This is a genomic window from Streptomyces sp. BA2 (genome assembly GCF_009769735.1).
In the GTDB taxonomy this organism is placed as follows: domain Bacteria; phylum Actinomycetota; class Actinomycetes; order Streptomycetales; family Streptomycetaceae; genus Streptomyces.
In genome coordinates this window covers 4,533,883-4,588,817 of the sequence record NZ_WSRO01000002.1, presented here as the reverse complement: position 1 = coordinate 4,588,817, position 54,935 = coordinate 4,533,883, and the positions used below count along the sequence as shown (strand labels likewise).

At 67.7% G+C, this 54,935-nt stretch carries 60 protein-coding genes and 2 pseudogenes (2 of these 62 only partly in view); 23 read left to right on the top strand and 39 right to left on the bottom strand.

Annotation, left to right across the window (positions count from 1 at the left end):
* The 5 genes from E5671_RS23335 to E5671_RS23315 all read right to left on the bottom strand — a co-directional run.
* A protein-coding gene (locus tag E5671_RS23335; RefSeq protein ID WP_160505900.1) for a hypothetical protein crosses the window boundary here: on the bottom strand, positions 1–826 show its 5' portion. The gene continues 539 nt to the left of window position 1, outside the view; the window shows 826 of its 1,365 coding nt (coding positions 1–826); it begins with the start codon at positions 824–826; its stop codon lies off the left edge, out of view.
* A complete protein-coding gene (locus E5671_RS23330; protein ID WP_160505899.1) occupies positions 816–1,655 on the bottom strand; it encodes a hypothetical protein in 840 nt (279 codons plus the stop codon). Before E5671_RS23330 ends, E5671_RS23335 begins: the two co-directional genes overlap by 11 nt.
* A gap of 205 nt (positions 1,656–1,860) precedes the next feature.
* Positions 1,861–2,169 (bottom strand): hypothetical protein, encoded by a 309-nt coding sequence (locus tag E5671_RS23325; protein WP_160505898.1) that lies wholly within the window; start codon positions 2,167–2,169, stop codon positions 1,861–1,863.
* A gap of 236 nt (positions 2,170–2,405) precedes the next feature.
* Complete coding sequence (locus tag E5671_RS23320; RefSeq protein WP_160505897.1) at positions 2,406–4,163, bottom strand: hypothetical protein; 1,758 nt, start codon at positions 4,161–4,163, stop codon at positions 2,406–2,408.
* A gap of 100 nt (positions 4,164–4,263) precedes the next feature.
* Positions 4,264–4,485 (bottom strand): hypothetical protein, encoded by a 222-nt coding sequence (locus E5671_RS23315; protein ID WP_160505896.1) that lies wholly within the window; start codon positions 4,483–4,485, stop codon positions 4,264–4,266.
* A 94-nt stretch (positions 4,486–4,579) separates the two neighbouring features.
* On the opposite strand from E5671_RS23315, the gene E5671_RS23310 reads away from it, so the two are divergent.
* A complete protein-coding gene (locus E5671_RS23310; protein WP_160505895.1) occupies positions 4,580–5,377 on the top strand; it encodes a TetR/AcrR family transcriptional regulator in 798 nt (265 codons plus the stop codon).
* On the opposite strand, the gene E5671_RS23305 is transcribed toward E5671_RS23310, so the two are convergent.
* From E5671_RS23305 to E5671_RS23290, 4 genes are all read right to left on the bottom strand, one after another.
* Positions 5,374–6,069: a hypothetical protein gene (locus tag E5671_RS23305; protein ID WP_160505894.1), complete on the bottom strand. Its 696-nt coding sequence runs from the start codon at positions 6,067–6,069 to the stop codon at positions 5,374–5,376. The genes E5671_RS23310 and E5671_RS23305 overlap by 4 nt on opposite strands.
* Positions 6,066–6,686: a hypothetical protein gene (locus E5671_RS23300; RefSeq protein WP_160505893.1), complete on the bottom strand. Its 621-nt coding sequence runs from the start codon at positions 6,684–6,686 to the stop codon at positions 6,066–6,068. Before E5671_RS23300 ends, E5671_RS23305 begins: the two co-directional genes overlap by 4 nt.
* 94 nt (positions 6,687–6,780) lie before the next feature.
* Positions 6,781–8,013 carry a PspA/IM30 family protein gene (locus tag E5671_RS23295; RefSeq protein ID WP_160505892.1) on the bottom strand — a complete coding sequence of 411 codons (1,233 nt, stop codon included), beginning with the start codon at positions 8,011–8,013 and terminating at the stop codon, positions 6,781–6,783.
* On the bottom strand, positions 8,010–8,336 hold the full coding sequence (locus E5671_RS23290; RefSeq protein WP_160505891.1) for a hypothetical protein: 327 nt from the start codon (positions 8,334–8,336) through the stop codon (positions 8,010–8,012). Before E5671_RS23290 ends, E5671_RS23295 begins: the two co-directional genes overlap by 4 nt.
* A gap of 285 nt (positions 8,337–8,621) precedes the next feature.
* On the opposite strand from E5671_RS23290, the gene E5671_RS23285 reads away from it, so the two are divergent.
* The gene (locus E5671_RS23285) at positions 8,622–9,260 is read left to right on the top strand and encodes an NADPH-dependent F420 reductase (RefSeq protein WP_160505890.1); all 639 of its coding nucleotides are present in this window, start codon (positions 8,622–8,624) and stop codon (positions 9,258–9,260) included.
* 40 nt (positions 9,261–9,300) lie between these two features.
* Here E5671_RS23285 and E5671_RS23280 read toward each other — a convergent pair whose 3' ends face one another.
* The 4 genes from E5671_RS23280 to E5671_RS23265 form a co-directional block, all read right to left on the bottom strand.
* Positions 9,301–9,936: a DUF4232 domain-containing protein gene (locus tag E5671_RS23280; protein WP_160505889.1), complete on the bottom strand. Its 636-nt coding sequence runs from the start codon at positions 9,934–9,936 to the stop codon at positions 9,301–9,303.
* A 337-nt stretch (positions 9,937–10,273) separates the two neighbouring features.
* On the bottom strand, positions 10,274–10,513 hold the full coding sequence (locus E5671_RS23275) for a DUF397 domain-containing protein (protein WP_160505888.1): 240 nt from the start codon (positions 10,511–10,513) through the stop codon (positions 10,274–10,276).
* Positions 10,514–10,800: 287 nt separating this feature from the next.
* A complete protein-coding gene (locus tag E5671_RS23270) occupies positions 10,801–10,989 on the bottom strand; it encodes a DUF397 domain-containing protein (protein ID WP_160505887.1) in 189 nt (62 codons plus the stop codon).
* A gap of 10 nt (positions 10,990–10,999) precedes the next feature.
* Positions 11,000–11,845 (bottom strand): Scr1 family TA system antitoxin-like transcriptional regulator, encoded by an 846-nt coding sequence (locus E5671_RS23265; protein WP_160505886.1) that lies wholly within the window; start codon positions 11,843–11,845, stop codon positions 11,000–11,002.
* A gap of 208 nt (positions 11,846–12,053) precedes the next feature.
* On the opposite strand from E5671_RS23265, the gene E5671_RS23260 reads away from it, so the two are divergent.
* The 3 genes from E5671_RS23260 to E5671_RS23250 all read left to right on the top strand — a co-directional run bounded on the left by E5671_RS23260 (position 12,054) and on the right by E5671_RS23250 (position 14,573).
* On the top strand, positions 12,054–12,512 hold the full coding sequence (locus E5671_RS23260; protein WP_160505885.1) for an ATP-binding protein: 459 nt from the start codon (positions 12,054–12,056) through the stop codon (positions 12,510–12,512).
* Between the two features lie 38 nt (positions 12,513–12,550).
* On the top strand, positions 12,551–13,561 hold the full coding sequence (locus E5671_RS23255) for an NlpC/P60 family protein (RefSeq protein WP_160505884.1): 1,011 nt from the start codon (positions 12,551–12,553) through the stop codon (positions 13,559–13,561).
* Positions 13,562–13,862: 301 nt separating this feature from the next.
* Positions 13,863–14,573 carry a phosphatase PAP2 family protein gene (locus E5671_RS23250; RefSeq protein ID WP_160505883.1) on the top strand — a complete coding sequence of 237 codons (711 nt, stop codon included), beginning with the start codon at positions 13,863–13,865 and terminating at the stop codon, positions 14,571–14,573.
* Positions 14,574–14,659: 86 nt separating this feature from the next.
* Here the strand turns inward: E5671_RS23250 and E5671_RS23245 are convergent, their stop codons facing one another.
* Together E5671_RS23245 and E5671_RS45460 are read right to left on the bottom strand one after the other, a co-directional pair.
* A complete protein-coding gene (locus E5671_RS23245; RefSeq protein WP_160505882.1) occupies positions 14,660–16,246 on the bottom strand; it encodes an FAD-binding oxidoreductase in 1,587 nt (528 codons plus the stop codon).
* A gap of 106 nt (positions 16,247–16,352) precedes the next feature.
* Positions 16,353–16,508 (bottom strand): hypothetical protein, encoded by a 156-nt coding sequence (locus E5671_RS45460; protein ID WP_336605823.1) that lies wholly within the window; start codon positions 16,506–16,508, stop codon positions 16,353–16,355.
* 121 nt (positions 16,509–16,629) lie between these two features.
* On the opposite strand from E5671_RS45460, the gene E5671_RS23240 reads away from it, so the two are divergent.
* Together E5671_RS23240 and E5671_RS45455 are read left to right on the top strand one after the other, a co-directional pair.
* Positions 16,630–17,451: a hypothetical protein gene (locus E5671_RS23240; RefSeq protein WP_160505881.1), complete on the top strand. Its 822-nt coding sequence runs from the start codon at positions 16,630–16,632 to the stop codon at positions 17,449–17,451.
* Positions 17,452–17,571: 120 nt separating this feature from the next.
* A complete protein-coding gene (locus E5671_RS45455; protein WP_202121227.1) occupies positions 17,572–17,760 on the top strand; it encodes a hypothetical protein in 189 nt (62 codons plus the stop codon).
* A gap of 272 nt (positions 17,761–18,032) precedes the next feature.
* Here the strand turns inward: E5671_RS45455 and E5671_RS23235 are convergent, their stop codons facing one another.
* The gene (locus E5671_RS23235) at positions 18,033–18,389 is read right to left on the bottom strand and encodes a metal-sensitive transcriptional regulator (RefSeq protein ID WP_160505880.1); all 357 of its coding nucleotides are present in this window, start codon (positions 18,387–18,389) and stop codon (positions 18,033–18,035) included.
* Positions 18,390–18,611: 222 nt separating this feature from the next.
* Between E5671_RS23235 and E5671_RS23230 the strand changes: the two genes are divergently transcribed.
* Complete coding sequence (locus tag E5671_RS23230) at positions 18,612–19,232, top strand: DUF47 family protein (protein ID WP_160505879.1); 621 nt, start codon at positions 18,612–18,614, stop codon at positions 19,230–19,232.
* 9 nt (positions 19,233–19,241) lie between these two features.
* A complete protein-coding gene (locus E5671_RS23225; protein WP_160505878.1) occupies positions 19,242–20,240 on the top strand; it encodes an inorganic phosphate transporter in 999 nt (332 codons plus the stop codon).
* A 118-nt stretch (positions 20,241–20,358) separates the two neighbouring features.
* Here the strand turns inward: E5671_RS23225 and pstB are convergent, their stop codons facing one another.
* From pstB to E5671_RS23200, 5 genes and pseudogenes are all read right to left on the bottom strand, one after another.
* Complete coding sequence (gene pstB, locus E5671_RS23220) at positions 20,359–21,135, bottom strand: phosphate ABC transporter ATP-binding protein PstB (RefSeq protein ID WP_160505877.1); 777 nt, start codon at positions 21,133–21,135, stop codon at positions 20,359–20,361.
* Positions 21,136–21,185: 50 nt separating this feature from the next.
* Positions 21,186–22,235, bottom strand: coding sequence for a phosphate ABC transporter permease PstA (pstA, locus tag E5671_RS23215; RefSeq protein WP_160505876.1), 1,050 nt, complete (start codon positions 22,233–22,235; stop codon positions 21,186–21,188).
* Complete coding sequence (pstC, locus tag E5671_RS23210; protein ID WP_160505875.1) at positions 22,232–23,254, bottom strand: phosphate ABC transporter permease subunit PstC; 1,023 nt, start codon at positions 23,252–23,254, stop codon at positions 22,232–22,234. The genes pstA and pstC overlap by 4 nt, the downstream gene beginning before the upstream one ends.
* Positions 23,255–23,371: 117 nt before the next feature.
* The gene (gene pstS, locus E5671_RS23205) at positions 23,372–24,499 is read right to left on the bottom strand and encodes a phosphate ABC transporter substrate-binding protein PstS (protein WP_160505874.1); all 1,128 of its coding nucleotides are present in this window, start codon (positions 24,497–24,499) and stop codon (positions 23,372–23,374) included.
* A gap of 227 nt (positions 24,500–24,726) precedes the next feature.
* Positions 24,727–25,044, bottom strand: a pseudogene (locus E5671_RS23200) (NUDIX hydrolase); the annotation flags it as partial.
* A 71-nt stretch (positions 25,045–25,115) separates the two neighbouring features.
* On the opposite strand from E5671_RS23200, the gene E5671_RS23195 reads away from it, so the two are divergent.
* Positions 25,116–25,544 carry an NUDIX hydrolase gene (locus E5671_RS23195; RefSeq protein ID WP_160505873.1) on the top strand — a complete coding sequence of 143 codons (429 nt, stop codon included), beginning with the start codon at positions 25,116–25,118 and terminating at the stop codon, positions 25,542–25,544.
* A 248-nt stretch (positions 25,545–25,792) separates the two neighbouring features.
* On the opposite strand, the gene E5671_RS23190 is transcribed toward E5671_RS23195, so the two are convergent.
* Positions 25,793–25,990: a DUF397 domain-containing protein gene (locus E5671_RS23190; protein WP_336605822.1), complete on the bottom strand. Its 198-nt coding sequence runs from the start codon at positions 25,988–25,990 to the stop codon at positions 25,793–25,795.
* Positions 25,987–26,802, bottom strand: a complete 816-nt coding sequence (locus tag E5671_RS23185; RefSeq protein ID WP_160505872.1) for a Scr1 family TA system antitoxin-like transcriptional regulator — start codon at positions 26,800–26,802, stop codon at positions 25,987–25,989. Before E5671_RS23185 ends, E5671_RS23190 begins: the two co-directional genes overlap by 4 nt.
* A 233-nt stretch (positions 26,803–27,035) precedes the next feature.
* Between E5671_RS23185 and E5671_RS23180 the strand changes: the two genes are divergently transcribed.
* From E5671_RS23180 to E5671_RS23170, 3 genes are all read left to right on the top strand, one after another.
* Complete coding sequence (locus E5671_RS23180) at positions 27,036–27,416, top strand: hypothetical protein (protein WP_160505871.1); 381 nt, start codon at positions 27,036–27,038, stop codon at positions 27,414–27,416.
* A gap of 1,024 nt (positions 27,417–28,440) precedes the next feature.
* Complete coding sequence (locus E5671_RS23175; protein WP_160505870.1) at positions 28,441–28,719, top strand: SH3 domain-containing protein; 279 nt, start codon at positions 28,441–28,443, stop codon at positions 28,717–28,719.
* Positions 28,720–29,111: 392 nt separating this feature from the next.
* Positions 29,112–29,384, top strand: a complete 273-nt coding sequence (locus tag E5671_RS23170; RefSeq protein WP_160505869.1) for a hypothetical protein — start codon at positions 29,112–29,114, stop codon at positions 29,382–29,384.
* Between the two features lie 727 nt (positions 29,385–30,111).
* Here the strand turns inward: E5671_RS23170 and E5671_RS23165 are convergent.
* The gene (locus tag E5671_RS23165; protein ID WP_160505868.1) at positions 30,112–30,915 is read right to left on the bottom strand and encodes a GntR family transcriptional regulator; all 804 of its coding nucleotides are present in this window, start codon (positions 30,913–30,915) and stop codon (positions 30,112–30,114) included.
* Between the two features lie 196 nt (positions 30,916–31,111).
* Between E5671_RS23165 and E5671_RS23160 the strand changes: the two genes are divergently transcribed.
* From E5671_RS23160 to E5671_RS23140, 5 genes are all read left to right on the top strand, one after another.
* Positions 31,112–31,498 (top strand): hypothetical protein, encoded by a 387-nt coding sequence (locus tag E5671_RS23160; protein WP_160505867.1) that lies wholly within the window; start codon positions 31,112–31,114, stop codon positions 31,496–31,498.
* Complete coding sequence (locus tag E5671_RS23155; protein WP_160505866.1) at positions 31,498–31,941, top strand: hypothetical protein; 444 nt, start codon at positions 31,498–31,500, stop codon at positions 31,939–31,941. The genes E5671_RS23160 and E5671_RS23155 overlap by 1 nt, the downstream gene beginning before the upstream one ends.
* Positions 31,941–33,269, top strand: coding sequence for an FtsK/SpoIIIE domain-containing protein (locus E5671_RS23150; protein WP_160505865.1), 1,329 nt, complete (start codon positions 31,941–31,943; stop codon positions 33,267–33,269). Before E5671_RS23155 ends, E5671_RS23150 begins: the two co-directional genes overlap by 1 nt.
* On the top strand, positions 33,266–33,457 hold the full coding sequence (locus E5671_RS23145; protein ID WP_160505864.1) for a hypothetical protein: 192 nt from the start codon (positions 33,266–33,268) through the stop codon (positions 33,455–33,457). The genes E5671_RS23150 and E5671_RS23145 overlap by 4 nt, the downstream gene beginning before the upstream one ends.
* A 130-nt stretch (positions 33,458–33,587) precedes the next feature.
* The gene (locus E5671_RS23140) at positions 33,588–35,018 is read left to right on the top strand and encodes a replication initiator (RefSeq protein ID WP_160505863.1); all 1,431 of its coding nucleotides are present in this window, start codon (positions 33,588–33,590) and stop codon (positions 35,016–35,018) included.
* A gap of 156 nt (positions 35,019–35,174) precedes the next feature.
* Here E5671_RS23140 and E5671_RS23135 read toward each other — a convergent pair whose 3' ends face one another.
* The 7 genes and pseudogenes from E5671_RS23135 to E5671_RS23105 form a co-directional block, all read right to left on the bottom strand.
* Positions 35,175–36,863 (bottom strand): recombinase family protein, encoded by a 1,689-nt coding sequence (locus E5671_RS23135; RefSeq protein WP_160505862.1) that lies wholly within the window; start codon positions 36,861–36,863, stop codon positions 35,175–35,177.
* Between the two features lie 38 nt (positions 36,864–36,901).
* Positions 36,902–37,036 (bottom strand): annotated as a pseudogene (locus E5671_RS45450) (NUDIX hydrolase); the annotation flags it as partial.
* Complete coding sequence (locus E5671_RS23125) at positions 37,033–38,199, bottom strand: CHAD domain-containing protein (RefSeq protein ID WP_160505861.1); 1,167 nt, start codon at positions 38,197–38,199, stop codon at positions 37,033–37,035. The gene E5671_RS23125 and the pseudogene E5671_RS45450, both read right to left, overlap by 4 nt.
* Positions 38,180–40,426: an RNA degradosome polyphosphate kinase gene (locus tag E5671_RS23120; protein ID WP_160505860.1), complete on the bottom strand. Its 2,247-nt coding sequence runs from the start codon at positions 40,424–40,426 to the stop codon at positions 38,180–38,182. Before E5671_RS23120 ends, E5671_RS23125 begins: the two co-directional genes overlap by 20 nt.
* Positions 40,427–40,637: 211 nt before the next feature.
* Positions 40,638–41,606 carry an ABC transporter permease gene (locus tag E5671_RS23115; protein ID WP_160505859.1) on the bottom strand — a complete coding sequence of 323 codons (969 nt, stop codon included), beginning with the start codon at positions 41,604–41,606 and terminating at the stop codon, positions 40,638–40,640.
* Positions 41,603–42,508, bottom strand: a complete 906-nt coding sequence (locus E5671_RS23110; RefSeq protein WP_160505858.1) for an ABC transporter ATP-binding protein — start codon at positions 42,506–42,508, stop codon at positions 41,603–41,605. The genes E5671_RS23115 and E5671_RS23110 overlap by 4 nt, the downstream gene beginning before the upstream one ends.
* Entirely contained in the window at positions 42,505–42,915 is a 411-nt protein-coding gene (locus E5671_RS23105; RefSeq protein ID WP_160505857.1) for a GntR family transcriptional regulator, read from the bottom strand. Before E5671_RS23105 ends, E5671_RS23110 begins: the two co-directional genes overlap by 4 nt.
* A gap of 138 nt (positions 42,916–43,053) precedes the next feature.
* On the opposite strand from E5671_RS23105, the gene E5671_RS23100 reads away from it, so the two are divergent.
* The gene (locus E5671_RS23100) at positions 43,054–43,404 is read left to right on the top strand and encodes an LppU/SCO3897 family protein (protein WP_160505856.1); all 351 of its coding nucleotides are present in this window, start codon (positions 43,054–43,056) and stop codon (positions 43,402–43,404) included.
* A 130-nt stretch (positions 43,405–43,534) separates the two neighbouring features.
* Here the strand turns inward: E5671_RS23100 and mshD are convergent, their stop codons facing one another.
* Together mshD and E5671_RS23090 are read right to left on the bottom strand one after the other, a co-directional pair.
* Positions 43,535–44,458: a mycothiol synthase gene (gene mshD / locus E5671_RS23095; RefSeq protein WP_160505855.1), complete on the bottom strand. Its 924-nt coding sequence runs from the start codon at positions 44,456–44,458 to the stop codon at positions 43,535–43,537.
* Positions 44,451–44,621 (bottom strand): hypothetical protein, encoded by a 171-nt coding sequence (locus E5671_RS23090; protein ID WP_160505854.1) that lies wholly within the window; start codon positions 44,619–44,621, stop codon positions 44,451–44,453. The genes mshD and E5671_RS23090 overlap by 8 nt, the downstream gene beginning before the upstream one ends.
* A 167-nt stretch (positions 44,622–44,788) precedes the next feature.
* Between E5671_RS23090 and E5671_RS23085 the strand changes: the two genes are divergently transcribed.
* Positions 44,789–46,600, top strand: coding sequence for a 5'-nucleotidase C-terminal domain-containing protein (locus tag E5671_RS23085; protein ID WP_160505853.1), 1,812 nt, complete (start codon positions 44,789–44,791; stop codon positions 46,598–46,600).
* A 121-nt stretch (positions 46,601–46,721) separates the two neighbouring features.
* A complete protein-coding gene (locus E5671_RS23080) occupies positions 46,722–48,032 on the top strand; it encodes an LmeA family phospholipid-binding protein (RefSeq protein WP_160505852.1) in 1,311 nt (436 codons plus the stop codon).
* Position 48,033: 1 nt separating this feature from the next.
* On the opposite strand, the gene E5671_RS23075 is transcribed toward E5671_RS23080, so the two are convergent.
* The 6 genes from E5671_RS23075 to E5671_RS23055 form a co-directional block, all read right to left on the bottom strand.
* A complete protein-coding gene (locus tag E5671_RS23075) occupies positions 48,034–49,452 on the bottom strand; it encodes a sensor histidine kinase (protein ID WP_336605821.1) in 1,419 nt (472 codons plus the stop codon).
* The gene (locus tag E5671_RS23070) at positions 49,449–50,186 is read right to left on the bottom strand and encodes a response regulator transcription factor (protein WP_160505850.1); all 738 of its coding nucleotides are present in this window, start codon (positions 50,184–50,186) and stop codon (positions 49,449–49,451) included. Before E5671_RS23070 ends, E5671_RS23075 begins: the two co-directional genes overlap by 4 nt.
* A gap of 45 nt (positions 50,187–50,231) precedes the next feature.
* Entirely contained in the window at positions 50,232–50,456 is a 225-nt protein-coding gene (locus E5671_RS45445; RefSeq protein ID WP_202122787.1) for a hypothetical protein, read from the bottom strand.
* A 27-nt stretch (positions 50,457–50,483) separates the two neighbouring features.
* Positions 50,484–51,512 carry a S1C family serine protease gene (locus E5671_RS23065; protein ID WP_160505849.1) on the bottom strand — a complete coding sequence of 343 codons (1,029 nt, stop codon included), beginning with the start codon at positions 51,510–51,512 and terminating at the stop codon, positions 50,484–50,486.
* 299 nt (positions 51,513–51,811) lie between these two features.
* On the bottom strand, positions 51,812–52,834 hold the full coding sequence (locus E5671_RS23060; protein WP_160505848.1) for a substrate-binding domain-containing protein: 1,023 nt from the start codon (positions 52,832–52,834) through the stop codon (positions 51,812–51,814).
* Between the two features lie 23 nt (positions 52,835–52,857).
* Complete coding sequence (locus E5671_RS23055) at positions 52,858–53,721, bottom strand: response regulator transcription factor (protein WP_237330223.1); 864 nt, start codon at positions 53,719–53,721, stop codon at positions 52,858–52,860.
* A gap of 248 nt (positions 53,722–53,969) precedes the next feature.
* On the opposite strand from E5671_RS23055, the gene E5671_RS23050 reads away from it, so the two are divergent.
* Both E5671_RS23050 and E5671_RS23045 read left to right on the top strand, forming a co-directional pair.
* Positions 53,970–54,851 (top strand): alpha/beta hydrolase, encoded by an 882-nt coding sequence (locus tag E5671_RS23050; RefSeq protein ID WP_160505847.1) that lies wholly within the window; start codon positions 53,970–53,972, stop codon positions 54,849–54,851.
* Positions 54,845–54,935, top strand: the beginning of a protein-coding gene (locus tag E5671_RS23045; RefSeq protein WP_160505846.1) for a MoaD/ThiS family protein. It continues 164 nt past the right edge of the window; 91 of the gene's 255 nt are visible here — the first part of the coding sequence; the start codon lies at positions 54,845–54,847; its stop codon lies beyond the right edge, outside the window. Before E5671_RS23050 ends, E5671_RS23045 begins: the two co-directional genes overlap by 7 nt.

Here is a 54,935-nt window from a genome sequence, read left to right as displayed (position 1 = left end):
CGATCATGATCCCCGCCCAGCGGCGGACGTGCGTCCACAGGTTCTTGTCGACGAGGCCCGCGTACACGACGGTGCCGAGCAGGGCGCCTACGTAGAGCAGGGCGGCCCGGATGACGAGCTCCAGCCACAGCACTCCGGCCGCGAGGATCGACACGAGCGAGACGACGATCAGCATGATCGGCCCGCCGCCGATGTCCTCGCCCTTCTTCAGGGCCTCGGAGAAGGTCCCGAAGAAGGTGTCCGTCTGGCCGCCGGTGGCCTTCGCGATGACGTCCGTGACGCCGTCGGCCGCGGAGACGACCGTATAGAGGATCAGCGGCGTGAAGGCGGACGCGAGGACCGTCAGCCACAGGAACCCGATGGCTTCGGAGAGCGCGGTGGTGAGGGGGACGCCTCGCACCGCGCGCTTGGCCACCGCGAGGAGCCAGAGCAGCAGGGTCAGGATGGTGGACGCGGCGAAGACGACCGCGTACTGCTTGAGGAAGCTGGGGTTCGTGAAGTCGACCTCGGCGGTCTCCTTCACGGCTTCGGAGAGCTTGTCGACGGTCCAGGAGGCGGCGTCGGCGCAGCCCTTTGCCAGGGAGGAGAGGGGGTCGAGGGTGGAGTCGAGGGGGGACTCGGTGGGGTAGTCGCCTCCGCCTCCGCTTCCGCTTCCTCCGCCGTCTTGGCCTTTTTCGCAGTACTTCTTGGCGGGGCCGACGATGAGGTCACACTTCTCGTCGTCCGGTTCGGGCGCCGCGTAGGCGCGTGAGGCCAGTAGGATCGCCGCAGACTGCACGGCGGCAACCGTGGCCGTGAGCTTCAGGGCACGTCGGCTACCGGGCATACGTGAACCCTCCGTACTCCTGGACGGCCTTGGCGATCTCGTCGGCCGTGGAGACCTTGTTGTCGCCGTTCACGGGAGCCGGGCCGTCCTTCGAGGAGTACCGCTCGACCTTCCAGTCCCCGCCGGTCCACCGCAGCTTGAACGTCATGGTGAACCAGTCATTGCTCACGGGGTTCGTCGTGTTCTGTCCGGCCGTGCCGAAGGCGCCGGTGCACCACACCTGCACGGTGGCAGCGCTGTCCGCGTACGCGGTGGTTTTGGTGCCGACGGGCACGGTGCGCGAGACGTAGGTCTCGCCGGGCGCGGGGTTGCCGTTCGCGTCCAGGCCGACCTTGTCCAGGAATTCCTTGGAGTAGGTCTTGCCGAAGTCCCGCTCCAGCGCGGCCACCTTGTCGGGCACGAAGATCTGACGCACGATCTGGGCCCTGCGGGCGGGCTTGAGGATGTCGGCCGAGACCAGCGTCACCGCGTAGTTGGATGCGGCGCTCTGTACGCCCTGCTCGCTCTTCGCGAACCCGGAGGGGATCCCCGACGTCTTGCCGTCGACAGGACGCTCCCCGGTAGGGGCGGTGGGAGCCGCCCCCGGCTTCTCGCTGTCCCCGCTGCCCTCTCCGGAGGAGCCCCCACCCCCACGGTTCGCAAAGGCGATAGCCGCAATCAGCAGCACCACCACACCCACCACCGTCACGAGGCTCCGTGACGAAGAACGGCTGGATCTGCGCGATCCGCCGTACCCGTCCTGGCCGCCCCCCTCCCCCTCGGGAAGCCGCGTCCGGGTTTCGCCCGAGCCGCCGTAGAGGCCGTCGTTTCGCTCGTCGTCGAGACTCATGCCGCGCACGCCCCCTCAACCTCTCGGTGTACCGCCACGTACGACGGTAGCCGTGCTGGTTCCCGCGCGGGCGCGGTGTGGTGACTCGACATCAGGGAGTTGCAACCTCAGCCGGTGGGCACGACGGATGGGTGGGTCGAAGGGGGACAGGGGGAGGGGACAGGACGGGGACGGGGAAGGGAACGGGGACGTAAGTGGTGGCGGGCTAGACCGCCATCCCGTACACGATGGTGAAGACCGTGCCGAGCGATCCGATGATGAAGACGCCGGTCAGGCCCGCGATGATCAGGCCCTTGCCCTGCTCCGCACTGAACGTGTCGCGCAGCGCCGTCGCGCCGATGCGCTGCTTCGCCGCGCCCCAGATCGCAATGCCGAGACAGAGGAGGATGGCGATCGCCATCACGACCTCGATCATCACCCGCGCCTCGTTGCCCAGGCTCCCGAAGGGACCCCAGTCGGGGGCGATCCCGCCGATGATGGTGGTGATGTCGCCCTTTTCGGCTGCCATAAGCATGTGTAACTCACCGCCCCTAGTGGGTTGTTCCGTCACCTCTGCCTACCGCAGTACAGAGGACAGCTCATTCTCGCCGACAAACGGGCCAGTGCATGTCGACTTGGCGTCATTCGTTGGCTGAAACGTATGGTCACTCTGTGTATCACGCTGAGTGACGCCGGGCAATGACGGCCCGGCGTGCCCTCTGACCAGGTCTCATTCTGACCTGGTTCGGTGACGGGGACTCACATCATCGGTCATACAACCCCGTCGAGGCCATCCAGACCATCGAGACCGTCCAGGCCGTCGAGGTCGCCCAGGCCGCCGCCCGTCACCACGTACGAGCAGTCGGTGTAGCGGTAGCCAGGCTGGACCTTGCTGCCCTCGGCGTTGTTGCGGACGCTGCCCACGCTGCTCGTGTCGCGCTTGTAGAGGAAGTGGTAGTCGCCGGGGGGCAGACGGAGCGTCTTCTGCGGGTGTCCCTTGCCCGCCAGGCAGGCCTTCTTGCCCTGGGCCTTGCTGGTGTACGTCTTGCAGCCGCCGCACGAGGTGAGCTTGAGGCTGCCGGTGGTGGGGCCGGTGTAGAGCACTTCGAGCGGGCCGGGGCCGCCGTTCTCGACGACGTACGTGAGCTTCGCGCCGCCCGGTGACTTCGTCGGCGGCAGGCTGCGGCCCGCCGCCGGGCGGGCGTCGGCGATCTCGGCGGCGATGGCGATGTCCTTGGCGCGGTCGCGCTTGCCGTTGCTCTTGTAGGTCCCCGCGAAGTCGTTGAGCGTCTTGGCGGCCTGGCTGAACTTCCCGTCCTTGAACTCGTCCACTCCGCACGCGTACACCCCGGACTCCACCGCGCTCGCCGCGTCGTCGGAGAGGCCGGCGCCCGCGTCGTCGGGGAGGGCCTTGGCGGTGGAGCCGATGCCGCGGAGTTCCTCGGTGGCCTTGCAGGGGTCGGAGCCCTTGAGGTCGGAGGAGCGCGAGTCGATGGCGTCGCGGATGGCGGGTTCGACCTTCTTGGCCTGGTCGGAGTCGGGGAACGTCCGCAGGAGCTCACCGAGCTCGCCGCCGCTTCCGGCCGTGGTGGTGGTTCCGATCCCCTGGCTGCCGCATTCGTAGAGGGAGGTGGCAAGGCGGTCGTCGGGCCAGGTGGCGAGGGTGCCTACGCGATCCTTGCCGAGGGTGTTGGGGAGGGTGCGGAGGTACTTCAGGGGGGCGAGGGCGTCGCAGTACTTGCGCTCTTCGTAAGGGGCGGCGACGGCTTTGTAGTACGCGGTGAGGCTGTCCGGGACGCGCTTGGCGGCCTTCGATCCGGGGTGGTCGTCGCCGAGGTCGCGGTAGATGGCGAGGGCGGAGCGGTAGTCGTCCTCGGCCGCGTCGAAGGTGCGGCCGTCGGCGGCCGTGACGATCTTGTCGGCCTTGTCGAGCCGGTCGAGCAGCATCTCCTCGACGGCTTCGTCGCGCGCGGCGTCGTACGCGATGACGCCGCCGGCGGGGACGGCGAGGAGAACGAGCCCGAGCCCGACGGCGAGCGGCGCGCGGAGGGGCCAGGCCTGGTGGGTACGGAGGGCGCGGCGGGCCCCGTCGGCCGCCGCGAGGAGCAGGAAGGCCACGAACCCGATGAGTACGCCGCCGGGGACGCCGTCGACTTCAGCGGGGAACGCCACGAAGAGCAGCGCGGCGGTCGCGGCCCAGCACAGGGCGGCCAGGAGCCATCGCTTCAGGAGGACGTAGCCGAGGCCGAGGCCGGTGAGATTGAGAAGCCCGGCGGAGAGGGCACGCAGGGGGTCGGGTGCGGGTGCGGGTGCGGGCGGGGGTGGGCCGTAGGTGGGCGGGCCTGCGGGAGGCGGGGGTGTCGTCGGGGGCGGCGCAATTGGGGGCGGCGGTCCGAACTGGCCGCCTTGACCGCCCTGGCCGAACTGGCCGCCCTGGCCGAACTGTCCGCCTTGGTCGGCCTGACCGCCCTGGCCGGGTGGTACCGCATCGCTCGGCGTGCTGCTGCCGTGCTCGTCCCCAGGTTGCATGTTCGGCTCCCCCCAGCCGTCACAACGCAGCGCTTTGATTTGCGCCCAATTCCCCAACGATCGGGGAAAGTTGGACACCCGTCAACCGCCCGTGCTCCCCTCAGTTCCGGCGGCCGAGCGCTTTCGCGTGGGAGTGGGACCAGCCGGTCAGGAGCACGCCCGCGGCGAGCGCGACGACGTAGGCGACCAGGAGGACCGCGAAGCCGCCGGGGAGCCAGCCGAGGAGGCCGGTGTAGTCGTGGTCGAGGAGCAGTCGGATGAGGCCTTGAGCGGAGAAACACATCAGGATCGCGCCGAGGACCTGGAGGATGTCGTATTTCACGTTACGAACGTATCAGCGCCCTTTCCAGATTTCCGCACGCACAAGGCCATTCCCTCCAATTTCGTCACACATTCCAGGTTCTATGGTGAGAGATATGCGTGACGAAAAGAAGGACCAGGCCCGCTGCACGGTCTGCCGTGCCGGAATCAGCGCCGCGGGCAAGCGCGGCCGCCCCGCTCTCTACTGCTCCCGCAGCTGCCAGGCGAGGGCCTACCGGCGGCGGAAGCAGCCGCCCGTCCCGGCGCCCGAGAGCCCCGCGCCCACGTCCGGCGCGCGGACGCGCAGGCGCAGGCAGATCGCCGAGGCGGTGTGGCGCATCGCCGCCGAGCGGGGCCTGGACGCGGCGAGCATGCGGGAGGTCGCGGCAGAGGCGGGGGTGTCGCTCCGCATGGTCCAGTACCACTTCGGCAGCAAGCACCAACTCCTCGTAGCCGCCCTGCACATGCTCCACCGCGAGAACGAACGCCTGGCCAGGACCCGCATCCACTTCGACCCCGCGAACCTGCGCGGCGTACTGAGCGCGATGCTCGACGAGTTCCTGCCGCTGGACGCCCAACGGGCCATGGCCTTGCGGGTCTTCTCCGCGTACTACGCCCGCAGCCTCACCGACCCCGCCATCGCGGAGGTCTTCCTGAGCGACGACCACCCCTTGGAGGAACTAGTCGCCGGTTTCATCACCACGGCCCAGGAGTGCGGGCAAACGGCCCCCGGCCTGGACGCCCGCCGCGAGGCCGACCTACTGGTGGCCGCCGCGGTCGGCCTGGGCGGCGACGTACTGCACGCCCGCCGCACCCTGAACGACGTACGCGCCACGCTGGACTACCACCTGACCAAGATCTTCAGCCCGGCCGCCCGCCCTGCTGTAGCTCGGGCTTCTGGAGGTGGCGGCTAGCTGCTCTTCTCGGCTTTGGCGATCGCTTCGGCCTCGAGCAGAGGGTTCTCGAAGCTGACGTTCTCTGCCATCTGGTGGACCAGGCTCCGGTACTCCGAGCGCCGGCTCACAGCGGTGGTGCCCAGCGTGAGCACCACAAGGCGTTTGCCGTCCGGGTGTGGGAGGTGGGCGAAGACCTGGAGGATCGGATCCTGAGGGAGGCCGGACTCGGCGTTCGGGGTGCGCACCAGCTCGCTGAACGACGCCGGGCCACACGGCAGTTCGAGGTACTCGATGTTTGTGTGGCCCTCGGCGCCTGCGACGGCTCTGGCGGCGGTGACGGCGGGCGTTGCTGTGGCGATATCTCGCCAGGACAGGGTGAGGAGGGAGAGCAGGTAGCCGCCGTTGTCGTTGACGGAAATGTCGTCACGGTGCAGGCCGATCGAGCAGTGAACGGTGGTGGCTTCCATCAGGGCGGCCAGTAGCTGTTGGACTAGGGCGAGTTGCATCAGAAGCTGCTTGCGGGCGGTGTCGTCCGGGGCTGACTTCATGAGCGGCTCAATGGCGGTGCGCAACTCGTGGTCTCCAGCCGAGCCGGGCGGGTTCAGCAGCGCAGCTATGGGGATCGGGTTGAAGCCCGCGGGAACGGCGAACCAGAAGTGGGCGTTGGGTTCATTCATCGACTCGTCGAGGATGAACCCGGGTGTACTCAACGGGGTGTCTCCTTCTTGCGGAATGAATCAGCGGCTGGGACGAATCCGGCGTGCCGAGCACGCTCGAGGTCCGAGGGTGTGGCCCCCCACTCCGTGAGGCGGGCGCCATTGGCCTTCGCCAGGCGCTGGCTGAGGATCATCATCCGGCGAGGCGTCGTGCCGCTCGGAGTAGGTACGGCGATGAGACCGATCATGCGAGGGTCCCCGGCGAACCAGACCGTCTCGATCTGGGCCTTCAGTTGAGGCTTGGCCCGGGGTGCCATACGGCGGTGCCACCAGGTGACGCGGAAGTGTTTGGCGAAGACCAGGGGAAGTTGCTGTTCTGGGGCGGCAGGGTTGGGAAACTCGAACCATCCGAACTGATTGCCCAGGACTTCCGGCCTCTTTGACAGGCCATTCGAGACACCGTGAAGCACCTGCCATGGGTAACTCTGCAGGATGCGGAGCATGCGAAGAGCTGTAGGGATGTAGCTCAACTGGACGAGCATGCGATAAGGGCTGTAGAGCCAGTACGGCATGAAGATCCATACGGCCCAGTTGGGTGTCTTGAGTGAGATTCCCAGGAGGGCGATCCAGATGCCGATCCAACCGACCAGGCCGCCCACGTTCTTCAGCATGAGCAGGATCCAGGCGCGACGCGTTGGCGGGTGGTCCCACGCAGTGGCGAAGTCGGCAGGGTTCACTGGGTCACTCTTTCTGCAATGGAGAGGGTCAGGAGAAGAGGTAGCGTGCGGCAACCGGGAACCCGGGCAAGTCGACACCGAGTCGTGTGCCGTCGACCCCGGTTCCGACCTCGCCCCTGCGCTCGTCGTCATCGAACAAGCCGTATCCAGCAGTCACAAGGCCGATGCCGCCGGAAGCCTTGCCCACGCTGTCGGCCCACACCTGCGGATCTGCTGACCAGCTGAACGCGCGTTGGAGCAAGGGGTTGGCCAAGTTGCTGACCTCCGTGGCTTTGTCCGAGACCGCAGTGCCGTACTTGGCCATCTTTCCTCCGAGGCTCAGGACTTCGCCCCCGCTGCGGATCGCCTGCGTGGCTTCGATGCCACCCTTGGCGGCGGCTCCGAGTCCAGGCACCATGCCCAGGGTGTCGGCGCCCACCGAAACCAAGTTACTGAAGAAATCGGAGTCGAACTCGCCCTTGGTGAACCCGTCCCATAGTGACGCCCGCACCTCCGGATCCGAAAGCCGAGTCGCGAGCGCCCCCGCGCTGAGAAGCCCGGCACCCACCAGAAGAAGAGGCAGCGCAATAGGCCCGGTGAAGATCAGCGCCGCCAGCGCGAGAACCCCGGCAACCGCGCTGAGGATATCCGGAAGGTTCTCCTTGACCCACTCCCAGGATTCCTCGAGCCAGCCAGGCTCGTGCGGTGCCAGTTTGTCCGTCGCTTCGCGAATCTTGGTCGCGCGGTATTCGGACCGTTTCCCGTGCTCTTCTTCCAGACTCCGCGCCCTCGCCAGGATCCGGTCGAGTTCCGCTTGAGCGTCCTCGACCTTGCCGTTGGCGAGCTTCAGGGACTTCTTCGCGTCGTCCTGCTTGGCACCCTTCTTGTCCAGGTCGGGGTCGTCACCGGCGGTGTCGGCGTGGCCCTTCGCGGCCTTCAGCGCCTCCCGGGCGTCCTTGGCCTTGCCGTCCAGCGCTTTTGCCCGACGCTGATAGTCGTCCAGATCGACTTCCCAGCGCTCCAGTTGCTTGGCAGCCTTTTCGATGGAGCGTGCGGCATTCTTCAGGTTGAGAGACAGCGGCCCATCTTTGACAGTCTCGCGAAAGGCTACTGCCGAATCGCCTTCCCAGTAGCTGCCATCCATCAGCTTGGTGACGACCTTGCGTGTGTCGCGGAGGACAGTGACGCAGTTGCCCAGTTTCTTATGCAGCTCTTTTACGGTGTCGCAATTCCCGGGGGCCGGATTGAAGCCGAGATCCGGATAGGTGGAGGCGTCCGTCACTTCGGCACCTCGACGATGTCGTCGTTGGTCTTTCCGGCCTTGTGCAACGCCTTGACCAGAGCATCCTCGACCTCCAGGAACGCGTCCTTGCTCTGCTCGATGATCTTGCTGAGGTCCTCCGCCTGTTCACCGATCTGCTCCGCGCCGTACTTCCAGTCCTCCTGGAAGTCTTCGCAGGCTTTGTCGAGTTCGTCCGTCCCCAGGCCGCCGACAGTCGCACCGGCCAGAGCGCTCCGTAGACCCTTCAAGGACGTGACTGATCCGTCGAGCAGCTTCATGAACCCTTCGAGTTCGACTGCGTCGAGCCTCAGCCTCTCGGCCATTCCTGCCCCCTGGCGGTTGTCTTGGGTCAACCGACGCTATCGATGGGGTGCGCAGTTTCGCTAGTGCGAAGTTTGCGTCATAGGGGCCCCAACCTGTATGTACCGGGCAGGGTACGGCTGTGAATCGAAATCTGCGGGAAGGGGTGAATCTCCGTTTGCAAAAGATCTTCGTTTCGCGCTGCGGTCTGCCGCCTGTCTAGGGCTTGTGGGGTACGTCGACGGGACCAACGAACCCACGACCTCCGTCCGATTCCCCCGAACGGGGGACTCTTTAGCGTCGACCTCATGCGAATCGGACTGTTTGGAACAGGGAATGTCGCTCGCGCGCTGGCAACTGGCTGGCGGGGGGCCGGACATGATGTTGTGCTGGGGTCGCGTTCCCCGGAGGAGCGGGGTGGGGCAGAGGCGCTTGGTGGGTTCGCCGTCGTCGGGCTCGGGGAGGCTGCCGCGCATGGGGAGGTGCTGGTCAATGCCACGCCCGGGACGGAGTCCGTCGGTCTGCTGAAGGGGATCGGTGCGGCTGCCCTGGCCGGGAAGGTGCTGGTCGACGTCGGTGTCGGGTTCACCGAGAACATGGAGCTCTCCCACCCCAACTACAGCCTCAGCGAGGAGATTCAGGCGGCGTTTCCCGAGACGCCGGTCGTCAAGACGCTCGTCACCATGGACTCGGTGGTGATGACGAATCCGGGGAGCCTGGAGGAGCCGGGCATGGTCTTCCTGTCCGGTGACGACGCCGCCGCCAAGCGGACGACGCGGCAGCTGCTCAGCGACCTGGGATGGCCCGATGCCGCCCAGTTGGACCTGGGCGGCATCGGGACCGCGCGCGGTCAGGAACACGCCGCGCTGCTGTTCATAGGGGTGGGGGATTCGCTCGGCACGTACGGCTTCGGCTTCAAGGTGGTGCGTCCGAGGCAGGCCGCCTGAGCAAGTGCCTGAGCAAGTGCCGGGGCTGGGGCCGGGGGTGTCAGCCGACCTTGCCCACCGGGCTGATCTCCAGCTTGACCGCGCCCTCGCCGTCGGAGACCGGGAGCGTGCCCGCGGGCCAGTCGAGGGTGACGTGCTTGGTCTCGTCCGGAGGCGTCACGACGAGGCTGGTGATGCGGACGCCGGAGCCGCCCGAGTTGTTGTACGGGAACGTGATGTTGAAGGCGGCGGAGTCGCCGTCCTTCAGGACCCCCGGCACGGGCTGCTCGCCGTTGCGGTTCACGGAGAGGGTGTCGCCCGTGGACGCCGTCAGGTCGACTCCTGCGAAGCCCTTGATGGCGCAGTCGCGGCCGCCGCCGTTCTTGAAGACGACGGTGACGACGCCTTCCGTCTTGTCGGTGGTGTTGTCGGTGGCGTTCACTTCGAGCTCGTCGGTACGGCAGATGCCGACCTTCCCGTTGCTGTTGTCACCGGTGCCCGCGGCCGTGCCCTGGGAGGCTTCGCCGCCGCCGGAGCTCGCGCCGGTGCCGGTGTCCCCGTTGCCGCTGTCCTTGTCCGCCGACGCGGAGGGCGAGCTGGTGTCCGCCGACGCGTTGTCGTCGCCGTTGCAGGCGGTGAGCGAGAGGGCGGCGACGAGGCCGATGACTGCTGCGACGGCCTTGCGGGTGTGCTTCATGGGATCCCCCGGAGAAGTGCTGCTGTTCAGTGGTGATCACAGCTAAAGGGGAGGCCCTCGGCGAGAGCAAGGATCGTCCGCCCATCCGGGACGCTGGAACGGTTCCAGGGCCCTGACCTGCGCGAACGTGCCTTGCCTGGAATGGTCGGGTGGGATGCGCGGGGGAGGTTTTGATCATGAACATGCGGGTGATCTAGGGTCCCGGCGTCATTACTCGACGGGGGAACGGGATACACGCGTCATGGGGATGTGTCTACGGCACCTGCGCTGATCGACGGGTGCGTACTGACGGACGAGTTCGTCCAGGCCTAGTCACGAGCCGGCCGGTGGGGCGTTGTCACTCCACGCCCTCCACGAAGTGGTCGAACTCGCCTGCCTGTACGCCGAGTACGAAGGCGTCCCACTTGGCCTGGGTCGTGGTCACGACGTTCTCGGGGGCGCTGGTTTCCCGTAGGTAGACGGCGTCGTCATGGCCGTACGCGATTTCGATCCAGGGGCCTGGGCCTTCTTCCCCTTCGGGGGCGGCGCGGATCCAGTCGAGGTTCGGGGGGATGTCGGGGGGCGGGGTGGTGGTCACTTGTGGGGGTCCCTCGTGGGAATTTTGGGGGATGGGTGGAGTGGAGGAAGGCGTTATGCGGTTATTTGTTCCTATGCGGGTGGAGCATCGGGGCGCGGATTGCAGAAAAGTCCCACCGCGCGGATGGGCGGGATGGGCGGGATGGGCGGGGACGGGCGGGGAGGGTGGACCGGCGGCTGGTGGGTGCGGGGGGTGGCCCTGCGGGGCTTTCCCCGCTGCACCCATTAGCGCGCTCCGCGCGCGGGCACCCCTTCCCGAAACTGGGGCTCCGCCCCAGACCCCGCTCCTCAAGCGCCGGAGGGGCTGAGGGTGCGGAGCAGGGCCGCGAAGGCTGCGGGTTGTGCGGTGAGTATCGCTCCGGTGGGGTCGGCGCTCTCCGTTATGTGGATCGTCGTTCCGGGGCGGGGGGCGGCGACGTGTACGCAGGAGTTGCCCTGGGCGCAGTAGGACGACTTCTGCCAGTTGAGCTGGGGCATAGGGGTTCCTCTACAGGTCTTGGACGATGCTGTGGATGAAATCGCGGGACTTCACGGGCGGGAGCGCTGTGGCCTCCATGCGGTTGAGCAGTACGCGGTACTTGTCGAGCTGTGCCTCGGCGTCCAGGAACACAGGGCCGTGTGACTGGTCGAGATTCACCGTGTCGAGCTGGGGCACCGCGCCTGCCGAGTAGTAGATCGACTGCCCCGAGCCGGGGAACGTACCAGCGGCGAACGGGATCACGTGGAGGGTGATGTGCTCCCGCTCGCTCATGTCCACGAGGTGCTTGAGCTGGGTTCTGGTCACAGTGGGGCCACCGAACTGCATCCGGAGAGCCGCCTCGTGGACGATCACCTGGTTCGGTGTTGGCGCTTCGCGGAAGAGCACGGCCTGCCTCTTGATCCGGTACGAGATGCGGTGCTCGATGTCCGGGGGTGACAGCTCCGGTACGTCCTGGCGGAAGATCTCGCGGGCGTAGTCCGTGGTTTGGAGAAGGCCGGGGATGTGCACGGTCACGGCGGTTCGCAGCAGCGTGGCGTGGTGTTCGACCTCGGCCAGGTCGAGTAGCCCGGCGGGCAGGATCTCGCGGTACTCCTCCCACCACCCGCGTGCCCGTTCAGCGGTCATGCTGGCCAGCGCCTCGATGAGGGTTCTGTCCGAGCAGCCGTAATGGCAGGCGAGGGCGCGTACTCGTGCCGGACTCATGCCGAGCCGTCCGGACTCCATGTTGCTGACCTGGTTCTGCTTCACGCCGAGCAGCTTCCCCGCCTCCGTCGACGTGAGGCCGGCACGTTCACGGAGCTTGCGAAGCTCGCTGCCCAGCCGGAGTTGACGTCCCGTCGGGTTGGTTCTCACGGGCGCGCTCGCCTCTCCTCTGTCCAGTCACTCACACGAGTGGTTGTGCAGGGCTTTGCAGGTTTTCGATTAACACCTTAACAACGCGCCGCTACGTTATGAGTGGCGCCGATCCCCGGAAGCACCCCGCTCGACGGAGCGACAACGTCACCGGGCACAAGCACGGACGCACGGACCCGGCAACTCCCCACCCCGAACGGAGACTTCCATGCTGCCGACAACCGTATCCCCGCCCTGGAGTTACACCCTCCAACTCCCGCACGACCCCCGCGCCCCCGGCATCGCCCGCGCCACCCTCCGCGCCGTCCTCGCCACGTACGGCCTCCCCCAGCTCGTGCCCACCGCTGAACTCCTCGCCGCGGAGATGCTCAACAACGCCCACTTCCATACCGACGGCCCCTACGCCCTCCGCCTCCGCCACTCCTCCCCGCAGGGCATCCGCGTCGCCGTGTGGGATTCCGATCCGCGGATTCCGCCCGGATTCGGGCGGCCCGGGAGCCCGCCCGTGCCCCCGGCGGACGCCGAGAGCGGGCGTGGGCTGCATCTTGTGCGCGCTTGCGCCGATGCCTGGGGCGCCTACCCCCTCGGCGCCGCCCGGGACGGCAAACTGCTCTGGGCCGAGCTCGGTGGTGATCCCCCGAAGGCACAGGTCCCGCCTCTACACTGAACGGCGGCGGACTCCCGCGCGGTGAGGGGTGGTTGACGGTGCGTAAGGCTTGGCTGGTCGCGGCCGTCGGTATCGGTGGGGCGATGAGTTTCATCGCCCTGCTTGTCGTGGGGACCTACATGGCCGCCGGAAGCATCGCGAACGGGGCCGGGCAGGGGAACGTCGGGCTCGCGAAAGGTGCCGTGCCCGCCACCTACCAGCCGCTCGTGCAGAAGTGGGGCAATCTCTGCAAGGCGATCAATCCCGCTCTCCTCGCCGCGCAGCTGTACCAGGAGAGCGGGTTCAACCCGAACGCGAAGAGCCCGGCCGCGGCCCAGGGGATAGCGCAATTCATCCCGGGAACGTGGGCCACGCACGGGCTCGACGGGGACGGTGACGGTGACCGCGACGTCTGGGACCCGAAGGACGCCATCCCCTCCGCCGCTTCGTACGACTGCAAACTCGCCAGTTATGTGAAGGACGCCCCGGGGCGTCCGACGGAGAACATGCTCGCCGCGTACAACGCGGGTGCGTACGCCGTCATCAAGTACGGCGGCGTACCGCCTTACCGCGAGACCCAGAATTACGTGAAGACCATCACGGACCTGGAGAAGAGCTTCGCCCGGCCCACCGGCAGGGTGCAGCCCTCGCAGCAGGCGGCAGGAGCCATCTACTACGCGCAGAAGAAGCTCGGCACGCTGTATCTGTGGGGCGGCAATGGAACCGCCGATCAGGGCGGACGGTTCGACTGTTCCGGCCTTACGCTCGCCGCCTATCGAAGTGTCGATATCGATCTGCCGCGTGTCGCCAACGACCAGTACAACGCGGGTCCTCACCCGAAACGGGACGAACTGCTCCCGGGTGACCTGGTGTTCTTCTCGGACGACCTCACCAATTCCCGGGCCATCCGGCATGTCGGGATCTACGTGGGCGGGGGCTACATGATTAACGCCCCACGGCCCGGCGCGGTGATCCGTTTCGACCCGATCGACACACCGGATTATTTTGGCGCGACTCGCGTCACCGAGGACGGGGCGAACGCCGTGCCCGACAAGCTGTCCGCGGCCTGAAGGGTCGCGGACGGCCCCGAAACGGGTCCGTTGTGGAGGCGTGAGCGGGGCGTGATGTGGCTTGAACTCTCCGTCAGTACACTTCTCTGAGCTGCGGTGATGAGTCTCTCTTCGGTAACGTCTGCGTGATCATCCAGTGGAGAGTGGAACGTAGTGAAGGGGGCCACGCGTTCCACCCGGTAGCGAGCGGCATTGACCACGCAGCAAGCAGTCGCGCAGCAAGCAGTAATGACCACGGGGGTTGATGGAAGGGCGCACGGCAAGGTGCGTCCGAGGCGAGGAGACAAGGGGCCGCAGCACCATGGCTGGACTCGACACAACAGGGTCGAACCCCGACGTCAGCCTGCTCTACGACATCAACGGCCTGGCTGAGGATTCGCCGGCCTTGCTGGCGAAGACGATCGCATTCGCCGGCGAGTACGGACTGCTGCTCGCGCTTGTTCTGCTGGTCGTCTGGTGCTGGTGGGGGCAGCGAAAGCGCGGTTCGCTCGATGACGCCGCTTCCTCTGTCGCCGCCGTTGTCTGGGCGCCCTTGGCGGCCGGGATCGCCGTCCTGGTGAATGTGCCGATCCGCGGATTTGTGGAGCGGCGTCGGCCTTTCAAGGACCACGACGGCCTTGAGATCCTTGTGCACGGAAAGACCGACTTCTCCTTCGTGAGCGATCACGCGACGCTCGCGATGGCTCTCGGCGTCGGCCTTTTCGTGGCCAACCGGAAGTTCGGTCTTGTCGGCATCGCTCTCGCCCTGCTCGAAGGCTTCTGCCGGGTCTTTATGGGCGTGCACTATCCGACGGACGTCGTGGGCGGATTCGCGCTCGGAACGGCCGTCGCGCTGCTGCTCTCGCCGCTGGCGATGGCCCTGCTCACGCCTGTGGCCAAGGCTGTCGGGCGGACGGCGCGGGGCGGGTGGCTGGTGTGGGCGAAGCCGGCTCCGGGGGCTGAGGGGGAGGCTGTGGCGGAGCTGGCCCAGCCGGCGGCCTCCGGCCCGGATGAGCGGGATCTCGCGGCGTAAATCCAGCCTGTCCGGCGTTTGAGGGCGAACTCGGCGGAGCCGGTGGTCAACGGCGCCCGAGGCTCAGGAGCCAGCTCAGGAGCCAGTCACAGTGCCTGGGGGAAGTCGAAGAAGCGCTTGGGGTCGTACTGCTTCTTCAGCTGCTTCAAGCGGGCCGCCGCCGAACCGTAGTACGCCTCGCGCCAGTTCGTCAGAGTCGGGTCCGCGTAGTTCTGGTACGCCGCTCCGGACGCGTACCGCCTCATCGAACCGTGGGCGCTTTTCAGCCAGGCCTGGGCCGGCTTGCCGGACGTGCCGGGGCGCCAGGACGCGATGTACTGCGCCAGCATCCGGCTGCGGCGGTGCACGAAGGCCGTGGCCGTCGGGTCGACCCGGTTGATCGCGCCGCCCAGTGCCGTCAGCGCGATGCTGCCACCGCTCGCGCCCGTCACGTTCTCCGCCTGGGTGAGGAGCGTGCGGATTCCCGCCGCCGACAGCGAGCGGTCGAAGAAGTCCGAACTTGCCGCGTACGTCTCGCGGTTGAGGGCGCCCTGCGGACTCCGGCCCGGCGTCGCGCCCGGCAGGTGGCACTGGGCGTCCGCCGAGAAGGACGAGCAGCCCGCGTACACCTCCATCGACTCCTCGTACGAGCGCCGCTTCAGCGAGACGCTGCGCGCCGGGGCGCCGATCTTGTCCGCCAGGCGGTCCACCGCGTTCTGGAGTTCGCCGTACGTGCCCAGGGAGAAGCACGCGACCGACACCGTGGGTGTCCCGCCCGGTGTGTTCGCCAGGTGCGCCGACGACCAGATCTCGTCCGGCTGGTCGGGGCCCCACTCCTGCCACGCCTTGATGACCGCGGCCGCCTTCGACCAGGGCCAGGTCATGTACGCCGAGACGCCCTGCGGAGCCGCGTGCGTGCGGAACCGGAGCTCCGTCACCACGCCGAAGTTCCCGTTCCCCGCGCCCCGCAGCGCCCAGAACAGGTCCTTGTTCTCGCTCCTGCTCGCCGTCAGCTGCTTGCCGTCCGCCGTGATCAGCGTCGCCGACGTCAGGCTGTCGCAGGTCAGGCCGTACGCCCGCGACACCACTCCATGGCCGCCGCCGAGAGTCAGGCCGGAGACGCCGACCGTCGGGCAGGAGCCCGCCGGGATCGTCACGCCCTTCGCGGCAAGCGCGCGGTAGACGTCGATCAGCTTCGCGCCCGCCCCGACCGTGGCCGTCGAGCCACTGGCGCGGGTCTTGTTCAGCTTCGATACGTCGACGATGAGGCGGCCCGTGCCGGACGACCAACCCCCGTAGGAATGGCCGCCGTTGCGTATGGAGACCGGGACGTCGTGCGCGCGGGCGTAGGCCAGCGTCGTGCGTATGTCGTCCGGGTTCGCCACGTACGCGACCGCGGTCGGCTTCAGGCTGTCGTAGCGCGTGTTGTAGAGCTGCCGGGCCGCCGCCCACTTCGCCTCGCCCGGCTTGACCAGGGTGCCGTCCAGGTCCTTGGCGAGGGCAGTGAGGTTCGCCGCGGCGGACGCGGCGGCGCTCGACGTGCGGATGGGGGTGCCGGAGCGCGAGGCATCCCCGCCCGTGCCCCCGCCGGTGCCGCCGCCTGTCCCCGCGCCTTCGCCGGAGCTCGTGCAGCCCGCCGCCGCGAAGGCCGCCGTTGCCGCCGCCGCCGTGCTGATGAACGTACGCCGTTCCATGACGCCCCTCCCGTTGCTTCCCGGCTTACGAGACGGCGTACGGGACCCGTGGGTTCCGGTGAACGGAAAGGGGAGTTGTGCGGGAGTCGCGTGCGGCGGCCGGTGGCTACCGGTCCGGCATGTGGGACTCCGCGTCCGTCCGGGCCTTGCTGCGCGCTCTGCGGGCGGGGCCGCGCCAGCCGCAACTGCACGTGGCCGCGCAGAAGCGGCCCTGCTCGACCGTTGTCGTGCGGTGGGGTTCGTCCTGTTGCTCCTCGGCCACGACTCCACCGTACCCACGCCGGGTGAACGCTCTTACGCGTGACCGGGTCAACGTACCGGTCGTTACACGGAACGACAGGGGGCTACAGCACCTCGCGGGAAGGCTTGGGGGTAGTCGGGCGATGGGTCAGCAGCACAGGCGCACAGGCGGGGCGGTCGCCACGGCCGCGGCGGTGGGTCTCATGGCCGTCGCCACGGGCTGTTCGGGGGGCGGAGCCGCGGCGGACGACGGACGCAGCGCCTCCCAGGACGCCGTCGACGTGGTGCGGGACTCCGCCGACGCCCTTGTCCGCGCGGGGAGTTCCAAGGCGCGTACGTCCATGGAGATGGCGAGCGGCGGGACCCGTGTGACCATCCGTGGGCAGGGCTCGTACGACTTCAGGCGGCAGGTGGGGCGGTTTGTCGTGGTCCTTCCCAAGGATCCCGCCGGGGACGAGGAGCACCGGCCCATCACCGAGCTGATGGCGAGCGGCGCGCTCTACATGAAGAACCGGGGGGCCGGGGTGCCCGCCGACAAGTGGGTGCGGATCGACACGGCCTCGCTGTCGGACGGCAACCTGGTCACGGGCGGGGCCACCGATCCGCTGGCCGCGGCGGAGCTGCTGCGGGGCGTGAGCAAGGCGTCGTACGTGGGGGAGACGGCGGTGGCCGGCGTGAAGGTGCGGCACTACCGCGGGACCGCTGACCTGCCGCGGGCCGCGAAGTCGGCGTCCGAGGGACAGCGGCGGGCCCTGGGGGCGGCGGCGAAAGGGTTCAGCAAGGGCCGGGTGCCGTTCGACGCGTACCTCGACGAGCAGGGGCGGCTGCGGAAGCTGCGGCAGCACTTCAGCGTCGCGAACGCCGAGGTGGCTTCGACCACGCTGCTGTTCGACTTCGGGGTGCGGGTGGACGTGCGGCTGCCCGCGAGCGAGGACATCTTCGCGGGGAAGATCGCCGAGAAGTAGGGTGCACGGCTAGTCGCGCCCAGGGGTGTGGAAATGGTCCGTCCGTGCCATGCGCGTTGTGTAGGCCGCTCCCTACTCTAGGAAGTCGGTACCGGCAGGAAGCAAGGTCAGGAAGAGGTGATGGACGTGGCTCTGGTGCGCGGTACGACGGTTCAGGACCACGTTGCCCTTGCCGAGATCGAGCTGTGCGGCGAACTCATCATCGCGGCGAGTGCGGCTGCGGAGGAGCGGATGAGTGCGGACCGCATCGACGAGGTCCTGAACGTCTCCACTGACGTGGAGCATCGGCGAGGCGAGGGCCGGGGCTAGCCCCCGTCCCCGGAGCGAGGGCCCGGGCCCCGCCTTCGCTTCCCGCCGGCGCAGGCCTGCCGGCCGCTGCCCTACACCACAAGCCCGCCGCTTCGCGGCGGATGTCTCCCACCCACCCACCCGTTACCCCGCGGGGCAATCGGGTGGGCGGGCGGGGATGATCCGTCGCGAAGCGGTGGGCTCGGGGTGGGTGCCTGGTGGCGAGAGCCGGGTAGTCGCGGCAGGATCCGCCGCGAAGCGGCGGGCAGGGGTCCGGTCCCCCGGCGGGAGCCTTACGTCCGCATCATGCGGGCGATCGCCTTCGTGGCCTCTTCGACCTTCGCGTCGATCTCGTCGCCGCCCTTGACCGCCGCATCCGCCACGCAGTGGCGCAGGTGCTCCTCCAGGAGCTGGAGGGCGAAGGACTGCAGGGCCTTCGTGCCGGCCGAGACCTGGGTGAGTATGTCGATGCAGTAGACGTCTTCCTCGACCATGCGCTGCAGGCCGCGGATCTGGCCCTCGATGCGGCGCAGCCGCTTGAGGTGCTCGTCCTTCTGCTTGTGGTAGCCGTGGACACCCTGGTCGTGGCCGCCGGGCTCGGAGGGCGCTTCGGTGTTCATGGCCACACCGGCCGGCTCGGTGGTCGTCATCGCGTCCTCCTGCTTGGACAGTCACTCTGCTGGGCAGTGATAGGAAAGCCACTGGCTCAACTGGCTTCCTATACCCCTAGTGGGTATAGGGTACTCGATTGCTCGGGGGGTGTGCTGATCACTGTGCCTGATGGGCGACACTGGGGTCTGGCCGGTTAGCCGTGGCCGGATGATGCGCCTAGCATCAGCCTGACCGAATCCAAAGCACCCCGAGGACCCCACGTGCGCTTTCGTCTGACCCCCAGGGAGACGAGCTTCTACGACATGTTCGCCGCATCCGCGGACAACATTGTCACGGGCTCGAAGCTCCTGATGGAACTGCTCGGGGCTGACGCCTCCGCCCGAGCCGAGATCGCAGAGCGTATGCGGGCCGCGGAGCACGCTGGAGATGACGCTACTCACGCGATCTTCCACCAGCTGAACTCCTCCTTCATCACGCCTTTCGACCGCGAGGACATCTACAAGCTGGCCTCGTCCCTCGACGACATCATGGACTTCATGGAGGAGGCCGTCGACCTGGTCGTCCTTTACCAGGTCGAGGAACTCCCCAAGGGCGTCGAGCAGCAGATCGAGGTCCTGTCGCGAGCCGCCGAGCTCACGGCCGAGGCCATGCCGAATCTGCGGACGATGGACAACCTCACCGAGTTCTGGATCGAGGTCAACCGCCTGGAGAACCAGGCCGACCAGATTCACCGCAAGCTTCTCGCTCAGCTCTTCAACGGCAAGTACGACGCCATGGAGGTGCTGAAGCTCAAGCAGATCGTCGACGTGCTCGAAGAGGCGGCCGACGCGTTCGAGCACGTCGCGAACACGGTGGAGACCATCGCGGTCAAGGAGTCCTGAGGCCTCTCCATGGACACCTTTGCTTTGGTCGTGACCATTGGCGTCGCGCTCGGATTTACGTATACGAATGGCTTTCACGACTCCGCGAATGCCATCGCCACTTCCGTCTCCACCCGTGCGCTGACGCCCCGCGCGGCACTCGCTATGGCCGCCGTCATGAACCTCGCCGGTGCCTTCATGGGCAGCGGTGTCGCCAAGACGGTCAGTAAGGGCCTGATCGAGACGCCCGAAGGCAACAAGGGAATGTGGATCCTCTTTGCCGCCCTGGTGGGCGCCATCGTATGGAACCTCATCACCTGGTACTTCGGGCTTCCTTCGTCCTCGTCCCACGCGCTGTTCGGTGGAATGGTCGGAGCCGCGCTCGCCGGTGGTATCGGGGTGATCTGGTCCGGAGTGCTCGACAAGGTCGTCATTCCGATGTTCATCTCGCCCCTTGTCGGCCTCGTCGCCGGCTATCTGGTGATGTGCGCGATCATGTGGATGTTCCGGAAGTCCAACCCGCACAAGGCCAAGCGCGGATTCCGTATAGCGCAGACGGTCTCGGCGGCCGGAATGGCGCTCGGACACGGTCTCCAGGACGCGCAGAAGACCATGGGCATCGTGGTGATGGCCCTGGTCATCTCCGATGTGCAGGACGCCGACGCGCCCATTCCGATCTGGGTCAAGATCGCCTGTGCGCTGATGCTCTCCGCCGGTACGTACGCGGGCGGCTGGCGCATCATGCGTACGCTCGGCCGCAAGATCATCGAGCTGGACCCGCCGCAGGGATTCGCCGCCGAGACGACCGGCGCGGGCATCATGTTCACCACCGCGTTCATGTTCCACGCGCCGATCTCCACCACGCACGTGATCACTTCCGCGATCATGGGTGTGGGGGCCACTAAGCGGGTCAACGCGGTGCGGTGGGGCGTCGCGAAGAACATCATCCTGGGGTGGTTCATCACGATGCCTGCGGCTGCGCTCGTCGCTGCCGTCAGTTTCTGGATCGTGAATCTGGCGTTCTTGTAGTTCTTCGGCATAGGAAAGGCCCGCCCCCCGGGAGCCAGGGGGCGGGCCTTTCTTGTTGCCCCTGCGGTGGCACCGCCATGCAGCACCGCAAGGAGTCGGGGATACCCGATGGCGTGGCCTAGCCGAAGCGGCCCGAGATGTAGTCCTCGGTCGCCTGCACGGACGGGTTGGAGAAGATCCGCTCCGTCTCGTCGATCTCGACGAGCTTGCCGGGCTGGCCGACCGCCGCGAGGTTGAAGAAGGCCGTACGGTCCGAGACGCGCGCCGCCTGCTGCATGTTGTGCGTCACGATGACGATCGTGAAGCGCTCCTTCAGCTCGCCGATCAGATCCTCGATCGCGAGCGTCGAGATCGGGTCAAGGGCCGAGCAGGGCTCGTCCATGAGCAGGACCTGCGGCTCGACCGCGATGGCCCGCGCGATGCACAGACGCTGCTGCTGACCGCCGGAGAGGCCGGAGCCGGGCTTGTTCAGGCGGTCCTTGACCTCGTTCCAGAGGTTGGCGCCCTTGAGGGACTTCTCGACGATGGCGTTCAGCTCGTTCTTCTTGTACGAGCCGTTGAGCCGCAGGCCCGCCGCCACGTTGTCGAAGATCGACATCGTCGGGAACGGGTTGGGGCGCTGGAACACCATGCCGATGGTGCGGCGCACGGCGACCGGGTCGACACCGGGACCGTAGAGGTCCTCGTCGTCCAGGAGGACCTTGCCCTCGACGCGGCCACCGGTGGTGACCTCGTGCATGCGGTTGAGGGTGCGCAGGAAGGTGGACTTGCCGCAGCCGGAGGGGCCGATGAAGGCCGTCACGGAGCGGGGCTCCACGGTCATCGAGATGTCCTCGATGGCCTTGTGGGCGCTGTAGTACGCGGTCAGGCCCGATACGTCGATTCGCTTGGCCATGGGGATCACTGCCTTCAGGGGTTACAGAGTAGGTCGCTGATGTGGCCGCGTCAGCGGCCCGTCTTGGGGGCCTTCCAGCGCGCTACGCCGCGGGCCGCCAGGTTGAGGATCATGATGAAGCCGATCAGGGCGAGAGCAGCCGCCCAGGCGCGGTCGTAACCGGCCTGGTTGCCCGCCGCGTACTGCTGGTAGATGTACAGCGGCAGCGAGGCCTGCGAGCCTTCGAACGGGTTCGTGTTGATCATGGGATTGACCCAGACCAGGAGCAGGACCGGTGCCGTCTCGCCCGCGATACGGGCGACCGCGAGCATGACGCCGGTCGTGATGCCGCCGATCGCGGTGGGCAGGACCACCTTCAGGATGGTCCGCCACTTCGGGATGCCGAGGGCGAGTGACGCCTCCCGCAGCTCGTTCGGGACGAGCTTGAGCATCTCCTCGGTGGAGCGCACGATCACCGGCATCATCAGGATGGCGAGCGCCATGGCGCCGGCCCAGCCGGAGAAGTCGAAGCCCAGGATCAGGATCCAGAAGCTGAGGACGAACAGACCCGCGACGATCGAGGGGATGCCGGTCATGACGTCCACGAAGAACGTGACGACCTTGGAGAGCTTCCCGCGCCCGTACTCGACGAGGTAGATCGCGGTGAGCAGGCCGATCGGCACGGCGATGGCGGAGGCCAGGAGCACCTGCTCCAGGGTGCCGATGATCGCGTGGTAGATGCCGCCGCCGGGCTCGTCGTCCGCGACCACGCCCATGGAGTGGGTGAGGAAGTAGCCGTTGAAGACCTTGGTGCCGCGCTCCACGGTCTCGTAGATCAGGGAGGCGAGCGGGACGACCGCAAGCAGGAACATGACCCACACCAGCGAGGTGGCGAGGCGGTCCTTGGCCTGGCGTCCGCCTTCGACGGCGACCGCGAGGGCGTACGAGCCGACGAGGAAGAGGATGGCCGCGATGAGGCCCCACTGGATGCGGCTGTCCAGGCCGGCGCCCGCGCCGATGCCGATGGCGACGGCGGCGGAGCCGAGCGCGACGACGACCGGTGTCCAGCGCGGGAGGCGGGCGCCCCGCAGGCTCGCGGGCTTGGTGATGGTGGCGCTCATGCGTTGGCCCCCGAGTACTCCTTGCGGCGCGCGATGATCAGGCGGGCCGCGCCGTTGACCAGCAGCGTGATGACGAAGAGGACCAGGCCGGATGCGATGAGCGCGTCACGGCCGTACTCGGTGGCTTCGTTGAACTTGCTGGCGATGTTCTGCGCGAAGGTGCCGCCGCCGGGGTCGAGCACGGACGCGCTGATGAGGAAGGTCGGGGAGAGCACGGTGGCCACGGCGATGGTCTCGCCGAGCGCGCGGCCCAGGCCCAGCATCGAGGCGGAGATCACGCCCGAGCGGGCGAAGGGGAGCACCGATATGCGGATGGTCTCCCAGCGCGTGGCGCCGAGCGCGAGCGCGGCCTCCTCGTGCATCTTCGGGACCTGGAGGAAGACCTCACGGCTGACGTTCGTGATGATCGGCAGGATCATGATGGCGAGCAGGATGCCCACCGTCATCAGGGAGCGCGGGGCGCCGCCCTGGTACTCGAAGATCCCGGTCCAGCCGAAGTAGTCGTCGAGCCAGCTGTAGAAGCCGGTCAGATTGGGTGCGACCACGAGGGCGCCCCAGAGGCCGTAGACGATCGACGGCACGGCGGCCAGGAGGTCGATCACGAAGGCGATGGGGGTTGCCAGCTTGCGCGGCGCGTAGTGCGAGATGAACAGCGCGATGCCGATGGCCACGGGGACGGCGATCACCAGGGCGATCACCGAGCTCACCACGGTGCCGAAGACCAGGACCGCGATGCCGAAGAACGGCTTGCCGCCGGTGGTGGCACCGGCCGGGTCCCACTCGAAGGTGGTGAGGAAGTTGCCCGTGTTGTCCGCGAGCGCGAGCGTCGCACGGTAGGTCAGGAAGGCCGCGATGGCGGCCATGATCACAAGGAGTGTGATGCCGGATCCGCGCGAGAGACCGAGGAAGATCCGGTCACCGGGGCGGGTCGCGCTGCGGCGGGGGCGCTTGGGCGTGATGCCCGAGGGCCGTACGTCGTCGAGGGGTGGGGGTGCTGTCGTACTGCTTGGTATATCCATAAGATTCTCCGGTCTGCGGAGCCGATCACCGCTTCATCAGCGGGAGTTGCTCCTGGCGGCGGTGCACCGGACGGTGCGGCCGGCCCTGCAACGCGGGGCCGGCCGCACTCGGTTCGACTAGCTCAGGCCCGCGACGGTCGTGCGGACCTTGGAGATGATCTCGGCCGGGATCGGCGCGTAGTCGTTCTCCTTGAGGACGTTCTGGCCGTCCTCGCTGGCGATGTAGGTCAGGAAGGACTTGGTCGCGGCGAGGGTCTCGGCCTTGTTGCCCTTCTCGCAGAGGACCTCGTACGTCACCAGGGTGATCGGGTACGCGCCTTCGGCGGTGGGCTTGTAGTTCAGTTCGAGGGCGAGGTCGTTGCCCTTGCCGACGACCTTGGCCTCGGAGATGGCCTTGGAGGCGTTGTCGACGGTGGCCTTCACCGGCTCCTTGGCGTCGGTCTTCAGGTCGACCGTGCTGATGCCGTCGGAGGCGTAGGAGAGCTCGAAGTACGAGATGGCGCCGGGGGTCTGCTTGACCTGGCCCGTGACACCGGAGGAGCCGTTGGCGGACTGGCCGCCCTTGGCCTCCCAGGACTTGCCGGGCTCGTAGGACCAGGCGGACGGGGCCGCGCCCTTGAGGTACTTGGTGAAGTTGTCCGTGGTGCCGGACTCGTCCGAGCGGTGGAACGCCTGGATCTTGGTGCCGGGGAGCTTGGCGTCCGGGTTCAGCTTCTTGATCGCCTTGTCGTCCCACGTCTTGATCTTGTCGTCGAAGATCTTGGCGAGGGTCTCGGCGTCCAGGACGAGGTTGTCCACACCGGGCACGTTGTAGCCGACGGCGATCGGGCCGCCGACCATCGGCAGGTCGATGGCCTGGCTGTTCTTGCAGACCTTCTTCGACGCCGCGATCTCCTCGGGCTTCAGCGCCGAGTCGGAGCCCGCGAAGGCGGTCTGGCCCTGCATGAACGCGGTGATGCCGGCGCCGGAACCCGTCGGGTTGTAGTTCAGCTGAACGTCCTTGCAGGCGGTCGAGTAGACCTTGCGCCAGGCGTCGATCGCGTTCTTCTGCGCGGACGAACCGGAGGCCGCGAGCTGGCCCTTGGCGTCATCGCACTTGATGTTGGCGGCGTTGGCCTTGCTCTTGGTGCCACCGCTCTCGCCGCTCGTGTCGTCGGAGCCGCACGCCGTGAGGGCCAGGGCGCCGGAGACGGCGATGGCGCCGAGGGAGAGGGCGCGGAGCCGGTTCTTGCGCTGAAGCTTCACTTTCGGGTCTTCCTTCCGGGAGCCGCCGGCCCTTTGCTGGCGGCGTGCAGGGTCTTCGTCGTTGCGGTCTAGCGGTTCTGCGGTTCTGCGGTTCTGCGGTCTTACGTTGTGTTGTAAGGCTGAAATTAGGCAGGGCAGGTGAAGTGGCCAAAGGGCACGAGTGAACGGAGGGTGAACCTCGGAGGGCGGCCTGGTTAGGCCACCCACTACGGAACGTAGCCGAAGAGTCACGCAGGGTTGAGTACCCCGAGCAGAGCGTCGACAAGCTGCTGGTCGCGGGGTTGCGTGAGGCGGTTGCGGGCCGCGGTCGGCGAGAGCCAGATGATGCGGTCGATCTCGTCGTTGGGCGAGAAGCTGCCGTCCGTCGCCTCCGCCGCCCAGTAGCTGACCTCTTTGAGACGTCCCTGGGCGAGGTAGCGGGCCGTGGGAAGCCGGGCGCCGGGGGTGCAGCGGTGGCCGGTCTCCTCCTCGACCTCGCGCAGGGCCGCCGCGAGGGGCGTCTCGGACCGCTTCAGCTTGCCCTTGGGGTGCGACCAGTCGTCGTATGAAAGTTAATAACAGTCAAGGAACGTGCAGGTCAGGTGCTGGTCAACGAGTATGCGGCAGCATGGGGACCATGGCTGACACATCGGTGGTCCTTGCGGCGGGTTGTGTCCTGTGGCGCCGATCTACCTCAGGTGCGGGCGTCGAACTGGCCTTGGTCTATCGGCCCAAGTGGGCAGATTGGTCTCACCCGAAAGGCAAGCTCAATCGTGGCGAGGGCGCACAGGAAGCGGCCCTGCGTGAGGTGCTGGAAGAGACCGGTATGACGTGCGACCTGGGGCCGGAGCTCCCCACCGCTCACTATGTCGATGCGCAAGGGCGTCCCAAGGAGGTTCGCTACTGGGCGGCCGAAGCGATTGGCGGCACGTTCGCGCCGAACGCCGAGGTGTCACGGCTCGTCTGGTTGGCTCCGGAGGCGGCGAGCGAGCGCGTCACGCGTGCGAGAGATGCGGAACTGATCGCTGATTTCCTTGCTGCTCTCCGCACGTCTGGGGGGCTGTGATGGGGGAAGAGGCGGCAGAGGATGGCTGGGCCGGTAAGTCGACGGTGACCGTCGACGAGTGGATAGCAGCCGAGCTGGAGCGTGCTCCTGAGCCGAGTGCCGAGCAGCGTGGGAATCTGACCGCGCTGTTCAACGGCGGACCAATAGCTACGGTGGGGTAGATCTCTGCTCAGACGTGAGGGCCCCAACCGTCGTCGGGTTGGGGCCCTCTGTCGTCGCTGATCTCTCGGGGGCAGGCTCCTCCGGCCTCAGGTCTTAGCCCAATCCACGAAGGTGCCCCAGGCTTGGTCTGTCAGAAGCAAGGCGGGACCGTCCGTGACCTTGCTGTCGCGGACAGGTACGACGTTCGCCATTCCGTCGGCGATTTCGATGCAAGCACCGCCGTTATCGCTGCTGTACGAACTCTTACGCCATGCCAGTTCCGGCAGGCTGTTTGCGCGGATCACGTTCCTACTTCCTTCATGACATTGGCGATGAGGTCTGCCGACTTGCGTACGTCGAGAGCAGCGCCTAGGAGCAGATCATAGGCCCGGTCTGCTGCTCGAACTTCTGATGGGTCAGCGAGGAGTTGGCCCTTCAGGAAGCCGTCTACGTGCACAACCGGCGTGCCCTCTGCGAAGGCTAGCGAGTGGAACGGGCCGCCGATACCTGCGTGAGCACCAGCTGACAGCGGAACGACCTGGATCACTGTGGATGGACACTCCGCGAGATCGAGTAGATGCTGCAACTGGTCCCGCATCACGGTCACATCGCCCACCCGGCGCCTTACAGCGTTCTCGTCCATGATCACCCACAGCTCAGGCGGCACATCTCGCTCAAGGATGGCTTGCCGCTCCATGCGTGCATCAAGAAGCCCGTCTACGTCGTTGCTGCGACCAGCCGCGAGGATGGCGTGAGCGTAGGCCCGAGTCTGTAGAAGACCAGGAATGACCATCGTCTCGAACGACCGGATGATGGCCGCTGCCTTCTCCAGCTCAACGTATGGCCGGAACCAGCTCGGATACGCGTACTTGATGACCAGCGGCCAAAGCCGCTCGAAGTGCCCCCCGGACTGAAAGAACGCATCTGCGTGTAGCGCGAAATTCTTGGACGGTACCCGCTTGGCGTTCTCAATCTTGTTAACCAGGGTCCGGTTGCAGAAACACGCTGTGGCTAGGGACTGTTGAGAGTGGCCCTGTTCTGCCCGGAGACGCTGTAACTCATCCCCGAAGAACTTCAGCATGCTGTCGGTCTCGTCTTGCTCTTCGAGTACGGCCACCGGCCCCAACCCTCCCTGTGACACGCGGCGTTGTCACACGTGACAGCCGACCCTGTCAACACCTAACGCCTGTTGAGCGTAGCGGCGCAGGGCAACGCTGTAACCGCGGAGGGCGAACTCAGGCACACATGGTGGCGTACGCGCCTAGTCCCGACGGGCCCCCGATGGACTGCCCACAGAAGCCAGAAGTCCTCAATGACAGAGATCGCAACACCACTGGGGAGTGAAGTCCGGTGACCAAGTACGTGAAGGGCGACGAGGTTTGGGAACAGCGGCGGAGGTCATTCGCCAAAGTCCTCAGCGTCCACGGGTCGGCCCTGAGCTTGGAGAACGACGCTGGGGCGCAATGGATCGCGAGAGCCGAGCAGTGCACGCCCGCAACGGACGCAGTTGATCAGGCGGCACCCGATGGCACCAGGCCAATGAAGGCCCTTCCGGGCGATGTTCAGGTGAGCGACTACGTATGGGTGGCAGGGGCGTATCGCGAAGTCATCGACATGAGGGGCTCTAGTCACATCGGCGGCAAGATCCTGGTGCTTAAGGGGCACGGCCTCTGGGTCATGCCTTACACAGGCACCGTCTACCGCCCCGTTCACGTCAGGACGACGCGGTGACTACCCCTGCACTCGCTGAGCCGCCCGAAGACCTCATCTACGTGAGATCCGGGCCACACAACTACTGGACCACGGGGCTCTGCATGCTCTATTGCCGCCGGGCACAAGCGTGGGTGCTCTGGGTGGGCACCGTATCGGCGCCCGCAGGTATCGGGGATCTGTACGCCTGCGCCACGTGCCTATCTGGGATGAATCACATGGTGGGGCTTCAGCTCCACCAGCGGGACTTGAGCGGCCTGAGCGCTCGCTAAGACGCCATCCCCGGCGAGACCTTGAGTGCGCCGCTCGGTCTGGCTGGGGGTGGTTCCAATCCCTTGTAGCTCAGTCAGGAAGAGCTCTGAGACCACAGCGGGTTTTCGTCATCTGTGGTTCCGCTGTGCGCAGAGACCCCGGTTCGAGTCCGGGCAAGGGAACTGCTCCTCATCGATCGTCGGTGATCGATGAGGAGCGCCCCCGCCGCTGCTGTACGCGGACGGTTCCACAGCAGGGGCGGTAAGGCCCGCTCTGGTCGCTCCTCTCCGTGCGGCCGAGGACAACGACCAGAGCGGGCGGCCTTACCGCCAAGCATTGGTGCCCCCTTCGAAAGTAGTGGGTTGAGGGGAGGGGGCCTGCCTTAAGGGCCCCCAGGGCCCGTGGCCGGCCGCTGCTCCCAATGGAACGGATCATGGATGTCTCGCCGTGACCGGAATGGTTGGAGCGGCCGATCACGACGGGACGCGATCGCCCTGCGGGGACTCTTCAAGGCAATCTGTTGGTCGTTCGGCAGACACTCATCCGGATAAGTGGTTGACCTAGCGGTTCGCGCCACCTCATTCTGGTGACTCATTCGGATGAGTGGTCAACCGGCAAAATTGTCGGCGGCTGCTCGTCATCGTGCGAACTGAGAGGCAGTCAGATGATGGGAACCAAGGGTCTGCGTGCGCTGGTCGTTGCTGGCGCGGCGGTGCTGGGGCTGGGAACGGTCGGCGTGGTGGGGGCGTCCGCGATGCCTCTCCCGGGGCCGCATGGCTCCAGCGGTGCCGCTGTGGCTCCGCATAAGGCGGTGGACAACGGGCTCGCGGACGGGCGCCTGACGCGCGGTGAGCACGTGCGGGCCACGGTCAACGGGCTGCGGATGCGCACAGGCCCGAGTACCAACTACGGGGTTTTGGGTCAGCTCTACACGGGCGACCGGATGAAGCTGATCGGCAAGAAGCAGGACAGTGGTGGACAGTCCTGGTACCGGGTGGCCTTGAGTGGCGCTTCGGCGGGTGGCCTGCCGAGTGGCTATGTCGGCTGGGTCGTGGGCTCGTACCTGTACTGACGGCCAGCGGCTAACGGATGAGTCTGTAGGGGTGTGGCCCCCTCTCTGTATCGACAGGGAGGGGGCCGCGCTGGCGCCTGGCTCAATGTGGGCTCCCGGTGGAGCTGCCCTCACCTGGATCATTGGCTGTTCAACTCGCTCTGTACTGGCGGGGGTTGGCGCATTCGCGCTGGTGAGGCGGGTGGTGAGCGTGTGACTAGCGGCCTGAGAGATCAATAGTCGTACGAGGCCTCGGAATATTTCTGCGATTGGCATTCATAAATGTCACAGCCTGTAGCAGACTGAGCGTTACCGGGGGTCCGTGGGCCTGAGTGCGCGAACTCGGGTCATCTGCAACGGAGTTAGTTTGCAGGTGCGATGGCGGCATATGCCGTCGTGAGGAGTTAGAAGCAATGGTGAGCCAGCGGGGAGCGGGCTACGGCGGGGAGCCGGACGACGCGGTGTGGGTGGCAGACGTGGACTACGTCGCTGCCTGGTGCGCTGCGGAAGAGGCGGCGACCGAAGTCAACGAGGCTGCTAGAGCTCTGGGTATCGGCAGTCACTTGGTGCGGGCCATCCCCCACACGGGCATCCGGGGTGAGTCGGTGGTCTGGATGCGACCTGAGGGAGTCCGGGAGATCGCGCAGTTACTGGGCACGTTAGCGGAGGAGCGTCGGGCGGGCTGAGCGCCTGGGGCCGATCACGAATGAAGGGAATGGCAGCATGGCGCGGGAGTGGCGAAACCGGAAGGACAAGCGGGTGACGGTGCAGGGGAACTACATCCGCTGCGAGGGGTGCCGTCGACCTATCCGGATCACGGGTGCGGGGCCCGCCGTTTTTGCCGCGCGGGAGCATGCGCGGGAGTGCAACAGAGGCTGAACCATGACCTTGTGCACCCTGGTCATTTTGGGCTCCTGGGCCTGCAACACCGAAAGTCAGCCCCCTGCGGCGGGCGGTCGACGTCTGGCCGAACCTGGCTCGCTGCACCACATTCCGGTCTCAACCACGCTGCCAGTGCTCTTGAGAGAACGTGCCCCTGCGAGGGCTGACGGGAGGGGGCCTGCCAAAAGGGCCCCCGGGCCCGTGGCCGGCCACCGCCTCCAAGGACTTGTAGCACGGAGAATCTTGCAGCGATGGACGCGGCTGGAACGGCCGTCCATGCGGCGGTAGTCGGTCTCTGTTCGTGCGGTGGCGAAGGCCTGGCGGTAGCCGGAGACTTCCCCTTGATCGGCTGGGCAGACGAAAGGGCCCCCGCGGTTGATCTGCGGGGGCTTTGCTGCTGGCTCCGGGTGCGGTGTGGTGTCCGGGCGGCCCGGTCGTCCGGACGGGACCGGCCGGAGGCCGCACGCCCGGCCGGTGCGGGCGGTGCTGCCCGGCGCGCCGTAGGCGCGCCCTTGAGCAAGTAAAGCGAAGTTACTCCGATGCGGGCCGACTGCGCGGGGGCCGCTTGGCGGCTGCCTTCATCGGCGTCACGGGGAAGCTGAGGCGGCACGTCGCGGCGGGGGCCCGTAGCTCCTCGCACAAGAGTGGATGGCCGCTGTCGGCGTCGCGGGTGACGCGGTAAGTGATCAGGAGCGGGCTGGCGTCCGGGACGAGTTGCAGGGTGCTCCGTTCGTCCGGGAAGGGAGTGCGGGCGGTGACTTCCTCGGTGAACGCAAGAGTGTGACCGGCGTCAGAGAGCTGGCGGTAGAGCTCGCTGATCGGGGCCGTGGGCTCCTCGGCGAGTGAGGGGGTGTCGGCGGCGGTGGCCATCGGGATGAGCATGCGGTGCGCCATCCTGGCCCCGCTGTCGGGATCATGAATGAGGCGGTCCACGCTGATGGCGTCCTGGTCGGCCTGGTCAAGGAGCGCTGCGGGCATGCCATCCAGGGTGATCCGGGAGACGGCGGGCGGCTCCACCTCGGTCACGTCCGGCAGCTGCCAGACCTTGCCCGCGCGCTGGATAGATCGGTCGACTCGCAAGCTGTGGGCAGCGCTGTCCCGTTCGCGGACGATTACGCCCTTTCCCTGACGGGAGTAGACCAGACCCATGCCGCGCAGCTCCGCCACGGCTTGGCGCACGGTCGCCTTGCCCACTCCGAAGATCTCTACCAACTCGTTCTCGGACGGGAGGAGTTGCCCCGGCTCGTAGTGGCCTTCCTTGATCTCTGTGGCTAGCTCGCGCGCGACCGCCATGTACATGGGCTCTGGTCGCTGGACGTGCTTTCGGGCTGTCATGAGAGCTCGCTCCCTGGGTCAGGTGGACGGCCGGACGGTTCGGGCTGGGCTCGCTGTCAGTGCCGTGTGCTAGTGGGCAACTTCTCCACTCATGAGCATAAGTGGTTGACGCATGACTGCACAGCCCACTTACGATGGTTCTCCACTCATCCGGATGAGTGGAGAACCGAATGAGCCGAGTGAAGGGTGTCAGGTCATGCAGAACACACCGATCGATACGAACAGGCTGGGGCCGCTGTGGTGCTCGATGCCGCCCGAGCCGCGCAAGTCCCCGGACGGCGCACAGCGCAAGGACCGGGAGGGCAACCTCCAGTGGGTCACCAGCGTCACAGTGGTGCCGAAGGAAGGCCGCCGCGTGGAGAACATTGATGTGGTGGTCTCCGGGCTCCAGCCGCAGGGCATAACCGCTGGAGCCGAGGTCAAGATCATTAACTTGGAATCCAACAAATGGGCGGTGGACGGCCGTAGCGGCGAGTCCTACCGGGCGGACGAGATCACGCCGGTGAACGGTCCGGCTGCTCCTGGTGGCAGTGCTGCTCCGGCGTCGGGGGCGCGTGGCAAGGCCTCGGGCGGTGAGTCCTGATGATGGATTTCTGGCACCTGTCGGCCGCTCAGGCAGACGGCGCGGCCTGCGTGGTCTGCGGCGCGGACTTCCTGCGCTCGCCCGTGGATCACGTGGCGGTCGGCAAAGCGCCCGATGCGGACGAAGCGCACGTGTACGCGTGCACGCGCCCGTGTGCCGGGGTGGTCGCGGAAGAGGCGGAGCGGATGGCGCGCGAGATGCGCGAGTTGGCCGGACCCGTCAGCGAGAGCGAGGCATCCGACCACGCGGGGCCCGACAGCGACGAAGCGGTGCTCGGACACCTTATGCGCGACCTTCAGGTGCTCTCTGGCGCTCAGACGCTGCTCGGCGTCGCCGAAGACACGGCGGTGACCAAGTACCTGTTAGGCATGGCGGCCGTGCATGCCGAGACAGCCATGATGCGGTCGCGCTGGCTCCTGGCCTACCTGGAAGGCAGGCACTGATGCCGGGCTCACTGATCGTCTGGATTCTCACCGCCCTGATCATCACCGGGGTCCTGACCCAACGGTGGTGGGAACCCCGTCTGCTGGCCCGTGGGGTCGACGTGAACGGGTGGCCGCTGCGCTGGTGGCTGACCGGGTATCCCCGCGTCGTGCTGCGGCTGTACTGGACGTGGCGGCGGCTGTGCCTGCTCAACAACATGTCGGTGAGCAACCGGTCGAATCAGCGGCTGATCGGCCGTGACACCGTGGTGCAGGGGCAGGCGCTGCGGCCCAAGCCTCCGCGTCTGGGCTGGCCTACGCCGACCCGTACGGGGCTGGTCTTCCGCGTGAGGCTGCACCCGGGGCAGACTCCTGCGCCCTATCTGGCGGCGGCTCGGGCCATGGAGCACACCTGGCGGGTGCACGGGGTGCGGGTGACCTCGCCTCGACGCGGTCAGGTCCTGGTGCGTGTGACAGCTCTGGACCCGCTGACCGGGGATCGCCCTGCCAGGCAACCGGGCGCTGCGGCGCTGCTGTCGGCGGACGTGGGCCGCGTGGAGGACGGCGAACGCTGGCTGATCGACCTGCGGCGGGTGCCGCACTGGCTGGTCACCGGGGCCACACAGAGCGGGAAATCCTCGCTCCTGGCGGCGCTGATCAAAGCCCTGTCGCCGCAGCGGGTCGCCCTGGTGGGTATCGACTGCAAGGGCGGCATGGAACTGGGCCCGTTCGGCGGGCGCTTCGAGGCACTGGCCATTGATCGGGGAGAGGCCATCGTCGTTTTGCAACGGATGCTCTTCGAGATCAAATACCGAATGCGGCTGTGTCGGGCAGAGGGCGTGCGCTCCGTGTGGAGGTTGCCCGAAGCTATCCGGCCGGTGCCAATCGTCGTGATCGTCGATGAGCTGGCAGAGCTGTACCTGACCGACGGGTCCCGCGAGGGGCGCGAGGAGTCAGAGCAGTGCGGAACGCTGCTGCTGCGCCTGGCCCAACTCGGGGCCGCGCTCGGCGTGCACCTGGTACTCGCGGGCCAACGCGTCGGCTCCGATCTCGGGCCTCGGGTCACCTCCCTGCGCGCCCAACTCGGCGGCCGGATCGCCCATCGCGCACATGACCAAGCCTCGGCAGAAATGACCCTGGGCGACCTCAACGCGGATGCCGTGATCGTCGCGCAGACGATCTCTGAAGAGGAACAAGGCGTTGCGGTGGTAGCAACCTCGGGTCGCTGGGTGCGCGCTCGCTCGCATCAAGTCGCCTTGGAAGAGGTGGAAGAGGTTGCCCGCACGAGGGGGCCGGTTCATCCGTTCCTGTCGACCGATGCGCTACTGAAAGGCGGGGGAGCGGCATGACTCAGTCCACGATCTATGTGATCGATGCCTTCCTGTTCCTGTTCGCCTTCATGATTGCGCGATCTCGTGAAGTCAGGGCCTATCAGGTGATCCTGATTTCGCTGGCGGGATTCCTGCTCGCCATGACCCCATTGGGATATCCCGTCTGGTGGATGTTCCTGTTTATCGGCAACGGCCTCTTCGGCTGACGCCATCCATCACACATTTCCAAGCGTCGAGAATAGTCAAGTTGAGATCAGTCAAGAAGAGACAAGTCGAGTCGAACTCAGGAGTTGCCATGTCCGCTATTTTTCTCCCGCGCGAAAGGGGGCCACCCCCATGTATCCGATATCCGCAAAGGCGCGGCGCTCGGTCCTGAATGAGGCTGAGCGTCAGCGCCTCCTTTCGTTCACAGAACAAGATTTCATCCGGCTCATACAAGAGTCGGGCTTCGCTCGCTGGCTCGACCAGATGGAATCCATCGGCGGCTGCGCACACCCCATATATCTGTCCGGGCATACGACCGTGAGAGATGCCGCGAGCGGTGAGGTGCTGCGCCATTACGACACGCGCGACGAACCGGGCGGCCGGATGGCGGTGCGCTGCCGTAACCGGCGTGAGAGCCGCTGCCAACCGTGCGCACGCCTGCACGCGGGCGACACGTTCCACCTGGTCCGCTCCGGCCTGCTCGGCGGCAAAGGCACCCCCAAGCGAGTCCAGACCCATCCCCGACTCTTCGTCACCCTCACCGCCCCCTCGTTCGGGGCCGTGCACCGTGTGAGCGACCACAAGGGCGCGTACTGCCGTGCCCGACGCGACGGCGGCACATGCGAGCACGGGCGGCCGATCGGCTGCGGACGGCAGCATGCAGATATTGATTCGGTGGTGGGACAGCCGCTTTGCCGGGACTGCTATGACTACGTGGGACATGCTCTCTGGCACGCGTCAGCCGGCGGGCTATGGAACCGCTTTTGCCACACCATGCGGCGACACCTGGCCACTGCTGCGGGTATCACGCAGACGGCCTTTAAGAAGCACCTGACGCTATCGTTTGCGAAAGTCGCCGAATACCAGAAACGCGGGGCCATCCACTTTCACGCGGTCGTCCGCCTGGACGGACCGGAAGGGCCCGAAACCCCACCCTTGGCCCGAGTGACAGCACAACTCTTAGAACAAGCGGTACGTTCGGCGGCAGACTCTGTTGAGATGTACACGCCCTACTCGCCAGCCACGGGGGAGCGAGTCATCAGATTGGGGCGCCAACTCGACGTGCACCGTATCCGAAGTGACGCGTTCACCGAATCCGCGGTGACCGATAGCGCGGTGGCGGCGTACGTCGCGAAGTACGTCTCTAAGTCCGTTGGCGACGCGGGCGGCATCGATTACCGCATAACTGACCCTGAGAGCATCCGCCTTGCGCCGGTCAATGGGCACCTGCGCGGACTTATGGGCGTCTGCTGGCGCCTGGGTGGCCTGCCCGAACTAGCCAGTCTCAACCTGCGGTCATGGACGCACACGCTGGGCTACAGGGGGCACGCCCTCACCAAGTCCCGCCGCTACTCCACCACTTACGGCGCACTGCGCGCGGTGCGGGCGGAACACCGAGGCGGCGGTACGGGCGTGCCCGAGGGAGCAGTGACGGAGTCGGCCTGGCGCTACGTCGGCTCCGGTCACACTCTCGCTGAGGCTGAGGTAGCAGCGGGTATAGCCCTAGACCTTGCAAACTCCAGGCAGCTCCATGTGGAGGCTGAAGGGGAGCGGAGCCAGTGACGGCACCTTTAGAGAACCGGACTGGTCCCGATGCGGATGACCTCGACGAGATCCCCCAGGAGTGGAACGGGCCTGTCTCGATGGCCCTAGATGACTGGGTAGAAGTCCAACTTAGCGATGCACCCGAGTTAGATTCCAGGCGTCGGAGAGTAATCTCTATGCTGCTGGGGTGTGATCCTGGTCCTTAGTCTCTTTCCTCTCCTTGCGCCACGACACCTTGAGCAGCTTGGGGTCGAATGGTGCTTTATCACTCACCCCTTCGGGGATTGGCATCACGACTACGGACGTGAATACTTGCGCGATGACTTCACGCTTGTCGGCAAGCTCCATCGTCTCCCATTTCTGACGGCTCCAACCACGGAGTAGATTGCGTTTCCTTTCGGCTCTAAGGTGCTCCCTTTCGTCCTCTTCTAGTGCCTTAATGTTCCGATCCAAGCGAGTGATCATATCGTGCACGTCTGACCATTCGGCCTCCCCTTCCGATACTGAGTACTTGATTTCCTTCCGCTGCCTGCGGAGGTTGGCTAGCTTCTCTGCCCCTCGCCAAGGTGTCATTTTTACGGGCGTTCCCGCAAAATGCTTGTCGAGATACGCGAGAAGCAATCCCGTCAGATATTTATCTACTGGGGCTACCCTTCGGCCTACTCCTCTGCAATTTGGGCTTCCGCAGCGGTAATAGTCGCCGTACTTAGCGTTCTTCCCTGATGCCTTGTTCCCGCTGAGTTTCTCGTAGCACACTTCCACAAGGTCGTTTATGCGCCCGCACCTGAGGACCCCCGAATAGTGGTAGACGCGGGAGCGAAGTTGCTCGCTTGCTTGCTGTGAGTTTGCCTCGACCCTCATTCCCCTATGTAGGCGCTTTGCGTTTACGTCAGACATGATGCTTTTCCACATCTCGTACGTACATTCGTCCTCTTCTGAGGCGTGCTCCCATTCTCCGATTTTCGGTTCGTCCGTCTTTGGGTCCATCACTAGTTCTCCGTTGAGAATCCTTCCGCCCCACCATGCGGGATTTGTGACGACCGCCTTAACGCCTTGCTCTGTCCATTTTCCACCCCTGGCGGTCAGAACTCTCTTTCTGTTTATGTCTCCTGTAATTCTTCGCCATGACACCCCGCGATACCTCATCTTGATCATTCCGATAAGGTGCGTCCACTCTTCCCTATTGATCCATTTATTACCGATTCTATGGGGATCTTTTGAAGCCCCTAGCCAGCCGAAACGGCGGGGGCCGCCGTACGCCTTTCCCTCCTCTGCTCTATCGATGGCATTTCTGGCAGTCCGTTTGCGGATCTTTTTGACTTCTGATTCCCCTGTTCCGGACGTCACGAGTCCCGAGATGATATTGCCGTCGTCGTTGACGAGATCCAACAGTTGCTTGTCTTCGATGAATACGCCATCACCCGTCATTACTAAGGCGTCTTGGAAGGCGACGAAATCCCGAGGGAGTCGGTATACGCGCTCCCTTTCGACTGCGACACATCCGCGAATCGGGATGCCTGTTTCCTCTTCGTGCCCGTGCGTGATGTCTTTGACCATCTGGAGGAAGGCTGGGCGCTTAACTTCTCTTTTGGCGGCAGTCAGGTTGTTGTCTTCGTAATGAATGACAACGGCGCAGTTGTAGAGGTCGGCATTTCGAGTGTTGTGCTTGTGCTGGCGGGCAATGCCGATGGCGTCGCCCTTGAGCCTGTCCGCTGAAATGCGGGCCATGGAGGCGATGGGGACGCGTCCAGCTAGCCACTCCTCGACGGTGCCCCCGGCGTCCATGTGAGCTTGGAGGGCGGGGGCAACGTAGGAGCGAGAGAAGGTCTTTGACGGTCGCGAAGGGTTGCGAGTGTCAATCATGGCGCGACCGTAGTGCACCGTGGTTACCGCTGCTACGGTTCGTCGTACTTCGGCCTGTGGACCAGGCATATCTCCAGGCGGCCGTCATGGGGGGAGTGGCGCCACAGGACGCAGCCCGCGGCCCGGACGACCTCGCCCTCGGCGCCCTCGGTGCCGCTCTCGGCGTGCGTCACCGGGTACTCACCGCCTCCGCCTCCGCCTCCGTCTCCCGGAGCCAGGCCTGGTGGAACGCGAAGCGGGCCGCTTCCACCTCGTGGCGCTGGTCGGCGTGCAGGACGCCGAGGGCGTACGCCGTCGCCGGGGCGATGCGGGGGGTGCGGGCGGCCGATGCCGCGGCCGATGCGGCGTCCGCGGCCTCGCGGTGGCGGTCCAGGGCGTGGCCCGCGTCCGCGAGGCGGAGGTCGCCGCCGGGGCTTCCGGTGAGGACCTCCTGGGCGTACCTGTGCAGGCGCAGGAGGGCGCGGGTCTTCAGCCAGGGGGCGTCCTGGGCCTCGGGGGCCTCACTCGCCGCGAGGCCGTGCGTCAGCGCTTCCGCGTTGTACGGATGGCCTGCCTGGCCCAGGGGGAGCGCGGCGACGGCTTCGGCGAGGTTCTCCTCGGCTCTGGCTGCCAGCGGCTTCAGGTCCTCCGTCGCCTGGGTCAGCGGGACCTCGCTCGCCAGTACGGCGACGTTGTCCGCCACTGCGTGGAAGCGGGAGGAGCCGAAGGCTTGGAGGGCTGCGGAGTGGGCCCGCGTGCGGGCGAGGGTCAGCTGGCGCTCCAGCAGTGCTGCTGCCTTGGCTGCGCCTACCGTCAGGCCGCGTGGAGTACCGCCCTGTTCATCGGTACCCGGCGGTGTGGGCTGTGCCCACCCTCCCCCACTCTCGGCTGCGCTCGAGCGGGGGGACCCCCATCGCCCTGCGGAACGCCTGCCCACAGCCAGGGCGGCGGGGTCAGCGCCTGGGCGCGTGCTGCCCACGGCAGTGACGTCGCCGCGAACCGGGGGTTGCGGAACGGTAGGCGTGCCCGACAAGCGGTGCAAGGCGTCCAACAACCGCTCCAAGCGGGTCGCGTACGCGTGTTCCCTCGCCAAAGTGCCTGACAGCCATGCCAGTTCGGGGCGCAGCCCCGCAGCCCACTCCTGGTCCAGGAGTGGGTGGAACGTGTGCAGGGTGCCGCCGATGCGACGCGCCGCGCGGCGCAGGGCTCGGGCCGCCTCCAGGGACTCCTCCGCGCCCTGCGCGTCCGTCGTCGACTCGCGGTGCAGCCGCAGCGAGCGCAGGAACTCCGTGGCCTGGCCCTGCAGATAGGCCGACAGGACATCGCCTGTCGTCGTCTCATGGTTTAGCTGTGCCACGCCGGCGCCTCCGGGCGTCTATGAGCATCTCCTGTACGTTCCGCAGGGGCTGGCCCTCCGGATCCAGCGCGTGCCGGGTCCAGTTGCCGTCCGCGCCCAGGTGCCAGGAGGCGGTGGTGTCCGACATGCCGGTCTCCAGGAGCCGGCTCAGTGCCGCCCGGTGTGCCGGGTCGGTGACCCTGACCAGCGCCTCGATACGGCGGTCGAGATTGCGGTGCATCATGTCGGCGCTGCCGATCCACACTTCGGGCTCGCCCGCGTTGCCGAAGGCGAAGACGCGGGAGTGCTCAAGGAAGCGGCCGAGCACGGAACGGACCCGGATCGTCTCCGAGAGCCCGGCCACACCCGGTCGCACCGCGCAGATTCCGCGCACCCACACGTCCACCGGCACGCCTGCCTGCGAGGCGCGGTAGAGGGAGTCCACGACCGCCTCGTCGACCATCGAGTTGACCTTGATGCGCACGTAGGCGGGGCGGCCGGCCCGGTGGTGCTGTATTTCCTTGTCGATGCGCGAAATGAGCCCGTCGCGCAGGGACTTGGGGGCGACGAGCAGCCGGCGGTAGGTCTCGCGGCGCGAGTACCCCGAGAGCCTGTTGAAGAGGTCGGACAGGTCGGCGCCCACCTCCTGCTTGGCGGTGAGCAGCCCCAGGTCCTCGTAGAGCCTGGCCGTCTTGGGGTGGTAGTTGCCCGTGCCCACGTGGGAGTAGCGGACCAGCGTCTCGCCCTCCTGGCGGACGACGAGCGACAGCTTGCAGTGCGTCTTCAGGCCGACCAGGCCGTAGACGACGTGGCAGCCCGCCTCCTCCAGCTTCCGTGCCCACTTGATGTTGGCCTGTTCGTCGAAGCGCGCCTTGATCTCGACCAGGACGAGCACCTGCTTGCCCGACTCGGCGGCGTCGATCAGGGCGTCGACTATGGGGGAGTCGCCCGACGTCCGGTACAGCGTCTGCTTGATCGCGAGGACGTCCGGGTCGGCGGCGGCCTGCTCCAGGAAGGCCTGCACGGACGTGGAGAACGAGTCGTACGGGTGGTGCAGGAGTACGTCGCGTTCGCGAAGGGCGGCGAAGATGTCCGGCGCGGACGCGGACTCCACCTCGGCGAGGTCGCGGTGTGTGCCCGCGATGAACTTCGGGTACTTCAGCTCGGGCCGGTCCAGGGCCGCGATGCCGAAGAGCCCGGTCAGGTCGAGCGGCCCCGGCAGCGGATAGACCTCCGCCTCGCTGATCTTCAGCTCGCGTACGAGGAGGTCGAGGACGTTCCGGTCGATGGACTCCTCGACCTCAAGGCGTACCGGCGGCCCGAAGCGGCGCCGCATGAGCTCCTTCTCCAGGGCCTGGAGAAGATTCTCGGCGTCGTCCTCCTCCACCTCCAGGTCCTCGTTCCGGGTGAGCCGGAACATGTGGTGCTCCTGGATCTCCATGCCCGGGAACAGCTCCGCGAGGTGCGCGGGAGCGGCGATGACGTCCTCGATGGGCACGTACCGCTGTGGCGATGCCTCAAGGAAGCGGGAGAGCAGCGGCGGAACCTTCACGCGCGCGAAGTGGGTGTGGCCAGAGACCGGGTTGCGCACGACCACGGCGAGGTTGAGCGAGAGCCCCGAGATGTACGGGAAGGGGTGCGCGGGGTCCACGGCCAGCGGGGTCAGGACGGGGAAGATCTGCTGCCGGAAGAGCGTGAAGAGGCGGGACTGCTCCTTCTCCGTCAGCTCGTTCCAGCGGACCAGGTGGATGCCCTCGTCGGCGAGGCCGGACGCGACGTCCTCCTGGTAGCAGGCGGCGTGCCGGGCCATGAGCTCGCGGGAGCGGTTCCAGATCAGCTCAAGGACCTCGCGGGGCTGCAGGCCCGAGGCCGAACGGGTGGCGACGCCGGTCGCGATGCGACGCTTCAGCCCTGCCACCCGGACCATGAAGAACTCGTCCAGGTTCGAGGCGAAGATCGCCAGGAAATTAGCCCGTTCGAGGAGCGGGGTGTTCGGGTCCTCGGCGAGCTCCAGGACGCGCTCGTTGAAGGCGAGCCAGCTGCGCTCCCGGTCCAGGAAACGGCCCTGCGGAAGCTCCTGGCCGTCGTGTCCTACCTGGCCGTCCTCGTCGTACGCGTCGAGATCCGCGTCGATGTCGGGGTCGAGGTCGGAGACCGCTGCCGACAGTGTGTGCGGGCGGTGCGCGGCGATGGAGCCGACGGAGGGCTGGGCGTGCTGGACCTGACCTTGCGTGCTGGGCTGGCTCATGGCCCCATTGTTCCGCGTGGGGACCCCGATGGGCGCGTCGGAGAGTGCCGGGGTGAGGACGAGCTTCCCGTTCACGGGGGGAGGGTCGGGCACGGCGGGCTGCATTGAGCGAGGGTCGCAAGCCAGTCTGAATCACTGGTTACGGCGACATGACGTGCGGGACATGTGCGGGAGGCCCCCGGGCGTCTACGTGTCCGGGGGCCCTGCGGAATCAGGCGGTCCGGCGCCGCAGCACCCGGAACGCGGCGTACGCGGCTGCGGCGGTGAGGGCCAGGATGATGCCGGTCTCGATCAACTGGACGTACCAGAAGTGGGAATGGGGGTGGATGTCGGCGTACCAGCCGGTGATGCGGGTGTCGGACGGGCAAGGGAAGGCGGCCATCTGCTCGGGGGAGCACTGTCCGGCCACGAACCGTTCACCGGCGGCGTTGTGGACCCCCATGTCCATGATGAGCGAGTCCACGGGGACGTCATGCATCGTGTAGCCCGTGCTCCTGCCCGAGGCGGGCCCCGAGACCGTGGCCACCGGGAACAGGTGCCAGCGCACACTGCCCAGGGCGAGGAGAACGCCGCCGGTGACGACTCCGGTGACGGACATGCCGAGCAGTGTGCGCCGCAGGAGCAGTCCGGCGAGCGCGCCGACGGCCACGGCGAGCAGGCAGTACGCGATGAGCACGGGACCGATCGCCTCGTACACGCCCCGGTCGGTCCAGGAGAGGTTCCAGCGGCCCAGGAGGTTCCAGGCGCCGAGCTGGAAGACGGCCATGAGCACGAGCGCGCCGCCCACGGTCAGCGCGGCGGCCGTTGTCAGCTTCGACGCGAGCCAGCGCGCGGGGGAGACCGACTGGGTCCAGGCCAGCTTGTACGCCCCGGACTCCATCTCGCGGCCGATCATCGGGCCTGCGACGAAGGCACCGATCAGCACGGGCAGGAGCAGCAGGGCCACGGCCCCCTTTTCCATGGTGCTGGAGAGCAGGTCCATGGCGCTGGAGAACCCGAGGAAGGTGTCCTCGCAGGGGCCGTAGCAGTCGGTGGTCGGCACCGGGTAGGCCGAGGCCGCCCACCGCAGGTAACCCGTCACCACCGCCGCCAGGAGGACGAGGCCACCCACGGTCCACAGCGCGGTGCGGTGCAGCCGGACGTCCGCCCAGCGCGGACCGCGCAGGAGAGGCGAGCTCATACCGTCACCTCGCGGTCAGCGGCGGGCGCCGTGCTCGGCGTCAGCAAAGCCGGTGCCTCGGGTGAGCGCAGGTGGGCCAGCAACAGTTCCTCCAGGGAAGGTTCTTCGACGTCCCAGCCGTCGCCGACCGGGCGGCCCTCCGGGCGGATCAGCGCGGTCAGGCCGCGCCCCGTGGCGCGGGACTCGACGACCGTGTGCGGGGCGAGTTCTTCGGCGGGCCGGCGCCCGGTGACCAGGGCGTGGGCGGAGACGAGGTCGTCGATGCCGCCGCCGAGCCGGACCCGGCCGCCGGAGACCAGGAGCAAGTGGTCGCAGGACTCCGCCAGTTCACCGACGATGTGCGAGGACATCACCACGGTGGTGCCGTGCTCGGCGGCCTCGGCCATCAGCGTTCCCATCAGCTGATGCCGCGCGAGCGGGTCGAGGTCGGCCATGGGCTCGTCCAGGAGCAGGAGTTCGGCCCGCTTGCCGAGCGCGAGGGCCAGCGCGACGCGGGTGCGCTGGCCGCCGGAGAGCGTGCGCACGCGTGCCTTCGGGTCCAACCCCCCTTCCCGTACGACGCGTTCGGTGAGCCCCGCGTCCCAGCGCCCGGGGTTCAGCTCGGCGCCCAGCCGCAGGGTGTCGGCGATGCTGAGCTGCGGATAGAGAGGCTTGTCCTGGGCGACGTACGCGATGCGTTCGCGCGCGGCGGCCGGGGTGGTGCCGAGCACGGTGACGCTGCCCCCGGTCGGGCGGACAAGACCGGCGGTCAGGGTGAGCAGCGTCGACTTGCCCGCGCCGTTGGGCCCGACGACCGCGCATATCCTCCCGGCGGGCAGCCGGAAGGAACAGTCGCGCAGGGCGTGGCCCCGCCTCCCGTAACTCTTGGCCAGCGCGGCCGCCTCGATGGCGGTGTCGGTCATGCGGAGCCCCCCTTGGTCACGTTCTGCTCGGACTGCGTGAACTGCTCTTCGAGTACGGCGCTGAACAGCGCCGCCACGTCGTCCCTCTCCAGGCCGGACGCACGGGCACGGGCGGCCCACTGGCTCAGCTCGCCCCGCAGCGGGGAGTCGGTGGGCGTGGAGCCCAGCGTCTTCCGCACGAAGGTGCCGAGCCCGCGCCGCGCCTCGACCAGGCCCTCGCGTTCCAGTTCGCGGTAGGCCTTCAGGACCGTGTTCGGGTTGATGGCCGTCGCCTCCACGACCTCACGGGCCGTGGGCAGCTTGTCGCCCGGTTCCAACAGGCCCAGGCGCAGGGCCTGTTGGGTCTGCTGGACGATCTGGAGATAGGTGGCGACGCCGCTGCGCCGGTCGATACGGAACTCGACCATGCCCCTTGCACCACCCTTTCACTAATTGAGTAGTGAAAGGGTGGTGCAAGGGGCTGGTTTCGTCAAGGGGCAGGCGATCTTGTAGCGTCTGCCGCTCAGTCTTGACGTGAACACGCATGGAAAGTCGGGGGACTTACCTTGTCCAATTCATCCTTCAGCCGCCTGTCACCCCTGATGAAGGTGGTGACGCTGCTCATCGCCGCCGTCGTCGCCGGTGTCTGGTGGTACAGCAGCCGGGGCAACACCACAGGCCCCGGCAGCGAGGCCGCCAAGGCACCCGCGGTCGCCGAGGTCGGCGACTGCGTACAGAACAAGGGGTCCGACGGCAGCCCCGACATGGAGGTCATCGGCTGTTCGAGCGCCAAGGCCGAGTACAAGGTCGCGAGCAAGTTCGAGAGCGAGTGCAAGCCGGGCCAGTCCCAGTACCAGGAGACCCGGCGCGGGCGGGTGCAGTTCGAGATGTGCCTGGAGCCGGTGGCCCCGAAGTAGCGTGACCGGATGGCAGGAAGGCCGCGCCTTCCTGCCATCCGCCCGGACTTGTATGGCTGCGGGTGCGTCGTGGTTGATCGCGCCCCCCGGCGGAGCCGGTCATATCACAGCCCCGCGCCCCTTAAGGGGCTTAAGACTCCGTCCGGTACATCAGATCCGTCTCGTGCGTGACGAACCCGAGCCGTTCGTAGACGCTCACCGCCGCCTTGTTGTCCGCGTCCACGTACAGCATCGCGGTCGGCAGGCCCGCCGCCGCCAGGTGGTCGAGGCCGATGGTCGTCAGCGCCTTGCCGAGGCCGCCGCCCTGCGCGCCGGGCCGCACCCCGAGGACGTACACCTCGCCGAGGCCCTCGTCCGCGTGCACCTTGGTCCAGTGGAAGCCGACCAGTTCGCCGTCCTTCTCGGCCAGGAAGAAGCCCTGCGGGTCGAACCACGGCTCGGCCTTGCGGTCGTCCAGGTCGCGCTGGGTGAGGGAGCCCTGCTCGGGGTGGTGGGCGAAGGCGTCGGCGTTCACCGCGAGCCAGGCCGCGTCGTCGTCGCCGGGGACGAAGGCGCGCACGGAGACGCCCTCGGGGAGTACGGGCTCGGGCAGGTTCAGATCGCCCAACGAACGCCGCATCTGGCGCAGTTCACGGAAGAGGGTCAGCCCGAGCACCTGGGCCAGGTGCCGCGCGGCCGAGTGCCCGCCGTGCGCCCAGATCCGCAGCCGCCGGCCCGACTCGGCGAGCAGCGCGGTGCCGAGCGCCCTGCCGTGCCCGCGGCCGCGGTGCGCGGGGTGCACGACGAGCTCGGCGGCGGGCGCCTCGATGGGGTCGGTGTCCTCCAGCTGCGCGTACCCGACGAGCTCGTCACCGAGGCTGAGCAGGAGATGCCGCACTCCCGTCCGCGCACCTCCCCGCAGCTGCAGCCGCCCCTGCTCGGACACGGCCTGCTGGCCGTCCGCGCGGGCCGCTTCCGCGATGAGCCCGAGCACGGCGTCGGCCTGGTCGGATGTGAGGGCGGCGACGGTGTCGATCTGCCGCAGGGTGGCGGGAGGCTGCTGCTCGTCAGTCATGGAGTCGAGGGTACGGCGGCGGCCGGTCCAGGAGCAGATCACCGACGTGCTCGCGGTCCGCGGGGAGGTGTACGACGCGGTCCGCGGGGGAGTGCGCGACGCGGTCCGCTGGGGAGTGCGTGACGGCGTACGCGCCCTTGTCGGCGCACCCGGCCGACTTCACCCCCGTACGCCGTCACGCTTGTCCGAAGTGTCCGCAACGCTCCCGTCGTGGCCCCCGACGGCAACCACCTCGTAACCCGTAACCCCCTGTCGCGCTACGCGCGTTGACCTTAGGCTGCGCACGAGTTTCACACCCTCAGTCGCCTTATACCTCTCCCAGGGGGACACGTGTCAGCCACTCCTCAGCCACGTCGGCCCAGACGCCGCGCCACCCGTGTGCTCGCCGCCGCGGCCGGTCTCGCCACGCTCGGTGCGCTGGCCGCCGCGCTTCCCGCGAGCGCCGGGCAGGACCACACCGGTGCGGCGGGCAAGAAGCGCACCGTCGACGTGCAGTTGCTGTCCTTCAACGACTTCCACGGCAATCTGCAGCCGCCGGCCGGATCGTCGGGCCAGGTGACGGAGAAGCAGCCCGACGGGACCGAGAAGAAGATCGACGCGGGCGGTGCCGAGTACCTCGCCACGTCGCTCCGTACGGCCCGCAAGGGCAACCCCTACAGCGTCACGGCGGCCGCCGGTGACCTGATAGGCGCGAGCCCGCTCCTGTCCGGCCTGTTCCACGACGAGCCGACGGTCGAGGCGATGAACAAGCTCGACCTCGACGTCACCAGCGTCGGGAACCACGAGTTCGACGAGGGTGCCAAGGAGCTGGCCCGCATACAGAACGGCGGCTGCCACCCCAAGGACGGCTGCTTCGAGAAGGGCAAGAAGTTCCAGGGGGCCGACTACCCCTACCTCGCGGCCAACGTGACCGACGAGAAGACAGACAAGCCCATCCTCAAGCCGTACTGGGTGTGGAAGAACAAGGGCGTCAAGGTCGGCTTCATCGGCGTGACCCTGGAGGGCACGCCCGACATCGTCTCCGCCGAGGGCATCAAGGGGCTGAAGTTCCACGACGAGATCGAGACGGTCAACAAGTACGCCAAGATCCTCGACAAGCAGGGCGTGAAGTCGATCGTCACGCTCCTCCACGAGGGCGGCTCCCCCGCGTCGCAGAGCTACAACTACGACTGCGACTCCCCGGGCGCGGGTGACGGCATCTCGGGGCCGATCACCACCATCGCCAAGGGCATCACGCCCAAGGTCGACGCGCTGGTCACCGGGCACACGCACTCCGCGTACGTCTGCACCATCCCGGACCCCGCGGGCAAGCCCCGCATGGTCACGTCCGCCTCCTCCTACGGGAAGCTCTACACGGACACGACGCTCACGTACGACCGGAAGACGAAGGACATCGTCCGTACGTCGGTGAAGTCGGCGAACCACGTCGTCAGCCGTGAGCAGCCCAAGGCCAAGGACATGACCTCGCTCATCGGGCGCTGGGACAAGCTGGCCGCCCCGGTCGCCAACAAGCCGATCGGCTACATCTCCGCCGACATCCCGGGCCGTGGCGCCGGGGCCCCCGAGGCGCCGCTCGGCGACCTGATCGCGGACGCGCAGCTCGCGCACGGCAAGTCCCTCGACCCGGAGACGGACCTGGCGCTGATGAACCCGGGCGGCATCCGCTCCGACCTCGTCCACAAGGCGAGCGGGAGCGAGGGTGACGGGGTCGTGACGTACGGCGAGGGCTTCACCGTGCAGCCGTTCAGCAACACGGTCAATCTCGTCGACCTGACCGGCGCGCAGCTGATCACCGGGCTCAAGCAGCAGGTGAGCGGGTCGAACGAGGCATCTCCGAAGATTCTGCAGATCTCGGACGGCCTGACGTACACGCTCGACATGACGAAGTCCGGCGCTGATCGTGTCGTGACGGACTCGGTCAAGCTGGGCGGCAAGGCGATCGATCCGGCCACCACGTACCGTGTGGCGATGAACTCCTTCCTCGCGGGCGGCGGCGACGGCTTCGCCGAGCTCGGCAAGGGCACGAAGCCGCTGGTCGGCAGCGATGACCTGAAGGCGTTCAACGACTACCTGACCGCCAACTCCTCGGCGGACAAGCCGATCGCGCCGCCCAAGGCGGACAGGATCACCATCGTGAAGTGACTCGCGAAGTGGCTCGCGAAGTGAATGGCGCGTTAACAGACGCGCTCAGAAGGTGACCTAAATCGGTTGTTACTGGGCGTAAGGCTTGGGGTGGGGTGTGAACGTATGGTGAAATCAGCTGATGCGTTCCCCCCACCGCATAGCCACGCTTCCGCCCGATCACAACCAGGCCTATCCGTCTGATGGTTGGCACGCCGAATCGGTTCCCCCAGAAGCACCTGACGAGGCGGTAGAGACCACCGCTCCGCTCAATCCGTACGACGAGCTCGGCGCCCTCGCGGGGCCGAACCCGCTGGAGGACTTCCTCCGCGAGACGGACGACGACGACAACGCAGCCGAGGCCGGCAAGGCCGACGCTCCCTGGCAGCCGCCGAACCACCGCCGCGGCAACCGTCGCCGCCGCAACCGGTTCGCCGGGCTCCCGCTCGCAGGCAAGGCCGTCGTCGCCCTCCTGGTCCTCGCGGCCTTCCTCGCGCTCGGTGACCGCTGGGCCCTGCTCTACGCCGAGCACGAGGCCGCGGAGAAGCTCAAGGACTCCATGCACCTGAGCGCCGCGCCCGAGGTCGACATCGAGGGCTTCCCCTTCCTGACCCAGGTCCTCGACAAGCGCGTCGACAAGGTCAAGGTCACCGTCCCCGACGTCGCGGCCGACCGGATCTCGCTCGCCCAGGTCTCCGCCACCGCCGAGGACGTGACGATCACCGGCGACGGGCCCACCGACATCAAGGGCGCCCTCATCCGCGAGATGAAGGGCGAGGTGCTGCTCTCCTTCGACGACCTGAACCGTGAACTGGGCGCGTCCCAGGTCACGTTCACCGGCCACGGCAGCGACCAGGTCCTCGCGCGCGGCACACTGCCCGTCGCGGGCCACGACCTGAAGCTGCGCGCCGACGCCCGCATCCAGCGCAACGGCGACCGCGGCATCTCCACCGACATCGGCAGGATGAGCCTCCAGATCGGCGACCTGGCGACCTACCGGCCCGGCACCCGCGAGTCCGAGGGCCTGCACCTCAGCAAGAAGTCCGCGGACCGCCTCGCCGAGGAGACCGCCAAGGCGAAGGCGCTGCTCTCCGTCCCGTCGATCGTCAAGCGGCTCGGGGTCTCCGACTCGGTGGTCAGCGGCGCCCTGAAGAGCGACACCAAGCTCCACGGCCTCGTCGGATCGCCGCGCTTCATCAACGACGTGATGGGCCTGAACCTCATCGACGTCGCGATGGGCCACCCCGAGCTCCTGAAGAAGCTGGGCCTTGACCCGGCGCTCCTCAAGGGCCTCTCCCAGCTCACCCGCCCCGTGCTCGCCGACCGCCTCACGCTCGCCTTCCAGCTGCCGAAGCTGCCGGGCGAGGGGAACGTGTGGCTGCAGGACGTGAGCGTACAGAAGGACGGGATCCGGGTGCGGCTCACCGGGACGGGGCTCGGCATCGGCAAGTAGGTCACGTCGTGGCCGGGGGCGGGGTGGGCGCTCCCGGCAGGCTGACCGTCGCCACCGTCCCGCCGCCCTCGGCGGGCCGCAGCGCCACCTGGCCGCCGGACTGGTGCACGGTGCGGGCCACGATGGAGAGGCCGAGGCCCGATCCGGGGAGGCTGCGGGCCGACGGGGAACGCCAGAACCGGTCGAAGACGTGCGGGAGTTCGTCGGTGGGGATGCCGGGGCCGTGATCGCGGACGGTCAGCGCGCCGCCCTTCAAAGCCACCTCGACGGTGGACCCGGGGGGCCCGAACTTCACCGCGTTGTCCAGGATGTTCACGATGGCCCGCTCAAGGGCCGGGGGCTCGGCGCGTACGTACCAGGGGGCGAGGTCCGCCTCGAAGGTCAGCTCGGGCCCGCGCAGGCGGGCCCGCTCCAGGGCAGCATCCACGACCTCGTGCAGGGCGATGACCTGCACCTTTCCGCCCTGCCCGCTGTCCGTGCGCGACAGCTCCTGCAAGTCCCCGATCAGCGCGGCCAGTTCGGTCATCTGCGCCGTGACGGAGGCGAGCAGGGCCTTGCGGTCGTCGGGCGGGATGGCGCGTCCGGTCTCCTCGCTGCGGGCGAGCAGCTCGATGTTCGTACGGAGCGAGGTGAGGGGGGTGCGCAGCTCGTGACCGGCGTCGGCGATGAGCTGCTGCTGGAGGTCGCGGGACGAGGCGAGCGATGCGGTCATGGAGTTGAAGGAGCGCGAGAGGCGGGCGATCTCGTCGTCTCCGTCGACGGGGATGCGGAGATCAAGGTCTTCGGTGCGGGCGACGTGCTCGACGGCCGCGGTCAGCTCGTCGACGGGGCGGAGGCCGGTGCGGGCCACCCATAGGCCGGCTGCGCCCGCGCCCAGTACGCCGATTCCGGCCACGAGGATGAGGACCAGGACGAGATTGCCCAGGGTGTCGTCGACCTCGCTCAGGGGCCGGGCCACGGAGACCGCGAGGGGCTGCCCCTCCAGGGGGTAGGTGAGGACGCGGTACTTGGCGCCGTTCGATGCCGTGGCGGTGTGGATGGCCTGGGGGGACGTGCGGTCGGCGACATCGATGTCCCCGGGGGCGACCTCGATGGACTGCTTGCCGGAGATGACGCAGCTGTTGCCCTTGCGGTCGACGACCTGGACCGTCGACTTGAACGGGTTCGGATCGTTCTCCTGGTTGCTGATGACCGACGCATGGCGGCACTGCCCGCTCCCGTCGATCAGGCTGAGCACCAGCTGATCGGGGACGCGGTTGGAACTGAGCGCCTCGTCCAGTGAGTTGATCAGCGCGGTCCGCACCACGAACCAGCACACGGCCGCGGCGGCCGCGACCGCCAGCGCCACCGCTGTGGCCACCAGCATGGCGAGGCGTGACCGGAGCGGAAGCGCCCGGAAGCGCCTGGTCAGCCTCTTCACTCGGCGCCGCCGGTACCCGGCCGCAACACGTACCCCACACCCCGCACCGTATGAACGAGGCGAGGCTCGCCCCCCGCCTCGGTCTTGCGGCGCAGGTACATCACGTACACGTCGAGGGAGTTGGAGGACGGCTCGAAGTCGAAGCCCCAGACCGCCTTCAGGATCTGCTCCCGCGTAAGGACCTGCCGCGGATGCGCGAGGAACATCTCGAGCAGGGTGAATTCCGTGCGGGTCAGTTCCACGGTCCTGGCCCCCCGCGTGACCTCCCGCGTCGCGAGGTCCATCCGCAGGTCGGCGAAGGCGAGCGTGTCGCCCTCCTCGGCCTGGCCCGCGGCGGCGGCGTACGAGCTGCGGCGCAGGAGCGCCCGGATGCGGGCGAAGAGCTCGTCCAGCTCGAACGGCTTGACCAGGTAGTCGTCGGCGCCCGCGTCGAGCCCCGTGACGCGATCGCCCACGGTGTCGCGCGCGGTGAGCATCAGGATGGGCGTCACGGAGCCCGTCGCGCGGAGCCGGCGCGCGGCGGTGAGACCGTCCATGCGGGGCATCTGGATGTCGAGGACCACGAGGTCGGGGCGGTAGGCGGCGGCCTTCTCCAGCGCGTCGGCGCCGTCGACGGCGACCTCCGTGCCGTACCCCTCGAAGGCGAGACTGCGTTGCAGCGCCTCCCGCACGGCGGGCTCGTCGTCGACGATCAGGATGCGCAGCTGTTCGCGGTCGCCTTCGGCGGGGCTCATCGGCTTGGTACTTCCTCGGGTACGGGGTGGTGGACGGGGCCGATATCAGCCTCGCACGCGCGCGCGGGGCTTGCGGCGTGCGGCGGGCCGGGACGGTGCCTGGGGTGTGGCCACTTCCGGGGCGCGGGCCGCGGTGGCGCCGTGCAGTGCCCCGGCCACGGCGAGGGGGAGGCCGAGCCCCGCCGGGTCGGTGTCGGGCAGGCTGCCCCAGCCGATGGTGACGGCGAGGGCGTGCCGGGCGCGGTTGACGGTGATGGTCGGTCCGGGCATGGGGGCCTCCAGGGGGATCGTTCGGGGTCAGTTGGTCGAGCCGGCCCGCAGGGTGTCGAGGTCGGCCTTGACCGTGTTGATCGGGATGGCGAAGCCGAGGCCGACGCTGCCGGACCCCGACTGGGCCCCGGCCTGCGACGAACTGGGCGAGTACATCGCGGAGTTGATGCCGATGATGTTGCCGTTCATGTCGATGAGGGCGCCGCCGGAGTTCCCCGGGTTGAGCGAGGCGTCGGTCTGCAGGGCCTTGTACGTGGTCTTCGACGAGCCGGTGTCGCCGTTGAACTGCTCGCCGCCGTACTCGAACGGCCAGCCGCCACCGCCCTGCTGTTGCTGCTGCCCCTGGCCCTCGTCCGTCGAGACGGTGACGTCGCGGTCGAGGGCGGAGATGATGCCGCTGGTGACGGTGCCGGTCAGGCCCTCGGGGGAGCCGATCGCCACGACGTCGTCGCCGATCTTGACGTTGTCGGAGTTGCCGAGGCTCGCGGGCTTGAGCCCGGACGCGCCCTCGACCTCGATCAGCGCCAGGTCCTTCTTGCTGTCGGTGCCGACGACCTTCGCGTCGTACGACTTCCCGTCGTTCGTCGTCACCTTGACCGACGAGGCGCCGGAGATCACGTGGTTGTTGGTGATGATCTCGCCGTCCTCCGAGATGATCACGCCGGATCCCGTGGCCTCGCCCGAGCTGGACTTCGCGCTGATCTCCACGATGCTGGGGCTCACCGCCTGGGCGACGCCGGAGACGGTGCCCTTCTGGCTGGTGGGTACGACGTTCGTGTTGGTGGCGCTGCTCGACGTGCCGTCCTTGCCGGTCAGCTCCTGGAAGGCGTACGCGGTTCCGCCGCCGACTGCCGCTGCCGCGATGGCCACGGCGGCGAGCAGGGCCAGCGGGCCCCTGGCCCGCCGCCGCGAGGGCTTCGGGGGCTCTTCCGGTGCCTGTGCCTGTGCCGGTGCTTCCGGCGCGAAAGCGGGCGGGGGCGGGTACGCGCCCTGCGTACCGCCATGGTGAACAGGCGCTGACGACTGCTGCTGGGGGTACTCGCCGCTGTTTGTCATGGAATCCAGGCTGCGGGGTGTTCATGAGAGGCGGCTGAGTGCGCCCTGAGAACACCGGTAGAACCTCGTATGCCCCATATAAAGCGGCCGGCTCCCGCTTGGGGTAGCGGTACTAGGCCGCCGCTTCGCGGCGGATTTTTCCCACCCACCCACCCGATTACCCCGCAGCTGCCCACCCCTGCCGGAGCGCTCCGCTGTGGGTGGGGGGCGGGGGGCCGTCCCCTGCTGTGGGCAGGCGTTCCGCAGGGCGGAACGGGTGGGCACAGCCCGAAGCCGCAGGGGGCGGATGAGGCCGAGGTTCAGTTGCAGCCGCAGGACTGGCGGATTACCAGGCGTGAAGGGAACAGCTTCAGGCGCTCCCGGCGGGACCCGGCGACCCGGAGGCCGTCGTCCAGGACCAGGTCTACCGCGGCGCGCGCCATCGCGGGGCGGTCCGACGCCACCGTCGTCAGCGGCGGGTCGGTCAGGCCCGCTTCCTTCACGTCGTCGAAGCCGGCCACGGCAAGCTGACCCGGCACATCGATCCGAAGCTCCCGCGCAGCCCGGAGGATGCCGATCGCCTGGTCGTCGGTCGAGCAGAAGATCGCCGTCGGCCGATCCGGCCGGGCAAGCAGCTCCAGCGCCATCTGATACGCGTCGTACCGGTTGTACGGAGCCTCGAAGAGCCGCCCCTCCACCGAACGCCCCGCCTCCCGCATGGCCCGCCGCCACCCCTCGACGTGGTCGGAGACGGGGTCACCGACGGTCGGGGTCTCGGCCGTGCCGCCGACGCAGGCGACGTACTCGTGCCCGTGTTCGAGCAGATGCCGCGTGGCCAGCTGCGCGCCGCCCAGGTCGTCCGTGACGACGGCGACGTCGTCGATCGCCTCGGGCCGCTCGTGCAGCAGCACGACCCGCGCGTCCCACGCGTCGATCTCGGCGGCGGCCGAATCCGTCAGGCCGTGGCTGACGAGGATGAGCCCGGAGACCCGCATGCCGAGGAACGCCCGCAGATAGTGGGCCTCGCGCTCGTCCACGTAGTCCGTGTTGCCGACGAGCACCATTTTTCCGCGCTCGGAAGCCGCCTGCTCCACGGCATGCGTCATCTCCGCGAAGAACGGCTGCCGCGCGTCCGGCACGATCATGCCTATGAGGTCGGTACGCCGCGACGCCATGGCCTGGGCGACCCGGTCGGGCCGATACCCCAGCTCTTTGATCGCGGCGAGTACACGCTCGCGCGTGGCCGGGGCAACCGGCCTAGGTCCGTTGTTGATGACGTAGCTGACGACGGCGGTGGAAGTACCCGCAAGTCGCGCTACGTCATCCCGAGTCACCTTGGCCACGCGCGGAGTCTACGCGGATGGAACTACCGCTGGGCAGGGCGTACGACAGCTTCCTTCGGCGGGGACTTCGGCGCGGACACGGCGGGTGGCGCATCCCGCTTCGGGATCTCCCTGTGCTCACCCTCGGCCGGCGGCCGCGCCGCCTTGGCCTTCTCCTCTCCCCCAAGCTCTCGGCTTCGCTCGAGCAGGGAGGTGCCCCCATCGGCACGTTCGACCTTCTCGGGCGTCACGAAGCGATAGCCGACATTCCGGACGGTGCCGATGAGCGACTCGTGCTCGACGCCGAGCTTCGCGCGAAGTCGCCGTACGTGGACGTCGACCGTCCGCGTGCCGCCGAAGTAGTCGTAGCCCCAGACCTCCTGGAGCAGCTGGGCCCGCGTGAAGACGCGCCCCGGGTGCTGCGCCAGGTACTTGAGCAGCTCGAACTCCTTGAAGGTCAGGTCGAGGACCCGGCCCTTCAGCTTCGCGCTGTACGTCGCCTCGTCCACGGAGAGATCGCCGTTGCGGATCTCCATGGGGGAGTCGTCTGCGGTGATCGACTGGCGGCCCATCGCGAGGCGGAGGCGTGCCTCGACCTCGGCGGGTCCCGCGGTGTCGAGGAGTACGTCGTCGATGCCCCAGTCGGCGGTGACGGCCGCGAGGCCGCCCTCCGTGACGACGAGGACGAGTGGACAGCCGGGTCCCGTGGAGCGGAGGAGCTGGCAGAGGCTGCGGACCTGCGGGAGGTCACGGCGGCCGTCGATCAGGATGACGTCGGCACCAGGGGTGTCGACGAGGGCCGGGCCTTCGGCGGGGGCCACCCGCACGTTGTGCAGCAGCAGGCCGAGGGCGGGAAGCACCTCCGTCGACGGCTGAAGGGCATTGGTGAGGAGCAGCAGAGAACTCATCGCGCCCCACCTGCCTGGGTCGTCTTACGGTTGTGCACGGTTCGCTCGCCCATAACGTCGGTTCCTCCTCGGTCCCTGCGAGGACGTTTACGGCACTGCTTCGTACTGCGTACTGCCGTGGTTCCGGAGCCCGCGCCCTGGGCTCCTGCGCGCTCTGTGTCCACAACCTGTGTCCACAACGCGTCTGAAAGCACGAAAGGACCCGGGGGCTTCGCTGCCCGGATCCTCTGCCAAGGAGAATAGCCCACATGAGTTCCGGTCCGGCAGGTCAATTCGCGCGATCTTCTGTGCGGCCGATCACTCGCGTTCAGCAGAGCGCAACGCTCCGTACACGGGACGGAGTCTTGATTGACGCTCTGTACGAGCCCGGTCCCGACCCGGACACGGACCTCGTGATCGTGGTGGCGCACGGCTTCACCGGAGATCTTGACCGGCCGCACGTGCGGCGCGCCGCCGGTGTCTTCGCCAAGGCCGCAGCCGTGATCACCTTCTCCTTCCGGGGCCACGGGGCGTCCGGCGGGCTCTCGACGGTCGGCGACCGCGAGGTGCTCGATCTGGCGGCCGCGGTGGAGTGGGCGCGGTCCATCGGCCATGCGCACGTGGTGACCGTGGGTTTCTCGATGGGCGGTTCCGTGGTGCTCCGGCACGCGGCGCTCGCGGGAGCAGCGCATGGGGGGCGCACGGAAGCGCGCGTTGACGGGGTGGTCGCTGTGAGTGCACCGGCCCGTTGGTTCTACCGGGGGACGGCGCCGATGCGGCGGCTGCACTGGGTGGTGACGCGGCCCGCGGGACGCGTGGTGGGCCGGTGGGGTCTGCGCACGCGAATCCACCCGCACGAGTGGGACCCCGTGCCGCTCTCGCCGGTGGAATCCGTCCCTCTCATCGCGCCAACGCCGCTGCTGATCGTGCACGGTGACCGGGACCCGTACTTCCCCGTGGACCACCCCCGGATGCTGGCCGCCGCCGCGCGGGGCGGAGCCGAGCTCTGGATCGAGGAGGGCATGGGGCACGCCGAGAACGCGGCGGACGATGGGCTGCTCGGTCGGATCGCCGAGTGGGCCACGGCATCATGGACGTCGGCAACCGCCGAAGGACCGGCATCCGCCGAAGGAGAGGAGCTGCCATGGTGAACGGCACCATTCGTTACTGGGCCGCGGCCAAAGCAGCCGCAGGTGTCGCGGAGGAGCCGTACGCCGCGACGACGCTGGCCGAGG

Coding starts and splice junctions, on each gene's coding strand:
- E5671_RS23330 (WP_160505899.1), bottom strand. CDS start 1,655: ATGAGTCTCGACGACGAGCGAAACGACGGCCTCTACGGCGGCTCGGGC.
- E5671_RS23325 (WP_160505898.1), bottom strand. CDS start 2,169: ATGCTTATGGCAGCCGAAAAGGGCGACATCACCACCATCATCGGCGGG.
- E5671_RS23320 (WP_160505897.1), bottom strand. CDS start 4,163: ATGCAACCTGGGGACGAGCACGGCAGCAGCACGCCGAGCGATGCGGTA.
- E5671_RS23310 (WP_160505895.1), top strand. CDS start 4,580: ATGCGTGACGAAAAGAAGGACCAGGCCCGCTGCACGGTCTGCCGTGCC.
- E5671_RS23300 (WP_160505893.1), bottom strand. CDS start 6,686: ATGCTGAAGAACGTGGGCGGCCTGGTCGGTTGGATCGGCATCTGGATC.
- E5671_RS23290 (WP_160505891.1), bottom strand. CDS start 8,336: ATGGCCGAGAGGCTGAGGCTCGACGCAGTCGAACTCGAAGGGTTCATG.
- E5671_RS23285 (WP_160505890.1), top strand. CDS start 8,622: ATGCGAATCGGACTGTTTGGAACAGGGAATGTCGCTCGCGCGCTGGCA.
- E5671_RS23280 (WP_160505889.1), bottom strand. CDS start 9,936: ATGAAGCACACCCGCAAGGCCGTCGCAGCAGTCATCGGCCTCGTCGCC.
- E5671_RS23270 (WP_160505887.1), bottom strand. CDS start 10,989: ATGCCCCAGCTCAACTGGCAGAAGTCGTCCTACTGCGCCCAGGGCAAC.
- E5671_RS23260 (WP_160505885.1), top strand. CDS start 12,054: ATGCTGCCGACAACCGTATCCCCGCCCTGGAGTTACACCCTCCAACTC.
- E5671_RS23250 (WP_160505883.1), top strand. CDS start 13,863: ATGGCTGGACTCGACACAACAGGGTCGAACCCCGACGTCAGCCTGCTC.
- E5671_RS23245 (WP_160505882.1), bottom strand. CDS start 16,246: ATGGAACGGCGTACGTTCATCAGCACGGCGGCGGCGGCAACGGCGGCC.
- E5671_RS23240 (WP_160505881.1), top strand. CDS start 16,630: ATGGGTCAGCAGCACAGGCGCACAGGCGGGGCGGTCGCCACGGCCGCG.
- E5671_RS45455 (WP_202121227.1), top strand. CDS start 17,572: ATGGACGTGGCTCTGGTGCGCGGTACGACGGTTCAGGACCACGTTGCC.
- E5671_RS23235 (WP_160505880.1), bottom strand. CDS start 18,389: ATGACGACCACCGAGCCGGCCGGTGTGGCCATGAACACCGAAGCGCCC.
- E5671_RS23225 (WP_160505878.1), top strand. CDS start 19,242: ATGGACACCTTTGCTTTGGTCGTGACCATTGGCGTCGCGCTCGGATTT.
- pstB (WP_160505877.1), bottom strand. CDS start 21,135: ATGGCCAAGCGAATCGACGTATCGGGCCTGACCGCGTACTACAGCGCC.
- pstA (WP_160505876.1), bottom strand. CDS start 22,235: ATGAGCGCCACCATCACCAAGCCCGCGAGCCTGCGGGGCGCCCGCCTC.
- pstC (WP_160505875.1), bottom strand. CDS start 23,254: ATGGATATACCAAGCAGTACGACAGCACCCCCACCCCTCGACGACGTA.
- E5671_RS23195 (WP_160505873.1), top strand. CDS start 25,116: ATGGCTGACACATCGGTGGTCCTTGCGGCGGGTTGTGTCCTGTGGCGC.
- E5671_RS23170 (WP_160505869.1), top strand. CDS start 29,112: ATGGTGAGCCAGCGGGGAGCGGGCTACGGCGGGGAGCCGGACGACGCG.
- E5671_RS23165 (WP_160505868.1), bottom strand. CDS start 30,915: ATGACAGCCCGAAAGCACGTCCAGCGACCAGAGCCCATGTACATGGCG.
- E5671_RS23160 (WP_160505867.1), top strand. CDS start 31,112: ATGCAGAACACACCGATCGATACGAACAGGCTGGGGCCGCTGTGGTGC.
- E5671_RS23155 (WP_160505866.1), top strand. CDS start 31,498: ATGATGGATTTCTGGCACCTGTCGGCCGCTCAGGCAGACGGCGCGGCC.
- E5671_RS23150 (WP_160505865.1), top strand. CDS start 31,941: ATGCCGGGCTCACTGATCGTCTGGATTCTCACCGCCCTGATCATCACC.
- E5671_RS23145 (WP_160505864.1), top strand. CDS start 33,266: ATGACTCAGTCCACGATCTATGTGATCGATGCCTTCCTGTTCCTGTTC.
- E5671_RS23140 (WP_160505863.1), top strand. CDS start 33,588: ATGTATCCGATATCCGCAAAGGCGCGGCGCTCGGTCCTGAATGAGGCT.
- E5671_RS23135 (WP_160505862.1), bottom strand. CDS start 36,863: ATGATTGACACTCGCAACCCTTCGCGACCGTCAAAGACCTTCTCTCGC.
- E5671_RS23120 (WP_160505860.1), bottom strand. CDS start 40,426: ATGAGCCAGCCCAGCACGCAAGGTCAGGTCCAGCACGCCCAGCCCTCC.
- E5671_RS23115 (WP_160505859.1), bottom strand. CDS start 41,606: ATGAGCTCGCCTCTCCTGCGCGGTCCGCGCTGGGCGGACGTCCGGCTG.
- E5671_RS23110 (WP_160505858.1), bottom strand. CDS start 42,508: ATGACCGACACCGCCATCGAGGCGGCCGCGCTGGCCAAGAGTTACGGG.
- E5671_RS23105 (WP_160505857.1), bottom strand. CDS start 42,915: ATGGTCGAGTTCCGTATCGACCGGCGCAGCGGCGTCGCCACCTATCTC.
- mshD (WP_160505855.1), bottom strand. CDS start 44,458: ATGACTGACGAGCAGCAGCCTCCCGCCACCCTGCGGCAGATCGACACC.
- E5671_RS23080 (WP_160505852.1), top strand. CDS start 46,722: ATGCGTTCCCCCCACCGCATAGCCACGCTTCCGCCCGATCACAACCAG.
- E5671_RS23070 (WP_160505850.1), bottom strand. CDS start 50,186: ATGAGCCCCGCCGAAGGCGACCGCGAACAGCTGCGCATCCTGATCGTC.
- E5671_RS45445 (WP_202122787.1), bottom strand. CDS start 50,456: ATGCCCGGACCGACCATCACCGTCAACCGCGCCCGGCACGCCCTCGCC.
- E5671_RS23065 (WP_160505849.1), bottom strand. CDS start 51,512: ATGACAAACAGCGGCGAGTACCCCCAGCAGCAGTCGTCAGCGCCTGTT.
- E5671_RS23055 (WP_237330223.1), bottom strand. CDS start 53,721: ATGAGTTCTCTGCTGCTCCTCACCAATGCCCTTCAGCCGTCGACGGAG.
- E5671_RS23050 (WP_160505847.1), top strand. CDS start 53,970: ATGAGTTCCGGTCCGGCAGGTCAATTCGCGCGATCTTCTGTGCGGCCG.